The organism is Bacteroides difficilis (genome assembly GCF_048319815.1).
GTDB classification, from domain to species: Bacteria; Bacteroidota; Bacteroidia; order Bacteroidales; family Bacteroidaceae; genus Bacteroides; species Bacteroides zhangwenhongii.
In genome coordinates this window covers 3,690,968-3,748,638 of record NZ_CP182814.1, presented here as the reverse complement: position 1 = coordinate 3,748,638, position 57,671 = coordinate 3,690,968, and the positions used below count along the sequence as shown (strand labels likewise).

51 protein-coding genes (1 of these 51 cut by a window edge) are annotated in these 57,671 nt (G+C 40.2%); 5 read left to right on the top strand and 46 right to left on the bottom strand.

The features are described 5' to 3' along the window. Positions 1-21: 21 nt before the first annotated feature. Positions 22-750 (bottom strand): DUF5932 domain-containing protein, encoded by a 729-nt coding sequence (locus tag ACNOGP_RS14425; RefSeq protein ID WP_007760691.1) that lies wholly within the window; start codon positions 748-750, stop codon positions 22-24. Positions 751-786: 36 nt separating this feature from the next. After that, on the bottom strand, positions 787-5,031 hold the full coding sequence (locus ACNOGP_RS14420) for a DUF5113 domain-containing protein (RefSeq protein WP_418213117.1): 4,245 nt from the start codon (positions 5,029-5,031) through the stop codon (positions 787-789). A gap of 286 nt (positions 5,032-5,317) precedes the next feature. Between ACNOGP_RS14420 and ACNOGP_RS14415 the strand changes: the two genes are divergently transcribed. Next, positions 5,318-6,256, top strand: coding sequence for a ribose-phosphate pyrophosphokinase (locus ACNOGP_RS14415; RefSeq protein ID WP_007755426.1), 939 nt, complete (start codon positions 5,318-5,320; stop codon positions 6,254-6,256). A gap of 134 nt (positions 6,257-6,390) precedes the next feature. Here the strand turns inward: ACNOGP_RS14415 and ACNOGP_RS14410 are convergent, their stop codons facing one another. The 44 genes from ACNOGP_RS14410 to ACNOGP_RS14195 form a co-directional block, all read right to left on the bottom strand. After that, positions 6,391-7,560, bottom strand: a complete 1,170-nt coding sequence (locus ACNOGP_RS14410; RefSeq protein WP_022276361.1) for a phosphatidylinositol-4-phosphate 5-kinase — start codon at positions 7,558-7,560, stop codon at positions 6,391-6,393. A gap of 86 nt (positions 7,561-7,646) precedes the next feature. Further along, positions 7,647-8,930: a M16 family metallopeptidase gene (locus tag ACNOGP_RS14405; protein ID WP_186967686.1), complete on the bottom strand. Its 1,284-nt coding sequence runs from the start codon at positions 8,928-8,930 to the stop codon at positions 7,647-7,649. 5 nt (positions 8,931-8,935) lie between these two features. Continuing rightward, positions 8,936-9,688 carry a 3-deoxy-manno-octulosonate cytidylyltransferase gene (kdsB, locus tag ACNOGP_RS14400; RefSeq protein ID WP_349070995.1) on the bottom strand — a complete coding sequence of 251 codons (753 nt, stop codon included), beginning with the start codon at positions 9,686-9,688 and terminating at the stop codon, positions 8,936-8,938. Then, positions 9,689-10,075, bottom strand: a complete 387-nt coding sequence (locus ACNOGP_RS14395; RefSeq protein WP_186967687.1) for a 2-amino-4-hydroxy-6-hydroxymethyldihydropteridine diphosphokinase — start codon at positions 10,073-10,075, stop codon at positions 9,689-9,691. Positions 10,076-10,079: 4 nt separating this feature from the next. Then, on the bottom strand, positions 10,080-12,401 hold the full coding sequence (locus ACNOGP_RS14390) for a transglycosylase domain-containing protein (RefSeq protein WP_007760708.1): 2,322 nt from the start codon (positions 12,399-12,401) through the stop codon (positions 10,080-10,082). 161 nt (positions 12,402-12,562) lie between these two features. Next, the gene (locus tag ACNOGP_RS14385; RefSeq protein ID WP_418213116.1) at positions 12,563-14,137 is read right to left on the bottom strand and encodes an ATP-binding protein; all 1,575 of its coding nucleotides are present in this window, start codon (positions 14,135-14,137) and stop codon (positions 12,563-12,565) included. A 30-nt stretch (positions 14,138-14,167) separates the two neighbouring features. Beyond that, positions 14,168-15,727, bottom strand: a complete 1,560-nt coding sequence (locus ACNOGP_RS14380; protein ID WP_418213115.1) for an ATP-binding protein — start codon at positions 15,725-15,727, stop codon at positions 14,168-14,170. A 31-nt stretch (positions 15,728-15,758) separates the two neighbouring features. Then, positions 15,759-17,321: an ATP-binding protein gene (locus ACNOGP_RS14375; RefSeq protein ID WP_418213114.1), complete on the bottom strand. Its 1,563-nt coding sequence runs from the start codon at positions 17,319-17,321 to the stop codon at positions 15,759-15,761. Between the two features lie 31 nt (positions 17,322-17,352). Then, positions 17,353-18,912, bottom strand: a complete 1,560-nt coding sequence (locus ACNOGP_RS14370; RefSeq protein WP_418213113.1) for an ATP-binding protein — start codon at positions 18,910-18,912, stop codon at positions 17,353-17,355. A gap of 588 nt (positions 18,913-19,500) precedes the next feature. Then, positions 19,501-19,884 (bottom strand): WbuC family cupin fold metalloprotein, encoded by a 384-nt coding sequence (locus ACNOGP_RS14365; protein ID WP_418213112.1) that lies wholly within the window; start codon positions 19,882-19,884, stop codon positions 19,501-19,503. A 144-nt stretch (positions 19,885-20,028) separates the two neighbouring features. Continuing rightward, entirely contained in the window at positions 20,029-20,706 is a 678-nt protein-coding gene (locus ACNOGP_RS14360; RefSeq protein WP_288214315.1) for a PIG-L deacetylase family protein, read from the bottom strand. A gap of 147 nt (positions 20,707-20,853) precedes the next feature. Beyond that, positions 20,854-21,522, bottom strand: a complete 669-nt coding sequence (locus tag ACNOGP_RS14355; RefSeq protein WP_288214314.1) for a sugar transferase — start codon at positions 21,520-21,522, stop codon at positions 20,854-20,856. A gap of 233 nt (positions 21,523-21,755) precedes the next feature. Then, the gene (locus ACNOGP_RS14350; protein ID WP_288214313.1) at positions 21,756-22,640 is read right to left on the bottom strand and encodes an NAD-dependent epimerase/dehydratase family protein; all 885 of its coding nucleotides are present in this window, start codon (positions 22,638-22,640) and stop codon (positions 21,756-21,758) included. After that, positions 22,637-23,200, bottom strand: coding sequence for an HAD family hydrolase (locus ACNOGP_RS14345; protein ID WP_288214312.1), 564 nt, complete (start codon positions 23,198-23,200; stop codon positions 22,637-22,639). Before ACNOGP_RS14345 ends, ACNOGP_RS14350 begins: the two co-directional genes overlap by 4 nt. A 2-nt stretch (positions 23,201-23,202) precedes the next feature. Next, entirely contained in the window at positions 23,203-24,345 is a 1,143-nt protein-coding gene (locus tag ACNOGP_RS14340; protein ID WP_288214311.1) for a hypothetical protein, read from the bottom strand. 3 nt (positions 24,346-24,348) lie between these two features. After that, complete coding sequence (locus tag ACNOGP_RS14335; RefSeq protein ID WP_288214310.1) at positions 24,349-25,149, bottom strand: glycosyltransferase family 2 protein; 801 nt, start codon at positions 25,147-25,149, stop codon at positions 24,349-24,351. Positions 25,150-25,157: 8 nt separating this feature from the next. Continuing rightward, the gene (locus ACNOGP_RS14330) at positions 25,158-26,075 is read right to left on the bottom strand and encodes a glycosyltransferase family 2 protein (RefSeq protein WP_418213111.1); all 918 of its coding nucleotides are present in this window, start codon (positions 26,073-26,075) and stop codon (positions 25,158-25,160) included. A 26-nt stretch (positions 26,076-26,101) separates the two neighbouring features. Further along, positions 26,102-27,073, bottom strand: a complete 972-nt coding sequence (locus tag ACNOGP_RS14325) for an acyltransferase family protein (protein WP_418213110.1) — start codon at positions 27,071-27,073, stop codon at positions 26,102-26,104. A gap of 20 nt (positions 27,074-27,093) precedes the next feature. Then, on the bottom strand, positions 27,094-28,107 hold the full coding sequence (locus ACNOGP_RS14320) for a glycosyltransferase (RefSeq protein ID WP_288214307.1): 1,014 nt from the start codon (positions 28,105-28,107) through the stop codon (positions 27,094-27,096). 4 nt (positions 28,108-28,111) lie between these two features. After that, a complete protein-coding gene (locus ACNOGP_RS14315; protein WP_418213109.1) occupies positions 28,112-29,152 on the bottom strand; it encodes an acyltransferase family protein in 1,041 nt (346 codons plus the stop codon). Between the two features lie 2 nt (positions 29,153-29,154). Continuing rightward, the gene (locus tag ACNOGP_RS14310; protein ID WP_418213108.1) at positions 29,155-30,282 is read right to left on the bottom strand and encodes a glycosyltransferase; all 1,128 of its coding nucleotides are present in this window, start codon (positions 30,280-30,282) and stop codon (positions 29,155-29,157) included. Between the two features lie 8 nt (positions 30,283-30,290). Continuing rightward, the gene (locus ACNOGP_RS14305; RefSeq protein WP_418213107.1) at positions 30,291-31,487 is read right to left on the bottom strand and encodes an O-antigen ligase family protein; all 1,197 of its coding nucleotides are present in this window, start codon (positions 31,485-31,487) and stop codon (positions 30,291-30,293) included. After that, positions 31,481-32,701, bottom strand: coding sequence for a glycosyltransferase family 4 protein (locus tag ACNOGP_RS14300; RefSeq protein ID WP_418213106.1), 1,221 nt, complete (start codon positions 32,699-32,701; stop codon positions 31,481-31,483). Before ACNOGP_RS14300 ends, ACNOGP_RS14305 begins: the two co-directional genes overlap by 7 nt. Before the next feature lie 175 nt (positions 32,702-32,876). Next, positions 32,877-33,194 carry an acyltransferase family protein gene (locus ACNOGP_RS14295; protein WP_418213105.1) on the bottom strand — a complete coding sequence of 106 codons (318 nt, stop codon included), beginning with the start codon at positions 33,192-33,194 and terminating at the stop codon, positions 32,877-32,879. A 71-nt stretch (positions 33,195-33,265) separates the two neighbouring features. Continuing rightward, positions 33,266-34,348 (bottom strand): glycosyltransferase, encoded by a 1,083-nt coding sequence (locus ACNOGP_RS14290; RefSeq protein WP_418213104.1) that lies wholly within the window; start codon positions 34,346-34,348, stop codon positions 33,266-33,268. A gap of 453 nt (positions 34,349-34,801) precedes the next feature. Next, a complete protein-coding gene (gene tnpC, locus ACNOGP_RS14285; RefSeq protein WP_418213024.1) occupies positions 34,802-36,595 on the bottom strand; it encodes an IS66 family transposase in 1,794 nt (597 codons plus the stop codon). Between the two features lie 72 nt (positions 36,596-36,667). Further along, on the bottom strand, positions 36,668-37,003 hold the full coding sequence (gene tnpB / locus ACNOGP_RS14280; RefSeq protein ID WP_349073185.1) for an IS66 family insertion sequence element accessory protein TnpB: 336 nt from the start codon (positions 37,001-37,003) through the stop codon (positions 36,668-36,670). Further along, positions 36,997-37,359, bottom strand: coding sequence for a hypothetical protein (locus ACNOGP_RS14275; RefSeq protein ID WP_418213023.1), 363 nt, complete (start codon positions 37,357-37,359; stop codon positions 36,997-36,999). Before ACNOGP_RS14275 ends, tnpB (ACNOGP_RS14280) begins: the two co-directional genes overlap by 7 nt. Before the next feature lie 64 nt (positions 37,360-37,423). After that, entirely contained in the window at positions 37,424-37,618 is a 195-nt protein-coding gene (locus tag ACNOGP_RS14270) for an acyltransferase family protein (protein ID WP_418213103.1), read from the bottom strand. 6 nt (positions 37,619-37,624) lie between these two features. After that, the gene (locus ACNOGP_RS14265; protein ID WP_418213102.1) at positions 37,625-38,785 is read right to left on the bottom strand and encodes a glycosyltransferase; all 1,161 of its coding nucleotides are present in this window, start codon (positions 38,783-38,785) and stop codon (positions 37,625-37,627) included. Then, complete coding sequence (locus ACNOGP_RS14260) at positions 38,782-39,783, bottom strand: glycosyltransferase family 2 protein (protein ID WP_418213101.1); 1,002 nt, start codon at positions 39,781-39,783, stop codon at positions 38,782-38,784. The genes ACNOGP_RS14265 and ACNOGP_RS14260 overlap by 4 nt, the downstream gene beginning before the upstream one ends. Then, complete coding sequence (locus ACNOGP_RS14255) at positions 39,780-40,520, bottom strand: DapH/DapD/GlmU-related protein (RefSeq protein WP_418213100.1); 741 nt, start codon at positions 40,518-40,520, stop codon at positions 39,780-39,782. The genes ACNOGP_RS14260 and ACNOGP_RS14255 overlap by 4 nt, the downstream gene beginning before the upstream one ends. A gap of 285 nt (positions 40,521-40,805) precedes the next feature. Further along, entirely contained in the window at positions 40,806-41,819 is a 1,014-nt protein-coding gene (locus tag ACNOGP_RS14250) for a glycosyltransferase family 2 protein (protein WP_418213099.1), read from the bottom strand. Beyond that, positions 41,810-43,354 carry a polysaccharide biosynthesis protein gene (locus tag ACNOGP_RS14245; RefSeq protein WP_418213098.1) on the bottom strand — a complete coding sequence of 515 codons (1,545 nt, stop codon included), beginning with the start codon at positions 43,352-43,354 and terminating at the stop codon, positions 41,810-41,812. The genes ACNOGP_RS14250 and ACNOGP_RS14245 overlap by 10 nt, the downstream gene beginning before the upstream one ends. A gap of 231 nt (positions 43,355-43,585) precedes the next feature. Then, the gene (locus ACNOGP_RS14240) at positions 43,586-45,259 is read right to left on the bottom strand and encodes an IS66 family transposase (RefSeq protein WP_418213097.1); all 1,674 of its coding nucleotides are present in this window, start codon (positions 45,257-45,259) and stop codon (positions 43,586-43,588) included. Between the two features lie 175 nt (positions 45,260-45,434). Beyond that, complete coding sequence (tnpB, locus tag ACNOGP_RS14235; protein WP_418213096.1) at positions 45,435-45,770, bottom strand: IS66 family insertion sequence element accessory protein TnpB; 336 nt, start codon at positions 45,768-45,770, stop codon at positions 45,435-45,437. Next, complete coding sequence (locus tag ACNOGP_RS14230) at positions 45,764-46,138, bottom strand: hypothetical protein (protein WP_418213095.1); 375 nt, start codon at positions 46,136-46,138, stop codon at positions 45,764-45,766. Before ACNOGP_RS14230 ends, tnpB (ACNOGP_RS14235) begins: the two co-directional genes overlap by 7 nt. A 113-nt stretch (positions 46,139-46,251) precedes the next feature. Further along, positions 46,252-47,049, bottom strand: a complete 798-nt coding sequence (locus tag ACNOGP_RS14225) for a hypothetical protein (protein ID WP_418213094.1) — start codon at positions 47,047-47,049, stop codon at positions 46,252-46,254. Positions 47,050-47,156: 107 nt separating this feature from the next. After that, positions 47,157-49,064: a polysaccharide biosynthesis protein gene (locus ACNOGP_RS14220; protein ID WP_418213093.1), complete on the bottom strand. Its 1,908-nt coding sequence runs from the start codon at positions 49,062-49,064 to the stop codon at positions 47,157-47,159. A 40-nt stretch (positions 49,065-49,104) separates the two neighbouring features. Continuing rightward, positions 49,105-51,522, bottom strand: a complete 2,418-nt coding sequence (locus ACNOGP_RS14215) for a GumC family protein (protein ID WP_418213092.1) — start codon at positions 51,520-51,522, stop codon at positions 49,105-49,107. A gap of 23 nt (positions 51,523-51,545) precedes the next feature. Continuing rightward, a complete protein-coding gene (locus ACNOGP_RS14210; RefSeq protein ID WP_418213091.1) occupies positions 51,546-52,319 on the bottom strand; it encodes a polysaccharide biosynthesis/export family protein in 774 nt (257 codons plus the stop codon). Positions 52,320-52,356: 37 nt separating this feature from the next. Then, positions 52,357-53,106 carry a polysaccharide biosynthesis/export family protein gene (locus ACNOGP_RS14205; RefSeq protein WP_186968565.1) on the bottom strand — a complete coding sequence of 250 codons (750 nt, stop codon included), beginning with the start codon at positions 53,104-53,106 and terminating at the stop codon, positions 52,357-52,359. 27 nt (positions 53,107-53,133) lie between these two features. Beyond that, positions 53,134-53,712, bottom strand: a complete 579-nt coding sequence (locus ACNOGP_RS14200; protein WP_195533932.1) for a UpxY family transcription antiterminator — start codon at positions 53,710-53,712, stop codon at positions 53,134-53,136. A 354-nt stretch (positions 53,713-54,066) separates the two neighbouring features. Further along, positions 54,067-55,014: a tyrosine-type recombinase/integrase gene (locus ACNOGP_RS14195; RefSeq protein WP_287667890.1), complete on the bottom strand. Its 948-nt coding sequence runs from the start codon at positions 55,012-55,014 to the stop codon at positions 54,067-54,069. A gap of 501 nt (positions 55,015-55,515) precedes the next feature. On the opposite strand from ACNOGP_RS14195, the gene pyrB reads away from it, so the two are divergent. The 4 genes in view from pyrB to ACNOGP_RS14175 are tightly spaced (at most 17 nt apart) and all read left to right on the top strand, a layout consistent with a single transcriptional unit that may run on beyond the window. Then, entirely contained in the window at positions 55,516-56,457 is a 942-nt protein-coding gene (gene pyrB, locus ACNOGP_RS14190) for an aspartate carbamoyltransferase (RefSeq protein WP_007760777.1), read from the top strand. Further along, positions 56,454-56,915, top strand: a complete 462-nt coding sequence (gene pyrI / locus ACNOGP_RS14185) for an aspartate carbamoyltransferase regulatory subunit (protein ID WP_007755315.1) — start codon at positions 56,454-56,456, stop codon at positions 56,913-56,915. Before pyrB ends, pyrI begins: the two co-directional genes overlap by 4 nt. Next, positions 56,912-57,481, top strand: coding sequence for a flavin reductase family protein (locus tag ACNOGP_RS14180; RefSeq protein WP_186968562.1), 570 nt, complete (start codon positions 56,912-56,914; stop codon positions 57,479-57,481). Before pyrI ends, ACNOGP_RS14180 begins: the two co-directional genes overlap by 4 nt. 17 nt (positions 57,482-57,498) lie before the next feature. Next, positions 57,499-57,671, top strand: the beginning of a protein-coding gene (locus ACNOGP_RS14175) for a porin family protein (protein WP_143865850.1). Its footprint extends 565 nt past the window's final position; 173 of the gene's 738 nt are visible here — the first part of the coding sequence; it begins with the start codon at positions 57,499-57,501; its stop codon lies off the right edge, out of view.

Genomic DNA, 57,671 nt, shown 5'->3' with positions numbered 1-57,671 from the left:
TTCTTCGTCAGCTTTCCTTAGTTATTCATCATCAGGCTCCAGATTATCCAGATCAATAATGCGCAATTCCAATGCACGCACAGCCAACCGGGTAGCATTCACCCCCACCCGCTCTCCATTCGGGAAAAGACGTCCGATAAGGTCATTCTGCCGTTTTTCCAATGATTTCACGCCGAAGGGCATACCTTTCAGATTTGCAATCATCTCCTTCGTATATCCTAATGCCAAATGACGGAGAAAACGCTCGTCATATTCATCAATATCATAACTGATAACCGCCTCCTGACGTTTTGCATCATTAGCGACAGACTTCTTAAAACGGTCTACAATCTTTTCTAGAATCGGATAATTGAACACTAGCTTCTTTCCATCCATTACAGCCTGTACATCCGTTTTAGTAAGCAGCTCTCCTGTCTTGAGAATAATTCCGTCGGCACCGGCATTCAGCACATCCACCCATAATTTTTCATTCAAGATCTCACCGGTGAAGATCAGCACACGAACCCCCTTATAACGTTTGAATATATTCCGACAAATATCTACTCCGATAGTGGTAGAGCCCCCCAGACCCAGATCCAGCAAAACCAAATCAGGAAGTTGGGCTTCCATCAAGGGCCAGAATTCATTCTCTGTCATGGCGGTACCGATCACTTCCGCATTCGGTATTTCGTGACGGAATATCTCCTCCGTGCCCTTCAACTCCAATTTTACATCCTCGACAATAATTACTTTAAATTTCTGTTCTTCCATTTCCTTATCTAAAAACTTTTATGTGTTTTCCTTATTTTATCTACGCGGTACAGTAAAATAAACCGTAAATCCTCCATCTGCAGCAGGTTCGGCATTAATACGACATCCCCTGCGTCCTGCAAACTCATCATGATCGCGTACAATCTGTTTACATACCAAATATTCCGTACCACGCAACTCCCCTTTTTCACCGGCAGTCATACGTGCCAGATTCGGATAAAACAACAGGTTCAGTTCCTCCATACTCTTCTCGCGTCTTGTATCCGTAAAAAGAAAGCGAATATATTCATCATCCTGCCGTGCCTGCAAACGCAACAGACCATCTTCGTGAACCGCCAACGCTTCGTCAATCAGGTTTTCCAATAGGAAGCGCAACTGATTCAGATCTCCTATCACTTTTGCGTCCACCGTTCCTATCTCCAGTTCTATCCTCTCCGTCCGATTCTTCATTGACTTTCTGAAGTATTTTCCGGCAGTATCCAAAAGTTCCTGTACAGGAATCACCACCCGCCGGAAAGTAACCTCTTCCAACTGACGGGAAGCGCACGAACTTAGAATCGTAAAGATTCCTTTATAATATTCAATCAATTCGGTCATTGTCTCCACAGCCTCACGTTCTTCCTTCTCTGAAATATTCTGCATATTGAGCCTACCAACAATTTGTTTGATCTTATTCGGATAATAAATTGTTTCATGTTTAATCGTAGACAGGCAATTATCCAATACCATATTTTGTACATGCAACATACTGTCTTCCCAAAGAGCACGTCGTGCCTCTTCATGCGCCGACTCAATATCCCGATATTTCGTAGCCAATTTCACTACCGCATTAAATATCACAATCGCCACATAGCGTGCCACCAATTCAAACAACAGACGATCTGTTTCCTGCTCCGACCCTTTCCTGCGTTCCAGATAAAGCACACCGACACACTGGTGTTCCCCTCCCGCTTCCACCTTCAATGGAATAGCCAGATAATGCCGTCGTTCAAGATACTCACCGGAATCAAAACATTGCTGTACCATCTCCGGCATCTCCTGACCGAGACATGAAGCGTATTCCAGCCTATGCGTCGTTTCATTATACGCTGCAATACCCATCCGGTCAATCGTAAGCAATTCATCTACAGACCCGAATGCTTCATCCACTATGCGTTGCGGGATTTCCTTTAGCGTACTCTCCTCTCGTTGGAGTGCTTCTACATCCTCTTGCTCCTGTGGTCTGACCAAAGAGGCAGCAAACACTTTTTGATTTATCTCGAGCACCTGTTCAAGATTCAGTCGGTTCTGCAGCCGCTTGCGCATATACAGAAAATAGTACCCGACCAACAAAACCACCAACAAGACAAAACATAAAATGATCCCCACCGTCTTGTTCGTATTCGAACGTTCCAACTGCTTGCAATATGCCTCCAACGTCTGATCTTCTCCTTGCAACTTATACAAATCCGTAAATGCCGAATTATTATAACTGTACGCATCCAGTTGTTTCAAGGCCAGAAAAGCGACTGCCGCTTCGTTTCTTATGTCCAAAATCACATGATAATCCGAGTCAAACAACTCATTCCACCAACTAATCTCAGCAGGTATCCCCTCACCGACCAATTTCATATAACGATGCGGATGTTCCGCCCGTGCATATTTCTCATAATGCTCGTTCAATAACATCATAGCCGAATCAATATACTGCAAAGCTAGTTCATATTCTTCATCCACATTAGCAAAATATGCCGCATTTGCATAGTCCGACGCGGCATCCAGCAAATCCTCATATACCGAATCCGTAACCACAACTATCGAATCTCCTTCCTGCAACATGGGGGAAATAGAATCATGCACACACGACACCATCCCTACCGGAAGCAACAGGCAAAGCAATACACCGACTATCTTACGTATCCCTAAAGGCAAACGAAAATAGAAACGACTCCCCTTACCCAATTCACTTTCCACATTGAAAGCACACACACGGAACAAATCATTCGTCTTCTTATATTTCTCAATGATTCCCTTACAGTTCATTAATCCGAAGCCACTCCCCTTGTTTTCTTTCAGTTCCTCCGGATCCTCCGCATTCTTCATCCCGATTACGCGCGAATCATACACCTTCTCACCAATGATACGCTCCACATCCTCCGTTGAAATACCTCGTCCGTTATCTTCTACGGAAATCTCCACATAAGTATCCGTCATACGCGCGTATACCTTAATGTTCCCACCTTCCGGAGTATATTTACGCGCATTCTCCGCCAGCGTATTAATCATAAACAAAGTTAATGCCCGGTCGGCCTTCACCGTGACAGCGGTCGGTTCAATCTCCAATGTCTGTTTTTTCATCTCAAAGGCACGCCGTCCTTTCCCTACCAGTTCAAATAACTCATTGAGGCTGAATGTCTCAATATTCAAACTGAGCGTTCCTTGCTTCATTTTAATCCAGAGAGCCAGAATATCATTATATTCATTGATCGTAGTAACCAATTCGTCGATATACTGGTACTTCTCTTTCTTGATCTTTTCATCATCGATATATCCCCGTTCCGTCAACTTATGTACTTCATTCAGAATACGGTCAATATACGGATTGATACCATTTACGATAGCCATACAGGCTTTTTTTATCAAGTTCTGGCGTTTATTTCCGGCAATATGCTGCTCATAGATATACCGCTGTTTTTCCAATTGCATCCGCTCGTCACTCAATGCTTCCACCATCTGCTCATTGTCAGCCGCCCAAATAATATAAGGCTCCAATACGTGGACCAAAGCCTTCTCATCGCGGCTCAGCCGATATCCAGAGCACAACGTCGCCTTACCTTCCTCCGATATTTCCAATTTCATACGTCCCTTTCCAAACAACTGATCTATCCCCTGCTGAATCAAAGGGACATTCATTGGGATGGATGAAGTAATATCCCGGCAGAGTCCTAAAATCTGCTGCAAACGTTCCACATCCAACCGGTTTCTTATTTTAGAACGCTTATTAAAGAACCACCAGAAAATCACCACCAATACCAATCCGGCAATCACCAAAGAAAGTACAAGCGTCATCTGGCGCGAACCGGCTTCCAATGACACATAACGACTTTCCAGTTCCTTGTCCTGGCGGGTAAAATTCAAAATATCCAGATAAATATTCCGATTATAATCAGAAGCATATTTCATTCCGAGCCCTGCATACGATACACTCAATTGTTCCCGAATCCTTGAAATCCATTCAGGAACGGTCTTCACATTTTCCTGCGCAATCCAAGGCACTCCCGTATAGGTAGTATCGCCTTCTGCAAACGTATGCAGCTTATCCAGTGTATCCGCTTCATGATGATAATAAAGTATATGATGGCGATTCACACAATCCAACGCTTTCGTAAGTGTATCCAACGCTTCCGAATATCGTCCGTGCGCATTCAGATATTTTCCGATAGAAACATACGCTCCGGCAATCTGATACAAGTCATTATATTGGCGGAACCTTTCAAGCGCGAGTTGTGCCATGCGCAAAGGTAAAAGAGAATCTACCGGCAAAGCAAACTGCTCCAGCATATGTCCTCTCCTTGCCTGGAAAAACTCGAAACTATCGGAAGAAGCCATCAAATTGGCAAGACCTTGCAAACCATTTCCTTCGAAATAAGGATGATTGCTCTGAACAGCCGTCCGCCAAGTATAATATAAATGATCAAACTCACGTAGTTTTCTCTCTTCCGGTGTCTTTGCTTCAACCAAAGAAGCGGCCCCCTTAAGATAATGATAGTAAAGCAATTGATTAGTATCCGCCAATGCTTCCTCTTCCGGAATATGACTGAGCGACGCAATCGCTTCCTGTCGTTGCTGAAGGTAATAGTAATAAATGGCGGAAACAATAAAGAACTCCGTAAAAGCATAATCCAGCCGAAGCTTTTCATGCCTGTCGGCAAACAAATCACTTTCCTCACGAATACGTTTCATACGTCTCAACGCACTGTTCCTGTAATCATAAAATTCTTTATTCATTGCCGTCCTCTGACAGATTTTCATCAGTCCGATATCGGCAATCAAAAGCTCAAGTTCGTTTTTAGTCAGTTTATAGACCTCTTTATGAGACGCTTCGGCACGGTCAAAATCCATATTCATAAAAGCCCAGAATCCCAGATTGTTTAAAGCTTCCGCTTTCCCCGACTTATAAAAGTTCACCTTACTATAAGCCTGTTCGGCATATTTATAAGAAGAATCCAGGTTTCGGTAACGATAAGCATACGCTGTTCCATTAAGCGAATCAATCAAACGCACCTCTTTAGTCGGCACCATATCAGTGCACGAGAAGAACAAAGAAAAAATTATCAGAATAAATAACGGATAATAAATAATCGATAATGAGCTATGCTGTGCCTCATTACCTATTCTTCGGACATTATTATTTAAAGAAATCCTTTTCATTATCCATCGTCAACTATCCATTAATTACGCAAATCTACAAATATTTCCGATAAGTTGGAGAGAAAATGATTTTTTATACAATAAGTCCTTCTAAATAATAAGAGAAATTCCTACCTTTGCAGGCAAATTAACAAATAGGTAAAACATCTATTACAAAATGAGCGAAAAAGCACCCTTTATGGTATTCTCGGGAACAAACTCGAGATATCTTGCAGAAAAAATCTGCGCAAGCCTGAATTGCCCTCTGGGAAATATGAACATTACCCATTTTGCCGATGGCGAATTTGCTGTTTCATATGAGGAATCAATTCGTGGCGCCCATGTATTCTTGGTTCAATCCACATTCCCAAACTCAGACAACTTAATGGAACTTCTCCTGATGGTTGACGCGGCAAAACGTGCATCAGCAAAGAGCATTGTAGCTGTAATTCCCTATTTCGGATGGGCTCGTCAGGATAGAAAAGACAAACCTCGTGTATCTATCGGAGCTAAACTAGTAGCCGACCTACTTTCCGTTGCAGGTATCGACCGACTGATTACTATGGACCTGCACGCAGACCAGATTCAGGGATTCTTCGATATTCCGGTAGACCACCTGTATGCGTCAGCCGTATTCCTCCCCTACATCCAGTCATTGAAATTGGAGGATCTGGTGATTGCTACACCGGACGTAGGAGGTTCAAAACGTGCCAGCACTTTCTCCAAATATCTCGGTGTACCGTTGGTACTTTGCAACAAGTCGCGTGAGAAAGCCAATGAAGTTGCTTCCATGCAGATCATCGGTGATGTGAAAGATAAAAATGTAGTATTGATCGACGATATCGTAGACACAGCCGGAACAATCACCAAAGCTGCCAACATTATGCTGGAAGCCGGTGCAAAGTCTGTACGTGCTATCGCCAGTCACTGCGTAATGTCCGATCCTGCTTCATTCCGTGTACAGGAATCCGGTCTGACAGAAATGGTATTTACCGACAGTATTCCTTACGCCAAGAAGTGTGCGAAAGTAAAACAGTTAAGTATCGCCGATATGTTTGCTGAGACAATCAAACGAGTTATGAATAACGAGTCAATCAGCTCACAGTATATCATCTAGTCGAAACTTCATTTTCAACTAAATAAAAAAATAATCGCAGGTAAGGTAAAAACTAAACCTGCGATTATTTTTATTTGATAACGCTGCCTCCATTGCGCAGCCAACTTTCAACTTCCAACTCTCAATTTTCAACTTTATTGAAGTCTTCCGAATTTGTATGTTCCCTTTCTGATTATCTTCCCGTCTTTATCAGTTTCCACAAAAGGACCATTCTTCTTTCCTTGTTTGAAGAAACCATCGAAACGGTTGCCGTCTTTATCAATCTGAACCCCTTGTCCTTCTTCCAATCCATCAACGAAACCACCTTTATATTGCATACCCGCAACAGTCTTTAAAGTACCTTCACCATTCGGACGGTTATCTTTCCAATCCCCCTCATACACATCACCATTGCTCCATTTGTAGATACCCTTACCCTCGCGTCTGTTATTTTTCCAGTCACCTTCGTACACAGCACCATTCGACCAGGTAAAAGTTCCTTTCCCATCTTGCATACCATCCTTGAAGTTACCTACATACTTATCACCGTTAGCATGATAGTAAATTCCCTCACCCGTACGTTCACCCAAGAGATAAGAGCCTTCGTAACGATCTCCCGTATGGAAAAAATAAGTACCCTTCCCATGCTGGATATCATCTGCCCAGTCACCCTCATATTTATCTCCGTTAGTATATTCAAATACCCCTTTTCCATGACGGACATCATCTTTCCAGTCACCTTCATATTTACATCCGTCATCCCAGTTCATAGTACCCTTACCGTTTTTCTTGTCATTCTTCCAATGACCGGTATATTTAGCGCCATTCGCCCAAGTATACGTACCTTCACCCTCACGCTTATCATTCACCCAACCACCTACATACAAGTCACCGTTGTGATAATACATCGTCCCCTTGCCATGCTGGTAGTCCTGATACCACATACCGTCATAACGGTTGTTATTCATAAAATAATAAATACCTTTTCCGTGCTGTTGGTCCTGATACCATTGTCCTTCGTACTTTTCTCCATCAGGAAACATATAGATGCCATACCCTTCACGTTTCCCCTTCACATATTCACCCTCGTAGACATCCCCATTTTTAAAGACCGTCTTTCCTTTCCCGTTTGGTTTGCGTCCTTTCATTTCTCCTGTATAGACACTGCCATCCTTAAAAGTATAGTTGCCAATCTTTATTTCTGTAGAGAATGTATCTTTTATCTTTCCGAAGAATCCGCCCTTTTTCCCTTCATTTTCTTGTGCCATTACCCCCTCTTGTGCCAGGAGAGCCAATAAAAGTGTAGTATATAGATATTTCTTCATTTATTTTAGTTGTTACTCATTTTTAGAATTACGATTTGGACAAAGATACGATTTCTCTCCCAAAAAGCCCCTTACCGGAAAGCAAATTATGACAACTTTTTACCTGCAATGACCTCTTTTAATGTCTCTTTGCATAAATAACGCTGCGCTAAATCCTGTATTTCCGCAGGAGTAATCTCGTTTACGGCTTGCAAAGAACGTGCGAAGTAATCATCCTTCAAACCGGAAGTAGCTATAAATATCCACGCATCCGAGAGAGAGAAAGGCGATTCATAACTGCGGCACATTTCTCCCAACATATAATTGCGCACCATCCTCAATTCTTCCGCAGATACCGGCTCCTGGTGCAACCGATCTATTTCGTGATATACTTCCTGTATTAACGGCTCCACATATTCATTATCCGTCTCCGTCGAAACAATCAGCAAGCCGCTATCTGGATAAAATACTACTCCTGCCGATATGCCATAAGTATACCCTTTATCTTCGCGAATGTTGGACATCAGACGGCTACCGAAATAACCTCCGAACAATGTCATCAGCACACGCAGCTTCGGATAGTCGGGATGTTCGCGAGTAATGGTGGTACATCCCATTTTCACTGCGCTCTGCATAGCGTCTTCACGCTCTGTAAAAATCCTCTTTTCAGGTATAGCTGCAAACGGGAAACTCAACTTCGGCATCTGTAATTGATATTGCCCGAACGGAATCCCGAAAATATCCGTTACACGGCTGATGATATCATCCGTCACCTTGCCGGACAAGAAAATGGAGCAATTGCCGGAATGGTAATGCTGCTCATAAAACTCACGAAGCACTTCTGGAGTTATGGTATGATAATCCTCCTCCATCACTATTTTCCCGCACGGATGTTGTTCACCGTAAAGAGACTTCAGCAAACTACGATGTGCAAGAAAATCAACCTTAGAGGTATTGACCAAATATTGCTGTATATTGGTATCCAGAATAGTTTGAAGCTCCTTTTGTGGAAACAGTGGTTCCTTAATCATCGACTCTACCACTTCCAACGTTTTCGCTAAATACTTATTCAATGAATAAACAGTGATATAAGCATACTCCGAAGAACTGGAGAGTTCTAGCCACGAACCATAATAATCCAATTTCTCCGCAATGGTGGCAGCCGTATATTTCGTCGTACCTTCGCGCAACATACGGTTCGTAAACAAAGCTTGCAACTTCTGCGACTGCTGCCAGCGACCTCCGGAGAAAAGCACATCCATACGCACCACTTCCTGTTCGCCGGCATTAATAACAGTCAACGGAATACCATTCGGCAACGTTGTCCTGACAGGAGTCTGTATATGGAAATTTTTCAGAGGTTGTATCTCAGGCTGTATCGTGCGATCCATAAACGTTATAATCTATTTTTCAAAAATTCTTCTGCACGCGCCAAGTCCTGTGGAGTATCAATTCCAATCGTTTCCACTTCACTGATCCCCACTTTTATTTTATACCCGTTTTCCAGCCAGCGCAGTTGCTCCAACGATTCCGCTATCTCAAGTGATGATTGCGGTAGTGCGGTTATCTCCCTCAGCACTTCCGTACGGTAAGCATACAAACCGATATGTTTATAGTAGGTATGTCCTTTCAGCCAATCCTTCTTCTCGGCATTACGCTGATAAGGGATGATAGAACGACTGAAATACAGGGCATTCCAATTTGCATTGACTACCACTTTGGGAGAGTTCACATTCTCAAGTACGGCAAACGGCTCATCAGCAGTAAAAGGCTTTACCAATGTAGCAATCTGTGTAGTAGGATCTTCAAAACAAGTCTTCACGGCATTCAACTGCAAAGGTTGTATAAAAGGCTCGTCTCCCTGTATATTGACTACCACATCAAAGTCCCCTCCAATCTTGACGCAAGCCTCATAACAACGGTCCGTACCGCTTTTATGATGAACAGAAGTCATCACCACCTTACCGCCGAAAGCTTTCACCGCCTCCTCAATCCGTTCGTCATCAGTAGCCACATACGCATCATCCAAAATGCCGGCTACTTGTTCATACACACGCTGTATCACTGTTTTTCCGCCCAAGATAGCCAACGGTTTCGCAGGGAAACGGGTAGAGGCATAACGGGCAGGTATAATTCCCAGAAATTTCATTTATTTAATAGATAATGAAGAATAAAGAGCGGATAATGACTGCTGCACATATTCCCTCTCCCAATCTTCCGGTTTTATTATTTTATCATCATACAAAAGTATATCAATATCCAGACAGACTTTCTCTTCCTTCTTATCCTCCGGCAGACGACCGGAAGCCAATTCTATGTCTTTCAGTATCCTCTTCACGAGTTCCTCATCCTTATCCGAAAAGAACATAATCACTTGATTGGAAAACAAAGCCGGATTTTTGAAGAACAAAGGTTCCGTCTCCAACTCGGGTGCCCGATAGATAGGAGAAAACTGTTCCGTCAGTTTCTGCCTGGCAAAAGCCAGATTCTCCGTTCTATTGTAGTTGCTCCCTATGCAAACAATGTATTTGTGCATCTTTTTAGTTGAAAAGATCATCCAGTCCCATTTCCTCCACCTCGCCATCCGGAGTCTCCGAACCGGCACAAGGATCGAATCCTTCCGGAAGTTTAAAAGTTTCCTGCTGATCGTATCCCAAAGTCGGGTCATCAAATACCTTCTTCATATATTTTGCCCAAATAGGCAAAGCGGCGGCAGCTCCCTGTCCGTATGTCATCGATCCGAAGTGGATATCACGTTCGTCACCTCCAACCCAACATCCGGACACCAACGAAGGGGTAAAGCCCATAAACCAACTATCCGAGTTTTCATTTGTCGTCCCCGTCTTTCCGCCCATATCCGCAGTAATTCCATAACGTCGGACACGTCCGCCCGTTCCTTCATTTATAACGGCACGCAACATGACCAGCATTTTATATACACTTGAAGTACTGATCACCTCATCCATTTGTGGCGCAAACGTAGAAATCACATTGCCTTCACTGTCCTCAATCCGGGTCACAAACAAAGGAGCCACCCGAATCCCCCTATTAGCAAAAGCAGTATATGCACTTACCATCTCTCCGACAGAAATCTCACAAGGTCCCAGACAAAGTGAAACAACCGGGTCGATGGCCTTGTTGCGCACTCCGAAACTATGGATCAGCCGCACCAATTCATACGGATTCAGTTTGCCCATCAGATAAGCCGAAATCCAGTTATCCGAATTAGCCAGTCCCCATTTTAAAGTAACCATCTCCCCATAACGCTTCTTATTGGAATTACGTGGCGACCATGGTTCCCCAGTTTCTGTAATCAACGTTTGCTCTACGTGGCGTACCTGGTCACAAGGAGAAAAATTATTCTCCATAGCCAGCGTATACAAGTACGGTTTGATAGTAGACCCTACCTGACGGCGTCCTACCATCGCCATGTCATATTGGAAATATGTATAATTAGGTCCTCCGACATAAGCTTTCACATGCCCGTTCATAGGATCCATCGACATAAAGCCAGTACGAAGGAACGACTTATAATAGCGGATTGAATCCATCGGAGTCATAATCGTGTCCTTGCTTCCCGTCCACGAAAAGACTGTCATTTCCTGCGGTGTATCGAATGCTTTCCGAATCTCCTGTTCAGAATTCCCCGCCTCTTTCATCAGCCGGTAACGCTCTGTCTGTTTCATGGCCTTCGTCAACAGCTCTTCCACCCGTTTCGCAGGCAGCACTCTTGCGTATGGCGCATTCTTACTTCCTACTTTTTCTTTGAAAAACAAAGGTTGCAAATAACTCAAATGTTCTTCTACCGCCTCCTCCGCATATTGTTGCATCCGCGAGTTGAGAGTCGTATAAATCTTCAGTCCGTCCGTGTAGACATTATAATTCGAACCATCCTTCTTTTTATTCTTCGCGCACCAGCCATACAGAGGATTCGTTTCCCAAGAAAGGGAGTCTTCATAGAATTTCTGCATTTGCCAACCACGATAATTACTCTTCACCGGCTTGGTTGCTGTCATCACACCACGCAGGTACTCACGGAAATAAGTAGCCAAACCTTCCTTGTGGTCAACACGATTATACGACAATTTCAAAGGAAGCGCTTGCAGAGAATCACATTCGGATTCAGTAATATATCCCGCTTTACGCATCTGTTCAAGCACCACATTACGACGGCCGCGAGAACGCTCATTGAAACGAACAGGATTATAGAGTGACGGATTTTTACACATACCAACCAAGGTAGCCGCTTCCTCTATTTTCAAGTCCTTCGGTTCACGGTTAAAATAAGTATGCGCAGCCGTCTTAATACCGACAGCATTATTCAGGAAATCAAACTTATTGAGGTACATACTCAGAATTTCCTCTTTGGTGTAATAACGCTCGAGTTTTACGGCAATCACCCACTCAATCGGTTTCTGGAAAAGACGCTGGAGAGTATTTCTCGCCACATTCTCCGTAAACAACTGCTTGGCAAGCTGCTGTGATAAAGTACTTCCCCCACCCGCATTTTTCTGGAATAACAAACCACGTTTCACAAATGCACGGAACAACGCCTTAGCGTCAATCCCCGAGTGTTCGGCAAAACGAACATCTTCTGTCGCAATCAACGCATTAATAATATTGGGTGACAGGTCCTTGTAGGCTGTATACACACGATTTTCCTTACTATAGGACCAAGTACCGAGCACTTTCTCATCCTCAGAAAAGATCTCCGTCGCAAATTTATAACTTGGATTCTCCAGTTCCTCTACTGGAGGCATATAGCCGATCCAACCTTTCGAAATAGAAACAAAAATAATGACGACAGCCACTACTGCGATTGCCAATAAAATCCAAAGAGCTTTTATTATTTTTCGAATCATGTTTTTTCTTGCTTATAAAAAACGCACTTAATTAAGTTACAAAGGTAGATAAAATCCGGTAGCCGACCAAACAAAAACAGGCGGGATTTTTATTCCCGCCTGTCATTCACCCTAACTCTATCTATTCAGAGTTACCAATTATGAATGAGTCGTATAGTAACTCACCATTTATCAATAGTCTGTAATTTCCATTCTCCTATCGTACAGCGTTCACTATCAAAGTTGATCGCCACTTTCACGACCGGTAATCCGCATAAAGCGAAGCGTTCAGGATAATTCTTCAGGTTGATCTGCTCCATAGCTTCATCCGCCGTCTTGTCAAGTTTCAACTCCATCACATAGAGGGTGGTTTTCGTACGAAGCACCACATCCACTCGACCGCGAGGGGTACGGACTTCAATATCTACATAATAATTCAGCAGACTGAATATGACGTAAAAGAGTTGCTGGTAATGCCCCTCATATTTAGTATTGTCGCAATAAGGAATGGTAGACAAAAAAGTCTGCAAACGACGCAACGCAGAATCCATATCACCGTTCTGAATATCATAAAAAAGATAGGCAACCATAGTGGTGGCTTCCGGGGTCTCATTGCCCACATAGTTAGGAAGAAGGCTTTCCATAAGACCCAGACGAACTTCTTTGTTAGGAATATCAAGCGTATAAAGGTCCAGAATCTTATTATAATCCTTTATGGTGATATAACCGCTCTGATATAGCAAAGGAGTGATATTCGTCATGGTCTCGGTAGGAGCATCAAAAATGGAAGCTTTCGCTTGTTTGGGACCGATCTCTGAAGGATTTACACCAAATTTGTCCAACATCTTTATCAAGTATGTAGGAGTACCGCAACCGAACCAATAGGAACCAAATTTACCGTCCGCGAAAGCATTCAACAGACTGAACGGATTATAGATGTCGGGAGACGGATAAGTGAAATGGTAACCGTCATAATTCTCCTTCAACTTCAGCAAGACCCCTTCAGAAGGAATATTCAATTTCGCGGCCAATCTCTCCATATCCTCTTTCATCTGCGTTAGCATTTCATCCTCCGTTATTCCGCAGATCGCAGCGTATGGCTCATCCATGCTGATATTCTTGATATTATTCAATTCACTAAAGATACTCAACTGAGAGAACTTGGTGATACCCGTCAGAAACACATACTTCAGATAAGGATCACAAGCCTTCAAAGGACTATAGAAGTTACGCATGATATTACGTAATATACCTAGATTTTCCTTTTCATGCACCACATCAAGCAAAGGAGCATCATATTCATCTATAAGAACTACAACTTTTTTTCCCGTCTTTTCATAAGCGCGCTTGATAAGACGGGTTAATCGTAGATTAGCATCACCGGCAGTTGTATCGAGGCCGAAGGTCCGCTCATAGTCTGAAAGCATAAAGTCAAGCAAACGTTCCAAACGCTCTTTATCCACATGCTTCGCCATACTCATATCAAAATGAAGAACCGGATACTCTATCCACTCTTTCTCCAATCTTTCCATAGCCAACCCTTGGAACAGATCCTTACAACCAGAGAAATAACTATGCAAAGTAGAAGTAAGCAAGGACTTACCAAAACGGCGAGGACGACTCAGAAACACATAGCTAGATGCAGAATGTGTCATCTGATAGATATACTCCGTTTTATCTATATAGAGGTAATTACCCTCACGAATCTTGGAAAAAGTCTGTATCCCTATGGGGTATAATCTTTGCAAAGCTTCCATACTAATATTTTATTTTCTTTAGAGCCACTATTATTTTTCAATTATCCATTCTCCTATCGTGCAGCGTTCACTATCAAAGTTGATCGCCACTTTCACGACCGGAAGCCCACACAAAGCGAAGCGTTCAGGATAATTCTTCAGGTTGATCTGCTCCATAGCTTCACCGGCAGTCTTATCAAGCTTCAATTCCATTACATAGAGTGTGGTTTTCGTACGAAGCACCACATCCACTCGACCACGGGGGGTACGGACTTCAATATCCACAAAAGAACCCAATAAGCTGAAAATGATGTAGAACATCTGCTGATAGTGACCTTCATACCTCGTATTGTCACAATAAGGAATGGTGGACAAGAAAGTCTGCAGCCGACGCAACGCAGAATCCATATCATCATTACGGATATCACGCGAAAGATAAGCCACCATGGTATTCGTTTTCTCAGTAGGTGTAGACACATAATAAGGCAACAGACTCCTCATCAAGCCGACCCTAACTTCTTTGTTAGGAATATCCAATGTGTACAGTCCCAACTCGCTATCATAATCCTTGATGGTAATATAACCGCTCTGATATAACAGCGGAGTAATACTGGACATAGTCTCCGTCGGTGCGTCAAAATCCTCCACAGCTGCTGTTTTTCCTCCGACTTCCGAAGGTTCAACACCAAACTTCTCCAACATCTTTATCAAGTATGTAGGAGTACCGCTACCGAACCAGTAAGAACCAAATTTACCGTCCGCAAAAGCATTCAACAGACTGAAAGGATTATAGATGTCGGGAGACGGATAAGTGAAATGGTAACCGTCATAATTCTCCTTCAACTTCAGCAAGACCTCTTCAGAAGGAATATTCAATTTCGCGGCCAATCTCTCCATATCCTCTTTCATCTGCGTTAGCATCTCATCCTCCGTTATTCCGCAGATCGCAGCGTATGGCTCATCCATGCTGATATTCTTGATATTATTCAATTCGCTAAAGATACTCAATTGAGAGAACTTGGTGATACCCGTCAGAAACACATACTTCAGATAAGGATCACAAGCTTTCAAAGGACTATAGAAGTTACGCATGATATTACGTAATACGCCTAAATTTTCCTTTTCGTGCACCACATCAAGCAAAGGAGCGTCATATTCGTCTATAAGAACTACAACTTGCCTACCTGTCTTTTCATAAGCACACTTGATAAGACGGGTTAATCGTAGATTAGCATCACCGGCAGTTGTATCGAGACCGAAGGTCCGCTCATAGTCTGAAAGCATAAAGTCAAGCAAACGTTCCAAACGCTCCTTATCCACATGCTTCGCCATACTCATATCGAAATGGAGCACCGGATACTCTGTCCAATCCTTCTCCAATCTCTCCATAGCCAACCCTTGGAACAGATCCTTACGACCCGAAAAATAACTATGCAAAGTAGAAGTAAGCAAAGACTTACCAAAACGACGAGGACGACTCAGAAACACATATTTCGCAAAATGAGTCATGCGATAAACGTATTCCGTCTTATCGATATAAAGGTAATTCTTCTCACGAATTTCAGAAAAAGTCTGTATCCCTATAGGGTATAATCTTTGCAAAGTTTCCATATCAATATCTATATTTTCTTTAGAGCCACTATTATTTTTCAATTATCCAGTCTCCTATCGTGCAGCGTTCACTATCAAAGTTGATCGCCACTTTCACGACCGGAAGTCCACACAAAGCGAAGCGTTCAGGATAATTCTTCAGATTGATCTGTTCCATAGCTTCACCGGCAGTCTTATCAAGCTTCAACTCCATCACATAGAGCGTGGTTTTCGTACGAAGCACCACATCCACTCGACCACGGGGAGTACGGACTTCAATATCCACAAAAGAACCCAATAAGCTGAAAATGATGTAGAACATCTGCTGATAGTGACCTTCATACCTCGTATTATCACAATAAGGAATGGTGGACAAGAAAGTCTGCAGCCGACGCAACGCAGAATCCATATCATCATTACGGATATCACGGGAAAGATAAGCTACCATAGTAGTAGTTTCCCGAGTTTTGCTGGCCACGTAATTAGGTAAAAGGCTTTTCATTAGCCCCAACCGCACTTCTTTGTTAGGAATATCCAACGTATACAGGTCAATACTCTCATCATAATCCTTGATAGTGATATAACCACTCTGATACAATAATGGAATAATATCAGTTATTGTTTCAGTAGGAGCATCAAAAGCGGAAACTTCCGCATGGTTATTACCGATCTCCGAAGGTTCCACACCAAACTTCTCCAACATCTTTATCAAGTATGTAGGAGTACCGCTACCGAACCAGTAAGAACCAAATTTACCGTCCGCGAAAGCATTCAACAGACTGAACGGATTATAGATGTCGGGAGACGGATAAGTGAAATGGTAACCGTCATAATTCTCCTTTAACTTCAGCAAGACTTCTTCAGGTGTTATTTCCAGTTTCGCAGCTAATCTCTCCACATCCTCTTTCATTTGCGTTAGCATTTCATCCTCCGTTATTCCGCAGATCGCAGCGTATGGCTCATCCATGCTGATATTCTTGATATTATTCAATTCGCTAAAGATACTCAACTGAGAGAACTTGGTGATACCCGTCAGAAACACATACTTCAGATAAGGATCACAAGCCTTCAAAGGACTATAGAAGTTACGCATGATATTACGTAATATACCTAGATTTTCCTTTTCATGCACCACATCAAGCAAAGGAGCATCATATTCATCTATAAGAACTACAACTTTTTTTCCCGTCTTTTCATAAGCGCGCTTGATAAGACGAGTTAATCGTAGATTAGCATCACCGCCAGTTGTATCGAGGCCGAAGGTCCGCTCATAGTCTGAAAGCATAAAGTCAAGCAAACGTTCCAAACGCTCCTTATCCACATGCTTCGCCATACTCATATCGAAATGGAGCACCGGATACTCTATCCACTCTTTCTCCAACCCTTCCATAGCCAACCCTTGAAACAGATCCTTACGACCAGAGAAATAACTATGCAAAGTAGAAGTAAGCAAGGATTTACCAAAACGGCGAGGACGACTCAGAAACACATAGCTAGAGGCCGAATGTGTCATCTGATAGATATACTCCGTTTTATCTATATAGAGGTAATTACCCTCACGAATCTTGGAAAAAGTCTGTATCCCTATAGGGTATAATCTTTGCAAAGCTTCCATATTAATATCTATATTTTCTTTAGAGCCACTATTATTTTTCAATTATCCAGTCTCCTATCGTACAACGTTCACTATCAAAGTTTATCGCCACTTTCACGACCGGAAGCCCACACAAAGCGAAGCGTTCAGGATAATTCTTCAGATTGATCTGTTCCATAGCTTCACCGGCAGTCTTATCAAACTTCAACTCCATCACATAAAGTGTGGTTTTCGTACGAAGCGCCACATCCACACGACCACGGGGAGTACGGACCTCAACATCCACAAAAGAACCCAATAAGCTAAAAATGATGTAGAACATCTGCTGATAGTGACCTTCATACCTCGTATTGTCACAATAAGGAATGATGGACAAGAAAGTCTGCAGCCGACGCAACGCAGAATCCATATCATCATTACGGATATCACGGGAAAGATAAGCCACCATAGTAGTCGTTTCCCGAGTTTTGCTGGCCACGTAATTAGGTAAAAGGCTTTTCATTAGCCCCAACCGTACTTCTTTATTAGGAATATCCAACGTATACAGGTCAATACTCTCATCATAATCCTTGATAGTGATATAACCACTCTGATATAATAATGGAATAATATCAGTCATTGTTTCAGTAGGAGCATCAAAAGCGGATACCTCCGCATGGTTATTACCGATCTCCGAAGGTTCAACACCGAACTTCTCCAACATCTTTATCAAGTATGTAGGAGTACCGCTACCGAACCAGTAAGAACCAAATTTACCGTCCGCAAAAGCATTCAACAGACTGAAAGGATTATAGATGTCGGGAGACGGATAGGTAAAATGATAACCGTCATAATTCTCCTTCAACTTCAGCAAGACCTCTTCAGAGGAAATATTCAATTTCGCGGCCAACATCCCCATATCCTCTTTCATCTGCGTTAGCATTTCATCCTCCGTTATTCCGCAGATCGCAGCGTATGGCTCATCCATGCTGATATTCTTGATATTATTCAATTCACTAAAGATACTCAACTGAGAGAACTTGGTGATACCAGTCAGAAACACATACTTCAGATAAGGATCACAAGCCTTCAAGGGACTATAGAAGTTACGCATGATATTACGTAATACGCCTAGATTTTCCTTTTCATGCACCACATCAAGCAAAGGGGCATCATATTCGTCTATAAGAACTACAACTTGCCTACCCGTCTGCTCATACGCACGTTCTATCAGACCTTGCAACCGCTGATTGACATAAATATCTTCCTCATTTCGACCATAGATTCTTTCATAAGTTGTCAACTTACGTTCCAACTCGCTTATTAATTCATCTTTTCCGACGTGCTTGGCCGTACTCATATCGAAATGGAGCACCGGATACTCTGTCCAATCCTTCTCCAACCTCTCCAAAGCCAACCCTTGGAACAGATCCTTACGACCCGAGAAATAACTATGCAAAGTAGAAGTAAGCAAAGACTTACCAAAACGGCGAGGACGGCTCAGAAACACATATTTCGCAAAATGAGTCATGCGATAAACATATTCCGTCTTATCGATATAAAGGTAATTCTTTTCACGAATTTCAGAAAAAGTCTGTATTCCTATGGGGTATAATCTTTGCAAAGCTTCCATATCAATCATATTTTTCACAAAGCTACAAAAAATATCCGTTCAAAAAGAAAGCAGGCAGAAAACTTTTTCCCGCCTGCTCCTTTTACTTTATATGAACAGCTCCGCAGGTACAAAAGGTACAGTAAATGCACCCCGCATTTTTTCCACACACACGTACGCACGTACTTAACTAATACGCGCACGTGTGCGTGTGTATAGAGAACCCCGAAAAAAGTGTACCTGCTGTACCCGCCATATCCACCGCACCTGATAAACTCATCATACCCGCCACACCCATCGCCAAACAAACACAGTGCTTTATAAGTCCTAAAGCAGTGCTTTACGACCTCTAAAGCTGTGCTTTAGCCTTCGTAAAGCACTGCTCTAACAAATATATCAACTATCTTCACAGACAGTTGATATATCTCACATACAAATCATATCAGCTCCATGCTAATATGAGGGTATAAGTCAGGAACATACCACTGTACTCTTCCCGACCTTTTGGCAACGTCAAACCTTGACGTATAGTTTTGCTATCCGTACTCTTTCCCCATACCTGATATTAAATTCGATTTATATAGGGAGCTTTGTGACTTATTCATATTGTCAAATATCAGCCATAGTAATTGGCACATAGGCTCCATCTTTCATTTCTATAATGACAGAGGGCTCATGCACAATAAGAGTATGCCACATTCCGGCAGGTACTTGTACGCCATAAATACCACTTGCAGGATTCAATTCATGCCTAGCACATTCAACACCTTTTTCATCATAAAAAAGTTCCGTTACATGACCTCTAAGCAGAATGACAGTCTCAATTGTTTTAGTATGACGATGAATAGGAACAAGCGTTCCCGGTAGCAAGGCATTGAGCATACGCTGAGAAGTGTCACCTTCACCATTACGCAAATCAAGATTAATGCGCCGCCGCTCATTTGTTCCCGCCTGAGCTAACAGTTCATCAAGTAGCTTGTCATTTATTTCCATAATTATTTCTCATTAACTTTTGCACGCAAATATTCTTCGTGTAGGTAATAATATTTTCTCTTGAACAAGACATAGACGATACAAAGCAACACCAACATATACTACGAATGTGATGATAATCATTTCCAAAAACAATAAGAGAAACTATTCTACCCTAAGTACAACTTCAAATCCTTCGGCAAAAAAGACTCCCCACTGCCCTCCCCTCATAGCAGCCAATCCTGTAATATACTCAGCCGAACGAGGATGAGGATAAGGCCTCATCACCCCTCTATACATACTCAAGGCTTGAATTTTAGCCTCCACGCCCTCTTTACCTACTTCAACAAAGCAGTTAGGATTAAAAGTCATCATCGCATTATTAATTTTCCATTCCGTACAAGAAGGTACCTCCATATACCAAAACTCCTTCACACGCTTCACCTCTGGTCTGCGCTGGAATAGCCGGATCGCCTCCTGACACGCCATACTAGTCTGTAAGTGATCATTGTTTGTGTCTGCCGGATGATGTGTAATAATAATATCAGGCTCACTTTCTTTAATAGCAGCCTCAATAAACTGCACCAATTTCAGGTGAGGTACCATATTCATTTCAATGTTCGGAAACATTCCCTCATAAATTCTATTCACCCCTAGAAACTTATTCGACGCATTTGTATCATTTTCCAGTTCATTATCTTCTGGACGGAACGCCCTTGCCTTCGCCTCTGTACACATAATGCATACATCCACCGCATGGCCCTCTCTGCACCATTTCCATATTGATGCACCAGCACCTAATGTCTCATCATCTGGATGAGCAACAACCAACAAGTATTTCATGATTCTTACACATATTAAATTATAACAACTTCACATATTTATTATTTTGTCAAGCAGCCTATCAATACACTTAAAAATTACTACAATGGTTTACTTGAGATAACAGCCTTTATGAAATTAATATCTAATTTGCAGTACTCAAAAGCATCACTTCACTAGTCTCACCAGATAGTCATACAACCACTGCGGATACCTACCCACTGCAGTCGAAAATATCGCTAGTACCGTCCACCAAATCAATTTAATATCATACCACCAAGCAACAAAGGTATCACTATTCTCAATCTTGTGCACATACCACACATCCAGTTTTAGACGCGTAGGCAATACCTTCTCATTATACTCCGTCTCATCCTCAAATTGGTCACCATAAATATAGTCGTAAAGTGACGAAGGACTCGTCAGTCCACAAGACAACCTAGCCACGCACAAATTTTCACTACCACGAGTTACATCCATTTGATCTACGGCGGCAGGACGAGGACCAACGACAGACATCGTACCATTCAGTATATTTAGCAACTGAGGTAACTCATCAATTTTCAACCTACGCATCATTTTACCCCACCAGAAAATGCGATCCTGGTCCGGACGCAACGAAACCTCATTCGCACACCTAGCCACACGCATCGAACGAAATTTCCACATTTTAAACTTTTTGTTATCTTTACCCACACGATTCGCAAAGTAGAACAATGGACCAGGATCACTCATTTCTATAAGGATGATAGACACAATCCAAATAGGAGATGTTCCTATAATTCCCAAAAGAGCACACCACACGTCGAAAATACGTTTAACAAATCTGTATACCATATTCTATTCTTAATTTGTAACATTCAATGTTAGTAATACCTTTCCCCAATAATTACATACAGACAAGACAACAGACACCATGCGTTCTGCTGAGTAATAAGGTATACAACAGAACGTATTCATCACTAAATGTATTAAATTGACTATTGGAAACGATCTATATTTTGAGACTATCATCTATTTTAACATTCGCTTTCTAACCACTATCTGTAGGAATTTTATAAAGATATTTATTATTTCATGTTTCTGTTATTTTTTGTGATCTCCAACTTTTTCAGAGAATCTTCAAAACTCACGATCTGATAGTCAAAGTCATACTTACTCATAGATGGCTCATAATAAGAAGATGCAAACATCTTACTGACAGGTTTTAGGAATTTGGAGCTAAACCAAACAACAGGATTAAATAATCTCGAAATCCAAATTTTATGATTATATTTTTTTGCAAAGAAACGTACAATCTCCACTGTATCAGCCAATTCCGCATTCTGCGGATAAAATGTTCCACCTTTCTCATGTAGTATCACCTGCTTCACAAATTCACAAAGATTATCAATATAAAGCATACTTCTCTTATTGTGCCATGCAGGAAAAACAGGAGTCTTTGTACCTAACCAACCCAATCGCAAGAAATTTCCTTTACTATTAGGACCATAAATCATACAAGGACGTAGATTTGCTACCTTGAAAGTCTCAGATGCCAATGCATTCAATCCCTTCTCCGCCTGCAATTTCGAGTCCCCATAGAAATCATTAGGTTTGGGCTCAGTAGACAATGTTACCATATGATCCCTCAAGTCCTTACTCGACTGATACACAATCTTCGATGACATAAACACAAACTGCTTCACACCACATATCTTGGCATGCTTAGCAATCTCCACAGTAAGGTCACAATTCACTTTATAGTACAAAGAAGCCATCTCCGGCTTCGGATCCACATGCGCAATACCTGCCACATGGAACACTACATCATATTTCGAAAAATCTGCTTCTTTCCACCCCCCATTCATTGTATCCACCGTATCTACCTGAAACTGCCCAGATGTCTTCATGAGCCATTTCTCCACCGATATACCAACGTAACTGTTGGCTCCTGTTATCAATACCTTAATCATACTATTTGTCCATTTATTACTTTATGAGAAACCTTGCATATAGGTATAAGCACCTCATCCCACTTACTATCATAATACATTTCATCCACCTCACAAATACCCATCTGCTTCAAGCACTCTACCTTCTCGTGAAAAAACGGATGGCGTCCAATGCCCAAAATGTGACCATTCTCTTGTATCAGTGTGGTGCCTACCAGCTCTACGTTCATTCCCTTAAAAACCTCGCTAAGAAAATACATTGAAGAGGCAGACAACACAACCACCCTATCGCCTTTGGTAAGATGCTCCTGCACTTTCGAAAACACAGGGTTAAGCTTAAAATTCTTAGCTTGTTCACAGCTTGCTTTAGCAAAAGCCGCCACATCCGAGTGGAACAACAATTTCAGCATCTGCTCCTTCTCAAACTTCACAGTTGTAATCTTCAGTTTAGCCAGTACCTTCAGCAAATAGTAATATACTCGATACAGTTTTCTACATCCCGTCATCTGCTCGTTAAACAGTTCTGTCATACTATCCTTGTACGAAAGAGTTCCGTCAAAATCAAATACTATTGTCTTCATTTTTAACGTCGGAAGAATCGCTTGATGTTCTTAAGGCTGAACAAGTTTGACATATTAAACTGTATGGCCGACCACACACTGGCATACGACCAGTTAATGAAGCAAGTGTTCTTGAAGCTCCAAAATCCCTTAATTCGCCCCATCTTCTTCACATAGTTCAACACATCCACCGGAAAGAACCAGCGAATGTAAGTTTCACCCATCCGGTAATCAGTCTCCAAAGGTAACTTCATACACAAACGCACATAGTTGGTCAGTAAATTCCTTCCGCTAAATTCCGAAAGCATGATGCTCCCCCATACTCTTGGATTGGCCTCAATCACCTTATATTTACCCGTCCGCTCGTCCAGCAAGAACTCCAGCATCACCAATCCATTCCATCCTGCCATATCCAGAATTTTCTGACCTTCTGCTATCAACGGCATATTGATATGCAGTTTCGAGAGAACCGTCACTCCTCCCGTTGGTGGGGAAGTCCTCAAACGCTGATGACTGTATGCTTCCACCAGATTACCCTCATGATACAGATAAAAAGTACCCTGCACATCATGTCCATTAGGTATCAGCTCCTGTACCAAATAAGGCTCTTTCTGTACCTTTTTGCGTATTTTTTCAGTATAGTCCTCAAGATTATACAAGCGGTACTGACCTTCACTTCCTGAACCTATGCAAGGTTTCAGCAGAATAGGAAACTGCTCAGGCTTTAAAGCATCAATCTCCTCTACTTTGTAATGAGCAGGCGCACTCAGATTGTGTTCTGCACAAAAGTCATTCAATCCCTTCTTATTACGAAACTGATGATACACCTCCTCCTTTGGCAGAATATATACATAGTTCTTCTGACCATATTTCTTCACAAACTGAAACAAAAAAGCTATCGTCTTTTCCTCCGCAGGCACAAATACCAACAAGTCATCCTTATACTTCTCTGCTATAGCATTAAAGTCCTCCACACATAAACTTTCATTATCTGTTCTCAACACCTCAGCCTTACCTTTGAATATTCTCTCCAAGTGACGCTTCATGCCAGCTGTACCCTCGATATTGCCATAAATCATCGGCACATCGGGGAATACCGAGGTTAATATAGAGATGATGTCGAAAGCCTTGCGAGTCTCCGCGTCAGGGACAAGTATCCTAAACATCGTTTATCTTTTCTTTTTAAATATCACATATTCTATAAAACGGAACGGGTATCGTAGAAACAGTAATGGTTTGCACGACCATATACCATTTGCCTTCAATGAAAAAAGAATATCTCTGTTTATATTCAGTTTATTCGCCATTGTTGACATTGATGCACCGCCCGTTCTCATCGTTTCAAAAGGCACATGAATATATTTTGTCTTCAGTTTATGCACATACATAAATCTCACCAAAAGATCAAAGTCTGCCGATATTCTGAGTTCAGGTTTATAGTACCCGTACTTATCAAAATTCCGTTTATAAGTAAAGAATGTCGCATGTGATGGCATAAGTCCTATACGGAAACATGCCGGAAAGAAAAAACGCGAATAGGTATAGCGCACAGTTTTCTCCAGATTCTCTGGAGTGACCACTCTAATATCGCCATACACAGCCTCGATTCCCTTATTTTCTTCAAAGGTCTTTGCCACGATACTCATTATATCCTTTCGGTGAAAATAGTCATCAGAATTGATAATCCCCACCACATCACCTGTAGCCATTCTGATCCCCTTGTTCATTGCGTCATAAAGTCCCTTATCTGATTCAGAAATCCACCTAAATGTAAAGGTCCGCCCAACTGTTTCAGATATCTTCTTAAACCTCAATTCGTAGTCTTTCAGTATCTGAATCGTAGAATCTTTTGATGCGCCATCTACAACGATATACTCCAAATCATTGTAGTCAAGTGCCAAAACAGAGTCCATGGTATTCACCAGAGTTTCAGCTCTATTATAGGTTACTGTAATTATGCTGATCTTCATTTGTTGCTTTATAATTTGATATTCCAATTTTTTAAAATATAATCTCTCATATTACGTTTATCTTCTGTAATAACATTCCCATCAATACCTAAAGCTTTCATGCATTCAAAAATCTTGGCATCCACCATAGTTCGATACCACCAGCTTTGAATAAAAGCAAACAAAAATCCCTGCTTACCATCCAAGATCAGCCCGTTCACGAAATACCTGTACACAAAATAGGCAAAACTTCTCCAAAACAGTGGTAGTTTGTTATAACTACCCTTCTTCTTGTGCTTTTGGTTAGCCTGCTTACCCCATGCCAAATCTTTATCTTTGTTTTCAGATAATTCATAAAGGTCGTTCAGCACCGAGGCGGCTTCCCTTTGAGCATAATCCAAATGTTTCCGGCAGTAATCCGAGATATTGATTAAGGAGTGATCACAGAAGTCATTCTCCATCATGATTGAACGCCCCTCCTTCAAGGCCAAATGTTCATCCATTAGTCGTGTATCATATCGTCCGTATCCGTTCCTATACATTCGCATCATGATAGTAGGATATCCTCCATGTCGCACCCATTTGCCCATAAATATATGCCTACGCTTCAACTCAATACCAGTGATATTTTTATCCAAAGTAGGTACACGTTCAGTAAGTTCCTGTGCAAGCTCTGGTAACAAATATTCATCTGCATCTATTCTCAATACCCATTCTGTCTGGATGTTAATATTATCTATGGCCCAATTATACTGAGCCGCTTGATTTCCAGGCCACTCATGTTCTACCACTTCTGCACCAAGAGCTAAAGCTATTTTTTTTGTATTATCAATCGAATAACAATCTATCAATACTATTCGTTTAGCCAGCAGCTTCACATTTTCTATACAACGTTTTATGTGTAACTCCTCGTTGTATGTAAGAATAATAACTGTTAAGTCTAACATAATGTATATCAATCGTAATTAATATATTAGTCTTTGATTCTTGCACACATCATGCTGGAAACCTTATTCAGAAGAATTGCAAATAAGAATGTTACAACTATCCAAACCAGTAACATCATACATTTATTGCTGATATATGCATTACATACTTCTATCAATGGCTGGTGCACAAGATATATCTCATAACTGATTCCAGAAAGCCATATAAGCGTCTTGCCTCCTTTCGCCACATTCAGATTTGCATACAGAGCCATAAATGTAATAAACCCTGCACTGATTGCAGAACCAATTGCCATTGCTTTATGACTTTCGTTCCATCCCAATTGATAAGCATATAAAGACACGCTCACCATCATCAATGCTAACATCAACAGTACCTTTTTATGATGTTTTGCAAATGCCATCAGTTCATTTCCCTTTGCAAACACAAGAACACCTGTGAATAGAAATAATGGCGGACCAGCTTTCGAATAGGTAGTAAGATAGGTCTGTCCATAAACATACCCTATCAGTAACAAAACCAAAGCCAACGCCCACCAACACCATTTAATCTTATCAATTCTGATATAGGATATGACCACAAAACAGAGATATAACATCATCAACATGGTGATATACCATAAATGTCCTGATATTCCAAACGGACGTACCCATCCAAGACCAACAGCATTAAATGTAATTGTCTGAAGCTCCAGTCTTCCTGTCAGCAAATACTCAAGCGGTATAGTTATTAGAATCAATATCCACAAAGGTATAAAGATTCGCACGCACCTTTTCTTCAAAAAAACAAATGGAGCAAATGGCTTAAAGTCCTCCTTCCTCCATTTATATCCAAACAATAATGCAGAGATAACAAAAAACAAACTTACCCCGCCCACACCAACTTGCAGCCCTATATTATTCAACCAGTTATTTCCCAAAGAACTGATATAATGGTCAAATAATATAGCAAACATGGCCAAAACTCTGATCCAATCCAAATTATAATTATGTTTCATTTTTGTTTATCAATAGTCAGTTACACACAAATTAGCTCTAATAACTCTGGAATACAATCATGTATAGTCAGTTCACTTCTCTTGCTCTTGCCCTGTTCGTACCGCTTTACTGCCTCAACAATACTTTTTGCAGAATACGGTTCAAATACCTCAGATGGCTTGCAAATAGCATGAGTAAATGGTAAATTAGACGAAATAATATCACAACCCGCATACAGTCCTTCTACGATTCCGAGACCGAGGCTTTCATTCAATGACGGATAGATTACCGCCTTACTTTTTTTATAGAGTTTACCTAATTGTTCAAACGGTACTTTACCATGATTTACAATCCTCACTCCTTTTGCAATAGCAGCATTAACTTTCTCAATATATTGAGGATGATTCCAAACCGTCAAGTGTAGCGGAATGTCAAGTCCATCTCGGTGCAATAATTTCCATGCCTCAAGCAATTCGTCATGCCCTTTGGCAAAAGTATAGTTACCAACAAAGATATAGTCCGACCTCACTTCATCACCCTTAGCATTGAAAGTTTCAGGTATTGTGTATATTGGATACCTAAAAAATGTTTTCCCTTTCCAAGGCAATGTTTCCTTTATCAGTGTTTCAGTATTTGAGGTCTGCACGACCCAGCTATCTGTATTCTTGGCAAAGCTGGTAATAAACATCCTTTTCAGCCAATTTTTGACTTTCCAGCTTACAGGCATATCATCCTGTTTCATCAGTAGACTCAGATTATGAAAATAGGTATGCACCCTACACGGCATTTTTATAGTTGGTGGCACATTAGCCATACAAAGCACAGAATGGAATTCCTTTTTATGGGTACAATAGTACCTATGTCTCTCCAGAAAAGAGGGTTGCATGACCACCACCTCTCTCGCTCCTAACTCAGAGTTTAGTTTCGGACAACGAGCGTCTTTTATCAATACATAATCAGTTTTTGCTTTAGTTAAACCATCTATCAGTCGATTTAGTACAGTCAAAGCTCCTCCCATATTAATGGTAAGTGCATCAATCAAAATTGGTTTCATACGTTCATCTCCCTCCTGTAGCTATAGAATACAGTCTTGGCATGAGGCGTTGACATATCATTCCTGTCCAGACAGCCACAATTATCATAATAATAGGATTAATTAAATACATCAATGCCAAAGACAAATCATTGCATCCAAACATTACCAAGCCCAGTTTTTTTATAATATTAAAAGTAGGTTCATGAAATAGGTAAATAAAAAAAGTATACGACATTAGTTTTTTCATCCGATTCGATATTAGATCCTCCTCTCCAACAAGCATATCATATCCTCCCCAAATAGCCATAATACCTATCACACTTATCACCTGCTGATAATATGGATTGAATACACTTATTGGTAAAGAAACAATACCAGATGCAAAAAGTCCCCCTGTTAGATATATCGTGATACATGCACAAACTAAAGGTTTGGTTAGTAGTCTTTTCAGCACCTCAAAATCATAATGTATTGCCAATATGCCTCCTAACACAAAATAGGTAACCCCACAGCGATTTATACCTCCAAATAACAATAGCAATGTCAAATACGTCAACAACGGTAGTTTCTTGATACCGACATAAATAACGGGACTTAATGTCACATATAGTATCAGATCCCGTAAAAACCACAACTGAAAACCTGCAGGTTTCAGAAACAGATAAGCTAGCGTATCCTGAGGCTTATAGAAGTCTATATTAGATACAACATCACTGTTCACAAAGATCGAAACGCCCGGAATATATTCAAGCACAACATACCAACTCACAAATATAATATTCCAAATTACATAGGGAACCAACAAGCTCTTCACACGCTTTCTCATCCGAGGCAAGCAATCGCCAATAGTGTTGACACCCCTATAAAACAAGATGCCCGATATGAAATAAAACAAAGGCACTGCCGCAACACTCAGCCCCGCTGTCCCCGTGAAGTTTTGTAGTGCAGACGACACTGGCTTTAGAATAGAAGAATCATAATTAGCATGTATTACCATAACGAAATATATTGCTACAAAACTCAGTACCGAAATCTTCTGACTGTTATATTGGTTTATCATCATATCTATGTTTTACTACAAGGTCCATCCATCAAGGTGGTGGTGCCTGTCTCTTTAAGATCGTTAATTAACTGGATTAAACGTTCAGCAGCACACTTCGGATTCCACAAGGTATGTATATCCATGCAGCCTTGTTCAGCCAATTGTTTTCGATATTTGGGGGCATCTATCAAGCTCTTTACTTTCTGATATAGATCTCCTATATTATTACTCTTAAATATAAGACCGTTTTTCCCATTAAGCACAAGGTAAGGAATAGCACCAATTTCATCACTACCTACCAAGCAACACCCTGCTGCCATGGCCTCATTAGCTACAGCCCCCCACCCCTCTTGCCTGTCGGAGGTAAACAGGAAGATATCACAGTTCTTCATAGCTTCCAGTATTTGTTCATTGGGCATATTGCCATGAAAAGTTACTATTCCCTCCAAGCCATGACGCTTGCTCCAAGCCTCCTGGCTATTTTTTAACTCTCCATCTCCATACATATCCAAATGGAATCTATAACCGTCTTCTTTCAATAATTTTGCACATTCTGTTGCCAACTCCGGATGCTTCCAATCAATGAATCTAGCACACCACATAATACGAACACAAATGTTTTGCTCCCTAGGTTTTTGTCTTAAATATCCCTCCGGTACAGCAGTGAAGTATCCCCATTTAAAATGTTTTCCTTTTAAGCAGCCTAATAGTTCATTATCTCTTACATCAAATGCACTCGCAGATAATCGGTAGATAGGTTGACGCCTGAACAAAGATTGATGCAGCCACCACCATTTTAGGAGACGTGGAGAAAGCATGTTCTTCCAACCTCGTTTAAGCCAACGCTCACCTACTTCAAATGTCAGTTTTCCTGTCTTCGCCCGCTCAATTTCCCACTCAAGATTGCCTGCTCCAAACACACACACGTCCGAATATTTATTTAAATCATGTGCACGTGCTTCTGCTGTCTTTGATTCAGATGCCAGTATGCAATAGGGCCGAGTACTATAGTCCTCTCCACCTTTTAATTCTCTATCATCTCTTGGATAAGTGGCTACAAAGCAAAAATTGTTACCTAATATCTTGTACATCTCGTCGGCAACAGCAACCTGATGATGGTTGAGATAGTTGAAAAAGAATGTAATTATCATATCACTACTTATTCAGGTCTATAATCATCACAACATCCAATTATCAGCCATACCAAAAAGCACAAATGACTCCCTCCTGCAAAAATATGTCCTTCAGCCATCATGTGTACCCCTACAAGAGCAAGAGCTGCAGCAAGTAACGCCCCTTCTGGAGTACGATATTTGATAGTGTTCAATCCTGCACGAAAAAACATACGACAAAAAAGCAAAAATCCTATGATTCCTGTCATAGAAAGAACACCCAACCAAGATGAGCCAAGTTCTATAATTCCAGACGATGGCTCATAATAATCCCCATTAGATACAGACACAAAACCAATACCATATAATGGACTGTCTTTAAACTCCTCTAATCGTATACTCCATTTTGCAGATCTAGAATTAACTGTACCCTCTTGCTCTATACGTTCAGCATTCTTTTGACTGAACCCAGACAATGCCCCATTCCATATAGGATATGTAACAGCGGCAAGAAAAATAACAGGCAATACACGCTTCTTAATAATGCTACTATCATTCGAAAAATAGTGCAAAAAAATGATACCTCCTACAATAGTTGCAATCAAAGAAGAACGAGAAGCAGAAAAGAACAACGAACCGATGCAAGCAATACAAAGAATCCAGAACCGTCTGTCCTCTCTTATCAATGCAAAATAGGCACAAAACAAAGTTGCAACACCACTCAAAGGACCGAGAATCATAGATTGTGTAGTAATACCACCAAATGTGCCAGCATTGTTTGTCAGATAATCAGAAATAAGTATTCCACTATTAGCACGCATGTAGTTGATGCCAAGGAAATAGCATACGAACGAGATTACAGATATCATAATGCAACATATACCCGTTCCATAAAACAATCCTTTACGCAAACGTTTAGCGGCTTCATTCTGTATCAAAGGAGAACAGAATAACAGAACCAATATGAACAGACCTAATCGTGGCCACGATTTGAATAATGGGTCAGGTTGACTTAACAGTATTGACAATGGCAAGTATGCACACATTGCCACATACAGTCCATTAAGTTTTACTCCCTTCAACAATAGATATAGGACAATGCAGATAATCATAGCATTATCAAACAGTGCTATAGGTAAATATAAAAATCCCAATACGCGTGCCGACAACAATATAGCAATAATCATCGGCCACTTACCTGCATATTCTATAATCAGTTCTTTTATTTCCTTTATTTTTAGCATAACGTAACGAGGTAGTCCAAATATTTTCTAATCAGCAAATCTATGTCCCATTCATGCATAAGCCTCTGTTGTTGAGGTAAGGTTATATAGTCAGATATTAAGTGAGCGAGCTTCTGATAATCTTTTGGTTTTATCAGCCATCTATCTCTTTCGTTCACAGGTATATACTCCGAGTAACCTTGATTCACACAACCCATGTAAGGCACTCCACATGCAGCAGCCTCTACATATACACAGCCAAACCCCTCAAAATAGGATGGTAAGACAAACAAATCCAAGCTCTGATAATATTCTGGAAGTTTTTCATGCGCTACCTCCTTCGGCCATTCTATATATTTTGCCAAATTGTGATCAACAATATACTGTTCGCACATCGAGCGCATCTCTCCTGTACCCAACAATGACAGTCTAAGATTATTGTATCCTTTAGCTAAAAGTATTTCAAAAGCCTTGATTAACGTAATATGATCTTTCAAATCATTAAAATTCGAGACACATCCTATACGGAAGATTCCTCTCGAAGTTTCTGAAACTTTTGAAATCTTCATAAACAAATTCGTATCAACTCCATTATACAATACATAAGTTTCTTTGGGGTTGATGGCCGAAAGGCCTTTGCAAAGTTTTAGAGACCGTATGCAGTCTTCGTAGATTTCCCCCTTTCTAGGATTGGGAAATTGCAACAGGCATTCCTTACAAGCCTCACTAATACAAATGTGTAAGTCAACCTTATTATACAGTTCGATTGCTTTCTTTGCACGATAACGAATATTAATTCGATTGTTACGCAACCTAACTCCACTTCGCAAATTAAATGGATCCAAATCGTGATGCTGAAGTAAAACCTTGATATTTGGGTTCAATTTTTTCAACGCAAGACCACATGCAGCTCTCATTGATACATGACAATGCACAAAAGCAATATCTTCGGGATAAATACCAACATCAATGACTTTCCTGACGAAAGATTTGGCATTAAAAACATTAAAAAAGCCATTCAAAATATTCGAAGGTATTTCTCGTGTTTTGTAATGATATACCGGAATATTCTCGATTACATAATCTTCATTATCACCCCCTCCCATAAACACTGCTATTTCATAGTCTGAATTCCGTCGAATTGCCTTCACTTGATCAAGTATATAAGCTCCTCGCCAGTTTCCTCGGGACGGAAAAAAGGGGGTTACACAAATATAATATTTATTTTTCTTCATAGAGCAAATTCTAACAAAAATTCAAAGTGTAATTATTTTTCTGATATAAAAGAAGACTGTTGTATATGCCGAAACGAATAACAGCATAAATATAGAAGAAACCATACAATACCACAATTGCCCGCACAAACCAAAGAACTTCATCATTAAAGTACCAAAGTACACCTTTAACTATTTAATCAAAAACTTTTCCCTTACCTATAAGAAGATAGAATGCCCACAAAGCAGATACAAGGACAGCAGGAAGGTAAGTCTTAAGCAGTCGTTTCTGAAAAAAATCTACGAGTCCAAGATGTTGCTTCATTCCGCTCTTCATCAGACCGTAACCTGAGAGAAAGAAAAAGATGGCAACACCAAGGTAGCCCGCTTGTGATGAAAACAAGAAATAAAATAAATTTCCAGCACCAGCCGCCATTCTCCACTGACTGTAATGGTGCATTGCAACCATGATACATGACAGAAATTTAATAAAATCTGTTACATTTCTATTCATGCAACAATGATGTGTTCTGTTTATTGATATCAGTATCTTCCCCCCACGTACTTAGAAAACATAGACTCCTATCACAATAAACTCTCAATTAGTTCTATCCACCTGAGCATCACCTTTTCGGCATCATACAATTTCACCGATTCTATTGCAGCTTTCGACAAACGTTCTCTTTCGACATCGTTTTCCATAAGGATGGCCAGTTGCCTAACATATTCATCAGTGTCAAATGGAGTTATTAGCCTTCCGTCCTCACCATCACGAATGATATATCTTAGTGCCGTATATGAATCGTAAGCCAGAGGCACGCAACCATGTTGCATACCCTCTGTCAGCACCATGCCCCAACTTTCAAACGAAGATGTCATACAGATAAATGCAGCCTTCTCATAATAATTTTTGGGGTCTTGTACACCTCGAAAAAAGCATCGCTTCAACCCCAACTTTGCCTGGAGTATTCTCACCATCTTGCCATCAGGACCATCACCAAGAATATCCAATGACCAATCGGGATATCTATCCTCAAGTCTTGACCATATCTTTAGCATATCAGTCGTACGTTTATGCCATTCTGCATGTCGACCAACCCATAAGAGATTCTTCTCTTTTGGCACCACATTTACATTATCAAAAGAGTTAAAATTAGGGATGATCACAAATTTGTCATCTGTCGCCTTGGGAAAAAAGAATCTATATTCATCTTTAAATTCTGGTACAAACAGAACGACTTTATCACTTTGAAAATATACTGAGCTCAACATTTTTTTTATGACACGTTTCCAGTTCCATCTACGCAACCAGTTTAGCTTAAGCCTAGAAAACATGGCATAATAGGAGTCATGAATGACCGACACTATTTTTACATCGTCAGGAATAGCTGATCTGCTTATGTACGATAATAACCCAAATTGGTTAATTATAATATTTATTTTATGCCGATCAATAATTTCGAGAATCTGTTCCTGCGCTTTTCCTTGCTCTAAAAAGAACTGGGTGATATGCTGTTCATACTCTCCATTATTCGTTTTATCTACAGACAAGAATGTTACTGAATGTCCTACTTTCGACAATTCTTTGGCAAGCGCATTAGAAACACGCTCTACGCCTCCCATATTCGTATTAATTTCCCGTGGAGAAAAAATCAAAACATTTGCCATACTATTTCTTCTTTCCTATCATCCAAGGTATATAGTTATTGAATATATATATCAATGGAAACTCTAACATTACAATAATAACAAAACATAGATAAGGATTCCATCCTAAAGGCTTAAAAATATGCATCCAAAGAGGCCAATGAGTAAGATAAAACACAATACTGTTTTGCCCAATGTATACTAGCGGTTTTGTGAACTTTTCAAATCGTTGGAAAAAAAGCAAACTTTGACATCAGATATTACAACCTTTAAAAATCCAAGTGCCACCCAATATACAACAAACAAAAGATTGTAAAGTACATATGGAATAAGCAGTCCTTTGATGTTGCTACGAGTAATATTACTGAATGTTTTTTAAGTGTTGAACGTAAGCACTCAATTTAGGGCATCCCCCTTTGAAAGGGCACTTTTCAGTGCCCTAAACCGAGTTTTGTTAATTAATTAGTCTTGAATTTAACATTGGCTGGTAGCCAAAGTGATTTTGTCAGGAACCATGTTAACATAATCCCTGCATCCGTTAAAGATATTTTTGAAAAAAGTTCCGATGAAGTTCCAGACAGAACTGCCATGAAGCTTTACCGTTCCAATCACACTGTGATAAGTTGCTGCCATCTCTGCACCGGCATCACTACCATAATGAAGTGAATTATTGCGTTGGGTAGTCAGCTTTCGAATGGTTCGCTCAGCCAGGTTGTTGTCTATCGGTAATTCACCATCATCCAAGTAAGCAAAGAGCTCTTTCCAGAACCGGTTCAGATAATTGAGAGCTTCTTTATAATACCGGCTTCTAAATTCTGAATCCTTTGTCAGTTCACTGTCCAACAAGCTGCGTAACTCTATCAGAAGTTCCTTCGTTGCCAGGCTTTGCCTTTCTCGGAACCTTTCCTTGGGAGTTAATCCGGCATCATCGTATTTACGCTCCCTCATAAAGAACTCCTTTAAAATTTCGGAAAAGCGTTCTGCAGTCGGTTCACCACCCTGATTGGAAGCCTTGACAAACTTGTTCTTGGCATGTGACATACAAACCTGGTGTACAGTATCTTTAAACCGGGCTGATTTCAGCTCATTGCCGATAAATACATAAGCATTGTATCCGTCGGACATAATACTCTTCAACTCTGCATCGCCCAAAAAGTCTGTAAGTACATCACGACCGCGCGAGCCATTCTCATAGAAGAAAATGGCTGTTTTCTGAGCCTTGTTGACCAGAACCCAAATATAGCACTTCTTATAGTGATCGTATTTACGCACCTTACACCAGGTCTCATCGCAGTTCACTATCGAGTCTTTTTCCAAAGCTATGGACTTCAATACACAGACCAATTCATCCAGGTATGTCTTACCTTTCTTAAGCCAGTTGCGCAATGTGTTTTTAGAAACGGTCATGCCCATATCTGTCAGCCATTGGTGAAGAAGACCGAAAGTCACATTCTTCACATAAACTTCATAGGCGATAGCCTGCAGAAATTCAGGAGTAGCTTTAGTACCCTCGAATCTGGTCACCACCTCCGGATGGCCTTCAGAAGGGAAATAACCCCACCTGGGCTTTTTACCAGGCTCTGCATAATGAACCATCTCAAAACATTCTTCCGTAAGGAAAGTACGGAAACTGAACACCCGTACCATTCTCCTTTCAATGATGCGACCGGGAACCTTTGTCAAATCGGAAGGATGCTCTGTCGCCTCTCCAACTACTCCCATCCTTTTATAACCGTCAGGGCGATTGGATAAATCACGCTCTTTCCTGGAAGACTCTTTTACCTCTTGAGATGGAGCATGATCAACCGAATCCGTACGAAGCGTATCATCGGTTCCATCATAATCATCTTTCTCCTTCCGGCGGTCTGAATCACTTGTTTTAGCTTTAGATTGTATCTTTTGACGTCTATCACCAAAACGTTCCTGATGGGCATAATCAAGTTTTTCTTGAAGTGATTTTATCTTACGCTCAGCCGATTTGCGAAGTTTATGCTCTTCCGATAACCGATTTTCAAGGTCAGCATGTTTCGATTCCATAGAGGACACCTGAGCCTTCAGATCCTTCATCTGAGCCATAAAATCCTCCAAAACAAGCTTCATGGCATCACTTGTCAACCGAAGATCCTGATTCTGTTCGGCAAGGTATTGTATGTACCGCTCTTTCTGATCCTCTGCCATACCTGCACTATAATTTATAGGGTTGCGTGAGTAGGTTTCCCTACTCAACAACTCTCGTTTTGTTGTAATTATATCTTGCAGATCGATCATACTTAAACCTTTGATTTACAGCATTAAAGGTAATAAAATAATCACAAAACCGCAAGTGGATAAATAGATTGATTATCTGATTTTTAATGTTTTAACTATAGGATTCTCAAGAATCAAAACCACGTCCTTCCAGGCAATCCGATAAACAATATCTGCCCCGTTCCGCTCCACCTTCATGAACTGATAGCCTGCCACAAACTTCTTTTCGAACAGACTATATGAACGATTATCAAATGAAAACATACGGACTATCCTGCGATTGCGAGACATGACTATAAAGACGTCTCCATCATTGGGCTCACGGTGAAGCCGTTCACGAATGACAGACAGCACACGGCTGTGCTTACAACGCATATCGGTAAAGTCACGGACATAATAAAAATGATTCAGACCGGTAACACTCAACATAACCCCTCCAGTTTCTCTACCATACGAACCAAATCCGGGTAGCTTAAATTCTTTTGGGACAAATGCAAGCCATTGCTGATACGAATCTCAACCCAAATACGAACCGGGTGATCATTTCTGCCTGGTGATACCGGTTGAGATTGATCAATGTCACTGGATTTTTCCTCATGACCAATTGCAGGAGCACCATCAACCTGGACTTCAACTACTTTTCTACGGGTATCCCTGTACCATTTCTGAAAGATGTTATAAGGAACTTTGTTCTTAACACAAAACGATTGGAGAGATTCTCCATGAGGCAAAGCCTCGGTCTGGTACTGAAAGTAAAACCTTTCAAGATCTTCACTGCTATACATAAATTCTAAAATTTTTGTTCGCAGCGAAGATAGAGATTTCAATTATGAGCCAATTTTTGACTGCTTACGTGTTGAACAAGTATCCACTCACAACAAAAAATAATGGCATATGTATCATGAAAATCATTGGCAAGATATCTGGGTTAGAATACTCAGAATGTCCCATTACTACCAACAAGATACCTATTGCCTTTGCCCAATCTATCCATCCTTCTCTTTTACGGTAGTGCGTACTTGGGCAGGGAATATTTCGATTCATAAATACTTAAATTTCTCTAATCAATTTCTCCCACTGATTAATAATACTATCTAATTCAAAACGAGATGTAGATTGCATTGCTTTCACTCCCATATTAATTCGAAGATCCTCATTATCCATCAAAAGAGAAAGTTTTTTTACATACTTGCTCTTATCAAAAGGAGGAATTACAAATCCTGTTTCGCCATCCGAAATTAAATCCTTTGCAGCTGAGTAGGTGTCATACACCAAAGGAACAACACCGCATTGCATAGCTTCCACTATTACCATCGGCATGCCCTCATTCAGTGAAGTCATACACATAATACTTGCTTTCTCATAAAAAGGCTGTGGAGCCACATTTCCCTCGAATGAAACCCCTTTTATATTATGCTGCTTAACATACGCCTCTAGAGATAATTTGTAATCGCCACTACCACATATTTGCAATATCCAATCATTGTGATTAGGCTGTATAGACTTCCAAATATCAAGTAAATAATCTACGCGTTTAGGTGCATACTGCAAACGCCCCATAAAAAGGACAATCTTCTCTTTTCGGCATAAACTATTAGCTATTGTGAAAGTATTTGGATTATATATTGATATGATTTTACTAGTATTTTCCACTCCTGCCATCTTTACAAACTCTTGTATGTACGAAGGACTCAATACAATCACCTTGTCTGAATGCTCATACATATATTGATAGTTTGTACAAAAGTTATGATAATGCATCATTCTGTTAAGAGGGACCTTTGCCCATTTAAGTAAATTGATGATAAACTCTTTAGGATTACGTAACTTAAGAGGTAGATTTAGAGAGCGATAGTAGTAACGCAATGACTGCATCGGACAAAAGTGAAGCTCCGTGATAATCTTTACCCCCTTGATATGTTCATTGCTAAACAGGTAAACATCATCTGTATTTCCTGCTTCATTTATAATAATATTAATAGCATTTTCCCTACAAAAATTATTGATGAAATTGATATTTCTTTCAGTGACACCATTAGTATCAGGAAGAAAAAAACATGAAATATCATATTTTCCAGGTATAGCTATTCGGGACATATAATACACATTATATCCTCTTGTTTGAAGCCCATGTGCAATATTATCTGCAACACGTTCCGTGCCCCCTCTACGTGGATTTATCTGAGATATAAAATAAAACAGAATATTCATAAATATTTACATATAATATACGCAAGATGGAACATTCCTTTGCTCATTAATTTATATTGAAGCCGGAATCGGCCGCCTGAAATATTAAGAATTTCCTTTATACGAGCTTTAATTGTAACATCACTAAAAATCATTTTGAACGGTTTCACACGATCTGCCCATTTTGTGGCATACAAAGACTGATTCAACACTACAGATATCTTCGCTGTCATCACGCGCATAACCTGTTCATGAGAATAGCTGGAAAGTCCAAGCTTCATATCCATAAGATCAAGCATCTTAAATAGATTACTGATAGAAGGATAAAAATCCCCCCCCCTTCGAACAACGGGGTTATAATCCAACTCCATACGATAGTGATAGCCAATAAAAGGAATTAAACTAATACTTGACTGATGATAAAGACACTGAAGCACGAAATAAAAATCCTCAAAGACAATCATACCCTTCAGGAATTTTATATTGTGCTTCTGTAAAAAGGAAGCTCTATAGCTCTTCAAGCAACTTGACTCCATATTTATCGTGTTCAACAAATAACCTATTTCAGAATGTAGGTTTACAGATGAGATATGACGATACACAGGAGTCCCCTTTATTTCAGAATAATATATATTACCATTATTGTCCTCATGATCTTGAGTGATACCCACAATATACATATCAGCATCGTCATCCATGTGATTCCCTACTTGCTGCAAATAATCCAACTCAATCCAATCATCACTATCCACAAACATCACATATTCTCCCTGAGCTGCTGCCAATCCGACATTGCGTGCATATGAAACACCCCCATTAGGTATATGAAAAACCTTAATACGATTATCATTCTTGGCATACTCATCGATGATTTCCGAAGTATTATCTTTGGAACCATCATCCACAATAATAAGCTCCCAATTGGGATATGTCTGCTTGAGCACACTATCAATACACTGACGTATAGCGTTCCCAGTATTGTAAGCAGGTACTATGATGGAATGTTTAGGATTGTTCATTTATTATATTCTTCCAATGCCTTATCTACAAATTCATCGAAACTCTTGAATGGTGCTTTGTGCTCTTTCTTCCATATATCATGGTATCCAGCAGTCTGTTGAGCTACAGAAAATTTCAAGCGATGATCATCTTCATCTCCCTCCATCCAAAATGGAAATTCTTCATACATCTGCTCAACCGTAGGTCGCTTTCCTGTCTTTTTATAAATGATACATGCATACCGTATAGCCTCTTCATAACTTTGCTTTTTCCTTTTTTCATAGTATTCTTCAATGGTGCATATTACTCTAGCAAGTGCACCTACAGCCACACTATTTGCAGGTATATCTTTTGTTACAATCGAACCAAAGCCTATGATACAGTTATCACCGATAGTAACGCCTTTCAAAACGGTACAGTTTCTAGTAATATATACGTTATTGCCAATGGAAACAGGACCTGACGATGGCAGAAATTCATGATAAATATTACCAAATACCTTTTTGACATTATCGTGCGTCAGTAGAAGGAAATTTTCAAGTATTGTACAATTATCTCCAATTTCTACAAGCAAAGGGCGAGTTACATCAACACAGGCAGTCTGGGGAGACCGAAAAAATACATTATTTCCAACCTGAACCCCTTGAGAACGCAAATAAGCTATAAATTCATTGGAAGTAACCATATGCTTATGTCCTAAAAATAATCTCAAAATAAATCTTTTTATTCTCTTACATAAAATAAACAAGTTTGTCATATTCTAAATTATTTGGAATTTCAGCAACAATGCTAGATTGAAAACAAATTATTTTAATGTTCAACATTCCCCAAAATACCTTACCGACAATTATACAAATAATCCTTTGGATTATTTGTCATTATCTTTTCTATTAGGTCGGCTGAACGGTTTGTACTTTCATCAATAATAACAATCACTGCTACATTTCAATAATCTCTACATAATAAATATAAATATTCCTTACTATAATCTTCCGTATTATAAGCAGAAATCCCCACAACAGTCGTATATTCTAGCATACTCTTAGTTCCACAGTGTTCGTTGTAATCTTAATATTTTTGCAAATATTTTTTTTATATTTTCCATATATTGATATAATTTATACCTCCAAAGAGCTGAAGAAAAAGCCATCAGTCTCTTATATAAAAATGGTTCCTTTTCCCTTATATAGCACATTGCCTCCGAATCTGCATATCGTTGAATGCGTTCCTTTATTTCTACAATTCGATAAAAACCTACTGATTCAAAGAAGAGAAAGCACAAACGAATATGCAATAGCAAAAACAATTGAAGACTAAATGAAAGCTGCTCCAACATTCCAGCTTCTTTTACCCGCTTTTCCACCTCGCATGTCGCATCAAAGAAGTCAATACACTTTTGCAAAGTAGGAATCCGAGTTACAGAAGTTAAAGACATAAAATAGTTCACCACTGGAGTGGGTATATAGACAATATTTGTAGCTTTCAACATGACTGAGGTTAATAATATCTGGTCCTCTGCTATCAAATAATTTTGAGACAAAAAAATATCATCAAACAGCTCCTTCCGATATAATATTCCCCACAAATAAAAATTCGGAAAATATTGGAATGTAAAGTTCAAGGCATCAATATTAGAATATACTTCCGAACTACCCAACCTATGTACCAATTTTTTTTCTTCATTTCTATTTATTCGTTGAAAATCACCTACTATCATGTCTACTCCACCCTGATTCATTCTATCATACAACATTTCCAATACATTACTATCATAAAGAGTATCATCTGCATCCAAAAAGAAAAGATAAGGTGCACATGCTTTTTCTATTCCTAGGTTCCGTGCATACACTACACCTCTATTTTCCTGATGAAAGACACGAACCCTACTATCTAAATTAGCATACTGTTCGCATTTTATACCAGACAAATCAGAAGAGCCATCATCAACCAACAAGATTTCAATATTTGTCAAGGATTGACAAAGTAGACTTTCAACACAAGTTGCCAAATAAATCTCTGCATTGTACACAGGAACGATTACAGATATTAGTGCCATAAGCATACCTTTCTTTTTATAAGACTCATTATCATCACCCGTTGATTAGCATTCAGTACAAACAAATAAGAACCACCGAGAATAAGGGAAAAAGATAACAAAATTGAAATAATAAGTCTCAACCAACCTTCTTGAAAGAAATAATGTAATGCTATAAAAAAAGGAATGGAAAACAGCACTACTAATACAACAGGACACAGGGAGGATTGAAAAAAACTCCAAAAATGAAATTTTTCAAACTTTAACTTGAAGATACGTAAGTTTACCAGCAAAATTAGACTATTGGACAGTAACATACAGATGAAGGCAGAAATCGGAGTATCACAAAAATGTAGTACACCATAAATACTTGGTAGTGTCAACAAATAAAGACTACCAGTCACAAAACTAACTTCTTTCATTTGTCCAGTTGCACGAATTGGAATAATGAAAACACTATTCATCAAACCTATCCAATTGGAAATAAGCGCAATCTGTGCAAAGCTTACAGTATACTCAGGTACGATTCCCAGCCAAACTGTTAATACAAAGTTCATTTCAAAAATAAAAGGAACTGAAAGTAATGCAAACAATATTGACATAAACTTACAACAAAAAGACATCAGTTGCTCCATATATGCTAAATTTCCAGCAGCATATTGTTTTATAATCTGAGGGTTAAATGCTGACAGAATATTAATTACCATATTCGAAATCGTTGTTTGTACAACTGACGCAATTCCCACCGCTGCATTTACTACGGTTCCCCAAAAAATATTGATCAACATCACCACACCCTGCTGGCGGACTGTGACACTCATATTACCATATAAATCCCATCCAGAAAAAGAAATCATAGGTAGGAGTATTTCCCGTTTCCATCTCCACTGGAAATGACATTCTCGAAAATGTCGCAAGCAATATAAACGGTATATCATCATCACAATAAAAGAAGAAAAAAACATCAATATAGAATATAGTATAAGTTTATCCCAATTACCAATAACCAGTAAATAGACAATAATCAATTTCAAACAGACATTCAGTATTTCAATATAGGCATAAAAACCAAACTGTTCATGAGAAGTAATACTTGCAGAATAGGGGACCTGAATGATTCCTATCATAGCTGTCAGAATAGAAATTTGAAAAACAATGGCAGCAGCATTCATTCTCCCTTCCGGTATGACTAACTTCCCATACAAAAAATATAACCCTATAGTTTCTGCAATTATGAAAACAATCACCGCAATTCCAATATGTACCAACAAAGCACTGCTGAAAGTTTCTTTCAAACGATTCAAGTCTTTTCTTCCTAATTCAAAGATTAAAAAACGAGAAGTAGCCCCACTCATCGCAGAATTCAAAAAACCCAGTATTCCGACAACCCCACCAACAACATTGTAAACCCCAAAGTCCTCTACTCCAAGAGTATTCAATATAACCCTTGAGGTATATAAAGATACAAACATTGATATCCCCATACGTATATACAACAGGATTGTATTCTTTGCAATTCTTTTATTGTTATCTGAAATAGATGTCATGCCTTTCAATTTTGTTTGATTATATAATGCTGTGAAACTTCATTTGTAAATACTAATTATTTTTTCCATTAAATATCAGCATTTACCACCGCCAAGAGTTTCCATTTTAACATTCATAATGACTTTTTATGCTAAAAATATGTTAGCGTCCAATTTTGACGTATACCTCAAGGAAAGCCGCCACAGGGCGGTTTCCTAATAAATAACGTCAAAAAGGATACTGATTTTTAAAATTTATTGTTAGTTCAATCCGATAGTCAAGGGCAATAAATGTTCATAATCCCTACGTCCTTTAACAATCTCGCTGAAAAACCTCTTGAAATAATCCAGCACAGCCACACCCTGCATCTTGCATGTTGAGATGATGGTATGATACACCAACGAGACACGGGCCATCCTATCACTTCCGAACGAGTTCTTCCGCTCACCCGCCAAGGGGCAAATAAATCGTTCGGCAATGGAATTGTCGATTGAATAAGAACCGTCATTCAAGTAAGCGAACAACTGAGTCCAAAAAGTATTCATATAACTTATGGCCTTCTCCATCAGATCCCCCCAGGTCGGATGAGCGTCACTGAGCAAGGCGTCAAGCTTGCCGCGTAACTTGATGATTATTTCTTTCGTCTTTAAATTATTCCGGCAAAACCTTATCTGTTCAGGAGACAACTTACCTTCTTCATACTCACGCTCCAGTTTGTAAAGCTCACCGATCAGCTCCAATATGAATGCGGCATCCTCATCATCACCCTGTTCCAAAGCATACTTGAACTTCGAACGGGCATGGGGCATGCAACAAAGATGTTCTATATCTACCATATGATCATCCAGATACATATAGATATTATAGCCGTCCGACTGAAGGGCTTTCACCTGACTGTCACCCAGGATATGCTTCAGGGCATCCCGTCCCCTGGAACCATCCTCGTAGCAATAGATTACCACTTTGGAGAGTCTGTTGACCAGACACCATATGTATTTCTTCTTATAGCATCTTTCACGCCTTACACGGCACCAGGTCTCATCACAGTTGACAATGGAGTCCTTCTCCAGACAAGTGTTCTTAAGATAAGTAACCAGCCCACAGAGATGAATGGAGCCTTTTTCCAGCCAATTGGTCAGACTCATGCGGCTCACACGCATCGATTCACCGAATAATCTGTACATCTCACGATAAAGAAGCGTATCCAGAATATATTTGTTGAAAGCAAGATAAGCAAGGAAAGAACCGGAGGCGTGCGTTCCCGGAACAACGTCAATGATTTCAGGATGGCTGCTGAAAGGGAAATAGCCTTCGTGAATTTTACCGTCAGCCGTCTTATAGCGGATAACCTCGTAATCATGCTCCACCAGCCTGCTTACCTGCTCGTAGGCATATTTTCGGAAACGTTTGATGCTGACGGAACCTGCGGGAAGCCGGCCGATGTCACTGTTGTGACAAACCGTATTGTCGGCACTCATGGTACGGTAAGCAAGTCCCTGGCGATAAAGACGCGACTCCTTTGATTTTGCTTCGGAACCCTCTTCCTCCACCGCTTCCCCACCAGCCTCCGCAGACGGAGATCCGATGGATTGCGGAGTTCCGTCGAAATCATCCTTGTCACGGATAAGGTCTTCTACGTCCTTCACACGCTTTTTACGGATTCCCTTCTGGCTCTTGCATCCATAAAGGTTCTTGTTACGGACTTTCAGCCGCTCTTCCAAAGCTGTTATTTTAGACAACAGATTACTGTTCATCGCTTTATAAGCGTCCAGCTCCTTTTCCGCAGCCATGGCGGCCTTCTGCAAGGACAACAGTTCGTCAATCTTGGACAACAGCGCGTCTATGCGAGCCTCGTCACGACGGATGCGTTCGGCATCCCGATCACAGGAAGCCACAAGCTCCATGATCATTTTAGATTTCTCCTCAGGTATCATATCTGAATATGGGGTCTTCAAAAGGGGCAGGAGTATCCTCCCGTTCCTTAAGCTTCCTTGCGGAAGAAAGCAGTTTCATTCGTTCCAACTCATTCATATTCAGTATCTTTGTTTCCTCAAAGATACAAAAAAACAATGAAATAAAAGAATATTTCAACTACTTTTTATTTGTTAATTATTTGACTGTCAACTTTTTAACAACAGGGGATTCCAACAAGAGAATGACATCCCGCCAATTGATTGAATAAATACTTTCATTACCATTATAGGTTACCCGCATAAACTTGTAGCCGGGTCTGAAACGTCTCTCAAACATACTGCAAGACCGACGGTCATAGCTGAACAAACGCACCAGACGTAAATCTTTGGACATCACGATAAAGACATCTCCGTCTTCCGGTTCACGATTCAACCGCTGATGGATGATGGATAAGACCTTATCATATTTGCAGCGCATATCGTGAAAATCCCGGACAAGGAAAAAACGGTTGAGACCGGTTATATTCAACATAAGACCTCCAATTTCTCTACCAGACTTTTCAAGCCTGCGTAGCTTAAATTTTTCTGACTGATATGAACACCGTTGCTCATGCGGATGTCCACCAGGATTCGAAGTCCGGTACTCGAAGAAAGCAGGGTGTCCACTTCCAGAGTTCCTTCCGGAAGAGGGGAAGGAAGTTCCTGCATTTCTGATTCCGGCGAGGGAGCAGCCAAAACTTGAACAGGAACTATCTTCTTGCGGGTATCCTTGTACCATTTGGTAAACAGGTTATAAGGGACTTGGTTAGACAAACAGAATTGCTCAATCGAAACACCGGAAGGAACGCCTTCCAATTTATAGCGCAAAAATAGACGCTCAAAATCATTGTAACTATACATAAACTTGGCTTTTCATTTAACGAAAGCAAAGTTCTGACTTTTATATCGGTTATCCTATATGTCATTTTTGGATGCTAACGGCAATAAAATTGGATGTTAACGGAATTTTTGAACTAGAAATAAAAGAATGGTAAAAATATGCGAATAAAATTGCCTATCATTCGTTTCATATTACCTTTCCATGAATCCTGATTTTTAGAAAAAGATAGCGCTGTACTATCACTCCCTTCTACTCCACCCAAATGGGCCTCTCTCTTAAATCGTAATTTAATATTTCCTTTGCATGTTTTCACAAAAGCAAACATCACATCCTCCATAAAAGAACCATTGTAATCATTGCAAGAAGAGTATAATGGCGCAATCTCAATTTGGTAAAAGTTCTTTTTTACTCCAAATAATCTACATTCGAAACTATGACCATTCCATCCTGGCATAAACCAATCATACAGCCTATGATCTTTGATGTCACAATACATATCGAATCCTTGATATCCAAGTATCTTATCAGCTTTTTCTAGAAAATAGTTCAAATTATAAATTGGGTATCGCCCCGTTACTTTAAAAAAGTAACTACTCTTTTTGAGAAATTCAGAGATCTCTAAAGCTTTATTAATCATCAACATTTCATTAAATCCTTTACCTTTACTAATATCAAATTCATCTGGATTCAATGATACAAATTCAATTTTATTTTTATCAAATATAGGTAATTTAGCTTTTAAGTTTTCAATATTCCATCCTGAGTTTTCTGCAAAAACGATTTGACGATATTGGTCTTTTTTAAGAATATGTTCAATATAATAAGCTAAAGTTGCCACATACATACTTTCACGCTCTTCATTCGAGAAACATCCCCCCCTCATGCCTCTAGTGCTTACAGATGCAGTCATCAATAAAATAACCTTATTCATATTGCTTTAAGTATTTATTAATATAAGAAACCTCTTTAATTCGTTTCCATAACTTACACACGAAATAAAAATCAGCAGACAAAAGCTATCAAGTATTGACATAAAGACTAATCTAAAACCTCGTACTTACTATGCTTACTCTTAAACTCCGGCACTAGTACTTTCATCTGACGTACGATATCCATATCGTTATAGCCATCCTTAGTAATTTCAATAAGTTTGTTTATTTGTTCACTCACCTCATCATAACCTAATTCGCGTACAGAAGCTAGTTTTATCTTAGGATGTGAAGAGGGCTTAGTATTTTCTTCTTTATTCAGCAGTTCTTCGTAAAGCTTCTCACCATCACGCAGGCCGGTATACTTAATCTGTATATCCTGTGCTCCTGAAAGTAAAATCATGCGTTTCGCCAGATCTGCAATCTTCACCGGCTTGCCCATGTCAAAGACAAAAATTTCACCACCATTCCCCATCGAACCTGCTTGAAGTACAAGACGGCAAGCTTCAGGGATAAGCATGAAGTAACGGATGATATCGGGATGAGTCACAGTTATCGGACCACCGTTCTTAATCTGCTCTTTAAAGATAGGAATGACAGAGCCATTAGAACCCAAGACATTTCCAAAACGGGTAGTCACAAACTGAGTACAACCTTTTACCGCACCATCGGCAATAGCTTTATTAAGACTCTGACAATACATTTCACATATACGTTTTGAACAGCCCATCACATTGGTAGGGTTAACTGCCTTATCCGTACTTACCATCACAAACTTCTTGGTTTTATATTTTACTGCAAGATCGGCTATAATGCGAGTTCCATCAATATTGTTAACAACAGCCTCACCTGGATTATCCTCCATCATTGGAACGTGCTTATATGCGGCCGCATGGAACACATAATCGGGCTTATATTCCTTAAACACGGCTTCCATGTGGCATTTATGACTAATACTAGCGGTAAGGGTAAGAGCCGGAATGTCGGCAAACTTATGCATCATCATCAACCGTATATCATGTAATGGAGTTTCAGCCTGATCTATTAGTATCATTTGTGAAGGTTTGAAAGAGGCTACCTGACGAACAATCTCACTGCCGATAGAACCTGCTGCACCGGTAATCATAATACATTTACCTGTAAAAATCTTACCGATAGCCTCAAGATCGACCTCAATCTGGTTACGAGGCAAAAGGTCCTCAATATCAATCTTTTTAAGTTGAGTATGACGCAAGTCACTCTTTCCGTCCCATTCCTGACGCGAGTACAGCATGATTTTCACTCCGGCTTCGACCAACGAATCAATCATCTGTTGGTTATTACGCAGACTTTCCGTTTTCAATGGTGAAACCATCAATACCGTAGCTCCCTTTTGTTTCATCTTGGCTACAAGATTCTCGTTATTGGGATAAATCTTGGCACCCATCAATATATGTTGCCAGTCTTTGGCATCATCACTTACAAAACCGGCTACAACAAACTGTGACTCTTGCGAATGAATGCTTTTGGCCAGTGCTATTCCCCCTTCTTTTACACCATAGATAAACACTTTCTGGGCCGACGCACTTACAAAGTATATATCATATACATATTTTACCAAAATACGTATTCCCCACATTCCAGTTGTAGCCACAATGAAACTGATGAACAATACCTGCCATGAGAGCGGTACCAGTACTTGATCAATCGGGGTTAAATGACGAACAATAAACACTAGTATCACACCTATAAGATTAGCCATCGCCACACGATAAAGATCTACAAAAGACGAATAGCGAATGACACCATTATATGTGTGCATTATTCTGAAACCGATCAAATAGCCCAATAAGTAACAGCATAATGAAGACGTTATGCCAAAAATATTTGTAACAGTACTATAAAAACCGGCATAGAGTACTTGGGCAAACAGACCTGAAAAAACAACAATAAAGGAGTCAACACAAAGTATGAACCAATAGGGTAACGCTCCCTTACCGAAATACCAGAAAAAGAACTTTAATAGTTTATCTTTCATTTTTCAATTGATTTACGCTGAGAGTACTAACTATTATCTTTTACTTTTCTGTGTTATGTTCTCCATAACCATAGCCATATCCATAACGTTTGCCATAACCATAGTACTTGCCATATTTACCATAGCCATAATAATAACCATATTTCTTCTTCAGGAGATTCAGACCATTGATTACCGTACAAAGATTAGGTAGCTTGTTGCTTTCTGCCAGTTCATTTATTAACGTAAATTCCGCTTTACGGGTATAATCGGCACGACATACGTAAACTGACAGATCCGCTACACGACCAATAAGTAAAGTATCCGTAACCATACCAATAGGTGCGGTATCCAATATCACGTAATCAAAATCCTTTTTCAATATCTCAATCGCCTTATCCAAGCCATCACGAGCCAATAACTCCGTAGGGTTAGGCGGCACTGTTCCGCCCGGAAGGATATATAGATTTTTATTAACATCCGAAAGTTGAACGAAATCCATCAAATTCTTTTCCGGATTTGACAGATATTGGGTAATACCCTGCTCTTTTCGCGGGATATTAAAGACTTTGTTCAAACCGGGTTTACGAATATCAAGACCGACAATCACTACTTTTTTACCTAACAAAGAAAGGCTGATTGCAAGATTCGCAGAAATAAATGATTTCCCCTCACCACTAACCGTTGAAGTTACCAAAATCACTTTCTGATCACTCTTAAGCATAAACTGAAGATTGGTACGTACATTACGGAAAGTCTCACTCATTAAAGTATTCTGATTCTCAAACACCGCAATGGAACCCGTTCTCTCAGTAGTTAACGGCACATCGCCGACAATAGGCAGAGTAGTCAGTTTCTCTACATCGTTGCGTCCTTCTATTTTGAATTTAGTCAAGCCAATCAAGAAGATAATACCGACCGGCAGTCCTACTCCTACCACTAAAGCAATCATGTAAATCATTTTAGGTCTTGGAGAAACAGGGCCACCTTCCGCTACCGGTTCATCAATAATCTTTGCATTATTAGCCGTAGCAGCCAGCGTAATCGCATTCTCCTCACGCTTTTGGAGAAGCATCAGATAAAGCCCCGCTTTGATTTCCTGTTGACGGGCAATACTTACATACTGCCGTTCCTGTCCTGGAGCGTCACTGATACGACGGGAGAAACGACTCGCCTCACGATCCAAATCCGCTTTGACGATAAGCAATCCTTTCAAAGTACCATCAATAGCAGCCTGTACATTCGCTTTCATGGCACGAATGCTCGTATCCAGATTGACAATCATCGGATTGTTCTCTGTAGAAGTACGAAGCAAACGCTTACGTTCAAAAATCAATTCATTGTAACGATCTATCTGAGTAGTCAGACCATTATCGGACAAACCAATATTAGCCGGCAGCACTTCATATTCATTCGAGGGGTTATTGATATATTTAGTGAGATCACGAATCAGATTAATCTGAGTTCCATTTTCTACACGTTTCTTTTCGTATTCAGCATTTCCCGATACAGCCAACTGCGCATCACTGCTGATATCTGTCAGTCCCGCATTTCGTTTAAATGCTTCCAATTTATCTTCTGTACTCCCTAATTCTTGATCTATAATCTGAATACGTTCATTTATAAACTCCCTTGTTTTCTCGGCAACTTCATTCTTATCATTATTCGTATTCCGATTATACATTTCCATCAGCTTATTGATAAAATCCTGACCACGCTGTATATTCGTATTCATCAGTGAGACAACAGCTACAGAAGTCGTTTTGGAAGTAGGCGCTATATTCAGCATATTCTGGTATCCTTTTGCCACTCCAAATGGACGATTGACCATAGCACTGATATTTCGGATTTCATTTTGTCCTACTACTTTCCCATTTAATAAAGAATCTTTCAATGTAAATCCGAATGTACCTGCATCCGTAGGCAATACTGCCGGAAGCTTATCAAAATGTTTAGTATATTCGTTTACTCCAATCTTTAGCTGTATATCCAAACTACCCTTAGGAGCCAATTTCATATCAATCAAGGCTGTACCCGGCAATTGATCCGCTTCTTGACTTGTCAGATTTACGATTACCGGAGAAGTTTTATACAATTCTTTTTTAGGGAACTCATCCTCATCGTAATATTGAATATAAAGTTCCAGATTATTGACAACTTCTTTAAGAATCGTTTTTGAACGCAATACTTCAATTTCATTATCAATGCTCTGTGTAGAAGTAATCATTCCTCCTAATCCCAAACTTTCCAGATCAGCGGAATTTCCACCACTCTTCTTATCATCTTTTATCATGATAGAAGCAGATACCTGATAAACAGGAGTTTGGAAATGCAAATATGCCCAAGATCCAATCAAACATACCAGAACAGAAGCCACAAACCAAGGCCAATGAATTATGTACTGAAAGATAAGTTCCTTATAATCAACACTACCTTCTTCTATATCTCGTACATTATCCTTGTGCAAGTTTTCTTTCATTGTCATTCTTTTACTTTTGATATTTATCTTAGTATAGTTAATAATAAATTTGTTATTGAAAGTAAAACAGAAACACCGGAGATCCACAACCCTGTACTTACTCCAATATCTGAATTTTTAGCCTTAGTCTTATTAGGTGTTACGTAAACAATATCATTTTGCTGCAACTGATAATAAGGAGACATTACAGTTTCAGTCTTATTCAAATCAAACGTAATAATCTCCTGCTTATTATCCTGCCCCGTCCGGATCAACTTCACATTATCACGCATACCATAAATAGTCAGGTCACCAGCCATGGCAAGCGCTTCCAATAGATTAATCTTCTCGTTAGACACGACAAAACTACCCGGTTTGGCAACTTCTCCCAATACCGAAATCCGATAATTAGCAATACGTACAGTGACAAGCGGCGCTTCTTTCAGATACACTTTTAACTTCTCTATAATCAGGTTTTCTATTTCCAGTTTAGTCAATCCACCTACATGAATCTCTCCTAGCACCGGAAAATTAATATTACCCTGATTATCTACTAAATATTGTTGCGGAGCAGAAGATTCACTATCTGGATTTACCAGATTAAAAGGTGCAGCCAACTCCGGTGTAGAGCAAGACACAGTAATCATCAACAAATCTTTAGGCATTACTTTCACACCTATCGGTCTTCCTCCTTGCTCTATATCACTGACCTGAGTCATATCCTGCAAGTAAGGTACTTTCTTATATGATTGACAGGAGATTAACACAATAGCGAGTAACACTCCCAAAATCAATTGCTTCAGTTTTTTCATAGTCATCAAGCTTTATAAATTCACATCGAGAATAATTAAGGTGTTATCTAAGTATATTAACCAATAAGCTGGCAATAGATAACAAGACAGAAAATCCTGTAATCCACAATGTGGTACTTGGTCCAATGTCGGCACTCTGTGCTTTGGCTTTATTGGGAGTGACATACAAGATATCATTTTGTTGTAGCTGATAATAAGGAGACAGTAATAAATCCGCATCATTCAGGTTGAGTGTGATAAACTGCTTGTGACCGTTTTTATCTTCGCGAATCAACTTTACATTATCACGAACACCATAAATGGTCAAATCTCCCGCCATGGCAAGGGCTTCGAGTACATTAATCTGCTCATTCACTACCGGATAAACACCCGGAGAAGCCACTTCTCCTAAAACTGACACTTTAAAACCGGACATACGGACTACTACTGTAGGTCTTTCTTTAACGTATGCTTTCAGTCTCTCCGTGATCAGGTTTTCAGCTTCACGACTAGTTAACCCATTCAATGATAGTTTCCCTAGAACCGGATAGTTGATATTTCCCTGATTATCCAACAGAAAAACATTGCCTTGCGCATTGAAAGGTTGTGACACTGCCGGATCGGAAGTGGAAACAAGGATAGATACTTCATCACCGGGAATCAATCGTGCGTCCTGAACAGGTGCAATCTGTGCATTCGCCTGTTTCAAGACCTCTGCATCCTGTAAATAGGGAACTTGTTTATAAGATTGGCACGCCGAAAAGAAAAAAGAAAAGAGGATAAGTGCAAAAGCACCGGACAAATTCTTTTTCATGTAAATAGCGGATAAATGATATGAGTACTAATTTTTCTCACTGGCAGTTTCCACATACCCTATAGGCATATCTACGCAGGCGCAACCTAACAGATTCAGTCGAACGGCAATCTTAGTCTTACCATCCACATTGACCAGTTCACCGACCAATCCGGTCAGAGGTCCCTTGATGACACGTACTTTTTCACCACGTGCCAAAGGAGAGCTGTTCATACAAACAGCTTCTTCTGAATAATCAAGCATGAAACGGAAACGAGCCATCTGCTCATCGGGAATCACTGCCGGTGTGCTCTCACCTCGCATCACCATATAGCGACTAACTGTAGAAAAACTGAGAACCTCCATACGTTCCTTCGGATCGGCATGGACAAACACCATCATTGGAAGAAGAACTGCTTCTACTTTTTTACGCCGATCACTCCACTGATGAATTTCCTGTTGGACAGGAACAAAATTTTCAATCCCCATTTTGTCCAAACGCTCGGCAACTTTCTTCTCGTGATGCATACGAACCAAAGCTACATACCAACGTTTAGAGTGTGCTACGCCTTCCCCTGTCCCATTGCTAGGCCCAGCATTTACTGATTTTCGGTTTGTTAAAATCATGTTTTTTTACCCCATATGCATCCGTTACTTCTTAGGTAACGGATTTAAAATTTGTTGCAAAGATAGCCAAAAACATAGATAGTAAACAAGCAATCTTATATTTTTTTTCGTTTTATGTGATTTTTAGCATAGGAAAAGCCCTTGAACATGAAAATGGTTTTATTTTCATGCTCTATATCTTTGTTGTCTAAATCCAAATTTTTCTTATTGAATATCAAGCAAATTCGTGATTATTCCTCCTTACGCTTGCATTCTTCTCATTTTCATCATAGAGTATGTACCCAATGTATGTTATCCGTTACCTAAGAAGTAACGGATACTATTTACCACTGATTTACAACCTATTACCTTTAATTATCCTTTCACGCAGTAATTTTTAATGTAAGATAAATTTCCTTTATTCACTTCTGTCCGTTCTTCCAGTCCAAAGCTTTTCAAATAAGTTTGTGTAGTTTTTATGGATTTGTGTCCCAATGCCTCACTAATCATCTCAATGGATACTCCCCGATACTTGGCAATAGTAGCCCACGAATGGCGTAGCGTGTAAGAAGTGACCGGAGATTTCAGATGTAACGCCTTCGCCAGCTCTTTCAGATTTTTGTTAAATTGACGAAGGGCAGACTGATATTCCCGGTAAGCCTTTTCATCCTTCCTTGTCTTATCACCACAAAGAATATCAAGCAAATAATCCGGACAACCGGGTTGAGACTTCCGAACGCTCCGCAGTCGGTCGATCTTCACCATAGCGCTATCCAACACTTCTACACTCATCGGCGTTTTCGTCTTGATACGATTATAGCGAAGTATATTATTTTCAAGAGCCGATTTTTCCAAATGTGCCAGATCGGCAAACGACATTCCACAAAGTTGGAACAGCAGGGAAGCAATGTCCTGAATACGGCGCAAACGTTCCGATCGGGGATCATCAAACAAAAGCCTATGCAGTTCGGCGGCAGTCAAAGCCCTCTTCTGACAAACATCGATTCCCGTATAAGCCTCATGAAACAATCGCGGCACAAAAGGGGCATTACCCGCTTCCACCCCACGATTGTAAATGCTACGAAGCATACGCATATACGTAGAAATCGTATTAAGCTTCAACCCATTCTCGTAAAGATACTGCCCGTAAAGCCGCAGGCTCTCACGGGTGATTTGCCTGAACGACACATTACACGTACCACAAAACACACTGAAAGAAAAAAGAGCATTCTTATAGACATGCGCTGTAGAATATCTGCCTTCTTCACGTAAACGATCGATGTAGAGCTCGCCACACCGACTAAAACCTTTTTTGTTCGTCATTTGCACCATTAGTTATTTGATTATTATACCATTATTGGCAAGCGACAAAAGAACGAATCTTTTCGAAGATAGATCGCACTCTACAGAGAAAAAAGATATAATGTATTTTAATACATTCTTTATTTATTATATATATTAGTTGCCGCATGGGGTGCCGGAACGCATTTCGGGTATCTTCCGTATCCCCCATTAACAGGGCATTTCAGAAGGCATGAAGGGGTGCCGCATGGGGTGCCGCTCAAAAGTGTGGTCGATTCAATATAAACGACCGTATATTTTGTACCAAACGACCGCTCGTTTACACTCATCAGACCGTTCGATCGGTTCAAAACGAGCGGTCGTATTAATCAAAAGATACGGTCGTTTCATCCAACAGGAACGGCTGAAACAAAAATCATCCGGCTGAACCTAAAAAAAACGAAATAATTCTGTGCTTCTCACAAATTCTTCGTACCTTTACACTCCGGTAAAACAAGTTCTATCCACATAAAAGATAACAAAATGGAAAACAGAAGTTTAGTAACCATTGCCGAACATTCTAAAGAAAAAATCCTCTACATGCTCGAAATGGCGAAGCAGTTTGAAATGAATCCCAACCGCCGGTTATTGCAAGGAAAGGTAGTAGCAACCTTGTTCTTCGAACCTTCCACACGTACCCGCCTTAGTTTTGAAACAGCCGCCAATCGTCTCGGTGCACGTGTTATCGGATTTTCCGACCCGAAAGCGACCAGTTCTTCCAAAGGGGAGACACTAAAAGACACGATTATGATGGTGAGCAATTATGCGGACATTATCGTCATGCGCCACTATCTCGAAGGAGCCGCACGGTATGCCAGCGAGGTAGCTCCGGTGCCTATCGTCAATGCAGGAGACGGAGCCAACCAACATCCGTCACAGACCATGCTCGACCTCTATTCCATCTACAAAACACAGGGAACACTGGAAAACTTGAATATTTATCTGGTAGGAGATTTGAAGTACGGACGTACCGTGCACTCGCTGCTGATGGCCATGCGCCACTTCAACCCTACTTTCCATTTTATCGCTCCCGAAGAGTTGAAAATGCCGGAAGAGTACAAGCTCTATTGCAAGGCTCACCAGATAAAGTATGTTGAGCACACGGATTTCACCGAAGAGATTATCGCTGATGCGGACATTCTGTACATGACCCGCGTACAACGGGAGCGTTTCACCGATCTGATGGAATACGAACGTGTAAAGAACGTATATATCCTGCGCAACAAAATGCTGGAGAACACCCGTCCCAATCTGCGCATCCTGCATCCGCTGCCCCGTGTCAACGAGATTGCATACGATGTGGATGACAACCCGAAAGCATACTATTTCCAACAGGCGCAAAATGGTCTGTATGCCCGCGAAGCAATTCTTTGCGATGTGTTAGGTATCACATTAGATGATGTTAAAAACGATATTTTATTATGAGCGAAAATAAACAAGCATTGCAAGTAGCTGCCCTGAAAAACGGGACAGTGATTGACCATATCCCTTCCGAAAAGCTCTTTACCGTAGTACAACTGCTCGGAGTGGAACAAATGACCAGTAATATCACGATCGGATTCAACCTCGACAGTAAGAAGCTGGGTAAAAAAGGTATCATTAAGATTGCAGACAAGTTTTTCTGCGACGAGGAAATAAACCGTATATCGGTGGTGGCTCCGCACGTCAAGCTGAATATTATCCGCGATTATGAGGTTGTGGAAAAGAGGGAAGTGAAAATGCCGGATGAGCTTCATGGAATCGTAAAATGCGCCAATCCGAAATGTATCACGAACAATGAACCGATGGCTACGTTATTTCATGTGATAGACAAAGATAACTGTATCGTAAAATGTCATTATTGCGAAAAAGAACAAAAGCGTGAAGAGATCAGTATCCTATGAAACAAGATTGGAAACCTGGAACGATGATTTATCCGCTACCGGCTGTATTGGTCAGTTGCGGAAAAGAAGAAAGTGAATATAATATTATCACAGTGGCATGGACGGGCACGATTTGCACCAACCCGCCCATGTGCTATATATCCGTACGTCCGGAACGATACTCCCATGAGATTATTAAAAAGAACATGGAGTTCGTCATCAATCTGACAACAAAAGACATGGCTTTCGCCACAGACTGGTGCGGAGTACGTTCGGGGCGCAACTATCACAAGTTCGAAGAAATGAAGCTGACTCCGGGACGTTGCACTGTGGTCAGCGCTCCCTTGATTGAAGAATCACCCCTCTGCATTGAATGCCGTGTGAAAGAAATCGTCTCTCTAGGCTCGCATGATATGTTTATTGCAGACGTGGTGAACGTTCGGGCAGACGAGCGGAATCTGAATCCGGAGACCGGAAAACTGGAGTTGGCGGAAACCAACCCATTGGTATATGTACACGGCGGATATTATGAGCTTGGTGAGAAAATCGGAAAGTTTGGTTGGAGTGTAGAGAAAAAGAAAAACTGACCCCAGATAATACGACCATGAATATGCTGCGTACAATTTTCCTTTTAGGTTTGCTGACCGTAGGCTGTATGGCTTTCGGTCAGAACTACAACGCAGAGAAGGTGGACCGTCCCAATACCAAGAAAATAAACTTTGGTATTAAGGCCGGATTCAACTCTTCCATGTTCCTGGTGTCCAAACTAAAAATCAA

What these genes read in the sequence shown, in the direction of transcription:
- ACNOGP_RS14425 (WP_007760691.1), bottom strand. Translation starts at nt 750, where the DNA reads ATGGAAGAACAGAAATTTAAAGTAATTATTGTCGAGGATGTAAAATTG.
- ACNOGP_RS14420 (WP_418213117.1), bottom strand. Translation starts at nt 5,031, where the DNA reads ATGGTGCCGACTAAAGAGGTGCGTTTGATTGATTCGCTTAATGGAACA.
- ACNOGP_RS14415 (WP_007755426.1), top strand. Translation starts at nt 5,318, where the DNA reads ATGAGCGAAAAAGCACCCTTTATGGTATTCTCGGGAACAAACTCGAGA.
- ACNOGP_RS14410 (WP_022276361.1), bottom strand. Translation starts at nt 7,560, where the DNA reads ATGAAGAAATATCTATATACTACACTTTTATTGGCTCTCCTGGCACAA.
- ACNOGP_RS14405 (WP_186967686.1), bottom strand. Translation starts at nt 8,930, where the DNA reads ATGGATCGCACGATACAGCCTGAGATACAACCTCTGAAAAATTTCCAT.
- kdsB (WP_349070995.1), bottom strand. Translation starts at nt 9,688, where the DNA reads ATGAAATTTCTGGGAATTATACCTGCCCGTTATGCCTCTACCCGTTTC.
- ACNOGP_RS14395 (WP_186967687.1), bottom strand. Translation starts at nt 10,075, where the DNA reads ATGCACAAATACATTGTTTGCATAGGGAGCAACTACAATAGAACGGAG.
- ACNOGP_RS14390 (WP_007760708.1), bottom strand. Translation starts at nt 12,401, where the DNA reads ATGATTCGAAAAATAATAAAAGCTCTTTGGATTTTATTGGCAATCGCA.
- ACNOGP_RS14385 (WP_418213116.1), bottom strand. Translation starts at nt 14,137, where the DNA reads ATGGAAGCTTTGCAAAGATTATACCCCATAGGGATACAGACTTTTTCC.
- ACNOGP_RS14380 (WP_418213115.1), bottom strand. Translation starts at nt 15,727, where the DNA reads ATGGAAACTTTGCAAAGATTATACCCTATAGGGATACAGACTTTTTCT.
- ACNOGP_RS14375 (WP_418213114.1), bottom strand. Translation starts at nt 17,321, where the DNA reads ATGGAAGCTTTGCAAAGATTATACCCTATAGGGATACAGACTTTTTCC.
- ACNOGP_RS14370 (WP_418213113.1), bottom strand. Translation starts at nt 18,912, where the DNA reads ATGGAAGCTTTGCAAAGATTATACCCCATAGGAATACAGACTTTTTCT.
- ACNOGP_RS14365 (WP_418213112.1), bottom strand. Translation starts at nt 19,884, where the DNA reads ATGGAAATAAATGACAAGCTACTTGATGAACTGTTAGCTCAGGCGGGA.
- ACNOGP_RS14360 (WP_288214315.1), bottom strand. Translation starts at nt 20,706, where the DNA reads ATGAAATACTTGTTGGTTGTTGCTCATCCAGATGATGAGACATTAGGT.
- ACNOGP_RS14355 (WP_288214314.1), bottom strand. Translation starts at nt 21,522, where the DNA reads ATGGTATACAGATTTGTTAAACGTATTTTCGACGTGTGGTGTGCTCTT.
- ACNOGP_RS14350 (WP_288214313.1), bottom strand. Translation starts at nt 22,640, where the DNA reads ATGATTAAGGTATTGATAACAGGAGCCAACAGTTACGTTGGTATATCG.
- ACNOGP_RS14345 (WP_288214312.1), bottom strand. Translation starts at nt 23,200, where the DNA reads ATGAAGACAATAGTATTTGATTTTGACGGAACTCTTTCGTACAAGGAT.
- ACNOGP_RS14340 (WP_288214311.1), bottom strand. Translation starts at nt 24,345, where the DNA reads ATGTTTAGGATACTTGTCCCTGACGCGGAGACTCGCAAGGCTTTCGAC.
- ACNOGP_RS14335 (WP_288214310.1), bottom strand. Translation starts at nt 25,149, where the DNA reads ATGAAGATCAGCATAATTACAGTAACCTATAATAGAGCTGAAACTCTG.
- ACNOGP_RS14330 (WP_418213111.1), bottom strand. Translation starts at nt 26,075, where the DNA reads ATGTTAGACTTAACAGTTATTATTCTTACATACAACGAGGAGTTACAC.
- ACNOGP_RS14325 (WP_418213110.1), bottom strand. Translation starts at nt 27,073, where the DNA reads ATGAAACATAATTATAATTTGGATTGGATCAGAGTTTTGGCCATGTTT.
- ACNOGP_RS14320 (WP_288214307.1), bottom strand. Translation starts at nt 28,107, where the DNA reads ATGAAACCAATTTTGATTGATGCACTTACCATTAATATGGGAGGAGCT.
- ACNOGP_RS14315 (WP_418213109.1), bottom strand. Translation starts at nt 29,152, where the DNA reads ATGATGATAAACCAATATAACAGTCAGAAGATTTCGGTACTGAGTTTT.
- ACNOGP_RS14310 (WP_418213108.1), bottom strand. Translation starts at nt 30,282, where the DNA reads ATGATAATTACATTCTTTTTCAACTATCTCAACCATCATCAGGTTGCT.
- ACNOGP_RS14305 (WP_418213107.1), bottom strand. Translation starts at nt 31,487, where the DNA reads ATGCTAAAAATAAAGGAAATAAAAGAACTGATTATAGAATATGCAGGT.
- ACNOGP_RS14300 (WP_418213106.1), bottom strand. Translation starts at nt 32,701, where the DNA reads ATGAAGAAAAATAAATATTATATTTGTGTAACCCCCTTTTTTCCGTCC.
- ACNOGP_RS14295 (WP_418213105.1), bottom strand. Translation starts at nt 33,194, where the DNA reads ATGAATAGAAATGTAACAGATTTTATTAAATTTCTGTCATGTATCATG.
- ACNOGP_RS14290 (WP_418213104.1), bottom strand. Translation starts at nt 34,348, where the DNA reads ATGGCAAATGTTTTGATTTTTTCTCCACGGGAAATTAATACGAATATG.
- tnpC (WP_418213024.1), bottom strand. Translation starts at nt 36,595, where the DNA reads ATGATCGATCTGCAAGATATAATTACAACAAAACGAGAGTTGTTGAGT.
- tnpB (WP_349073185.1), bottom strand. Translation starts at nt 37,003, where the DNA reads ATGTTGAGTGTTACCGGTCTGAATCATTTTTATTATGTCCGTGACTTT.
- ACNOGP_RS14275 (WP_418213023.1), bottom strand. Translation starts at nt 37,359, where the DNA reads ATGTATAGCAGTGAAGATCTTGAAAGGTTTTACTTTCAGTACCAGACC.
- ACNOGP_RS14270 (WP_418213103.1), bottom strand. Translation starts at nt 37,618, where the DNA reads ATGAATCGAAATATTCCCTGCCCAAGTACGCACTACCGTAAAAGAGAA.
- ACNOGP_RS14265 (WP_418213102.1), bottom strand. Translation starts at nt 38,785, where the DNA reads ATGAATATTCTGTTTTATTTTATATCTCAGATAAATCCACGTAGAGGG.
- ACNOGP_RS14260 (WP_418213101.1), bottom strand. Translation starts at nt 39,783, where the DNA reads ATGAACAATCCTAAACATTCCATCATAGTACCTGCTTACAATACTGGG.
- ACNOGP_RS14255 (WP_418213100.1), bottom strand. Translation starts at nt 40,520, where the DNA reads ATGACAAACTTGTTTATTTTATGTAAGAGAATAAAAAGATTTATTTTG.
- ACNOGP_RS14250 (WP_418213099.1), bottom strand. Translation starts at nt 41,819, where the DNA reads ATGGCACTAATATCTGTAATCGTTCCTGTGTACAATGCAGAGATTTAT.
- ACNOGP_RS14240 (WP_418213097.1), bottom strand. Translation starts at nt 45,259, where the DNA reads ATGATACCTGAGGAGAAATCTAAAATGATCATGGAGCTTGTGGCTTCC.
- tnpB (WP_418213096.1), bottom strand. Translation starts at nt 45,770, where the DNA reads ATGTTGAATATAACCGGTCTCAACCGTTTTTTCCTTGTCCGGGATTTT.
- ACNOGP_RS14230 (WP_418213095.1), bottom strand. Translation starts at nt 46,138, where the DNA reads ATGTATAGTTACAATGATTTTGAGCGTCTATTTTTGCGCTATAAATTG.
- ACNOGP_RS14225 (WP_418213094.1), bottom strand. Translation starts at nt 47,049, where the DNA reads ATGAATAAGGTTATTTTATTGATGACTGCATCTGTAAGCACTAGAGGC.
- ACNOGP_RS14220 (WP_418213093.1), bottom strand. Translation starts at nt 49,064, where the DNA reads ATGAAAGATAAACTATTAAAGTTCTTTTTCTGGTATTTCGGTAAGGGA.
- ACNOGP_RS14215 (WP_418213092.1), bottom strand. Translation starts at nt 51,522, where the DNA reads ATGAAAGAAAACTTGCACAAGGATAATGTACGAGATATAGAAGAAGGT.
- ACNOGP_RS14210 (WP_418213091.1), bottom strand. Translation starts at nt 52,319, where the DNA reads ATGACTATGAAAAAACTGAAGCAATTGATTTTGGGAGTGTTACTCGCT.
- ACNOGP_RS14205 (WP_186968565.1), bottom strand. Translation starts at nt 53,106, where the DNA reads ATGAAAAAGAATTTGTCCGGTGCTTTTGCACTTATCCTCTTTTCTTTT.
- ACNOGP_RS14200 (WP_195533932.1), bottom strand. Translation starts at nt 53,712, where the DNA reads ATGATTTTAACAAACCGAAAATCAGTAAATGCTGGGCCTAGCAATGGG.
- ACNOGP_RS14195 (WP_287667890.1), bottom strand. Translation starts at nt 55,014, where the DNA reads ATGACGAACAAAAAAGGTTTTAGTCGGTGTGGCGAGCTCTACATCGAT.
- pyrB (WP_007760777.1), top strand. Translation starts at nt 55,516, where the DNA reads ATGGAAAACAGAAGTTTAGTAACCATTGCCGAACATTCTAAAGAAAAA.
- pyrI (WP_007755315.1), top strand. Translation starts at nt 56,454, where the DNA reads ATGAGCGAAAATAAACAAGCATTGCAAGTAGCTGCCCTGAAAAACGGG.
- ACNOGP_RS14180 (WP_186968562.1), top strand. Translation starts at nt 56,912, where the DNA reads ATGAAACAAGATTGGAAACCTGGAACGATGATTTATCCGCTACCGGCT.